The organism is Micromonospora sp. NPDC005220 (assembly GCF_040607895.1).
In the GTDB taxonomy this organism is placed as follows: domain Bacteria; phylum Actinomycetota; class Actinomycetes; order Mycobacteriales; family Micromonosporaceae; genus Micromonospora.
This window is the reverse complement of sequence record NZ_JBEXHP010000026.1, coordinates 1-56,314: the sequence shown is the minus strand read 5'-3', so window position 1 is coordinate 56,314 and position 56,314 is coordinate 1. Positions and strand designations below refer to the sequence as shown.

51 protein-coding genes and 2 pseudogenes (1 of these 53 cut by a window edge) are annotated in these 56,314 nt (G+C 71.8%); 28 read left to right on the top strand and 25 right to left on the bottom strand.

What is annotated here, in order from left to right; genetic code table 11:
- The 3 genes from ABZU52_RS13745 to ABZU52_RS13735 form a co-directional block, all read left to right on the top strand.
- Positions 1 to 57: the 3' portion of a helix-turn-helix domain-containing protein gene (locus ABZU52_RS13745; RefSeq protein ID WP_007462679.1), read on the top strand. It extends 171 nt beyond the left edge of the window; 57 of the gene's 228 nt are visible here — the last part of the coding sequence; its start codon lies beyond the left edge, outside the window; it ends in the stop codon at positions 55 to 57.
- A gap of 46 nt (positions 58 to 103) precedes the next feature.
- Positions 104 to 871, top strand: a complete 768-nt coding sequence (locus ABZU52_RS13740; protein ID WP_354971378.1) for an enoyl-CoA hydratase/isomerase family protein — start codon at positions 104 to 106, stop codon at positions 869 to 871.
- Between the two features lie 114 nt (positions 872 to 985).
- On the top strand, positions 986 to 2,962 hold the full coding sequence (locus ABZU52_RS13735) for an ABC transporter ATP-binding protein (RefSeq protein ID WP_354971389.1): 1,977 nt from the start codon (positions 986 to 988) through the stop codon (positions 2,960 to 2,962).
- An 88-nt stretch (positions 2,963 to 3,050) separates the two neighbouring features.
- Here ABZU52_RS13735 and mug read toward each other — a convergent pair whose 3' ends face one another.
- The 6 genes from mug to ABZU52_RS13705 all read right to left on the bottom strand — a co-directional run bounded on the left by mug (position 3,051) and on the right by ABZU52_RS13705 (position 7,384).
- Complete coding sequence (gene mug, locus ABZU52_RS13730) at positions 3,051 to 3,638, bottom strand: G/U mismatch-specific DNA glycosylase (protein WP_354971377.1); 588 nt, start codon at positions 3,636 to 3,638, stop codon at positions 3,051 to 3,053.
- 65 nt (positions 3,639 to 3,703) lie between these two features.
- Positions 3,704 to 4,465, bottom strand: coding sequence for an SDR family oxidoreductase (locus ABZU52_RS13725; RefSeq protein WP_354971376.1), 762 nt, complete (start codon positions 4,463 to 4,465; stop codon positions 3,704 to 3,706).
- Positions 4,450 to 4,995 (bottom strand): hypothetical protein, encoded by a 546-nt coding sequence (locus ABZU52_RS13720; RefSeq protein ID WP_354971375.1) that lies wholly within the window; start codon positions 4,993 to 4,995, stop codon positions 4,450 to 4,452. The genes ABZU52_RS13725 and ABZU52_RS13720 overlap by 16 nt, the downstream gene beginning before the upstream one ends.
- Positions 4,992 to 5,810 carry a DUF692 domain-containing protein gene (locus ABZU52_RS13715; protein ID WP_354971374.1) on the bottom strand — a complete coding sequence of 273 codons (819 nt, stop codon included), beginning with the start codon at positions 5,808 to 5,810 and terminating at the stop codon, positions 4,992 to 4,994. The genes ABZU52_RS13720 and ABZU52_RS13715 overlap by 4 nt, the downstream gene beginning before the upstream one ends.
- A complete protein-coding gene (locus tag ABZU52_RS13710; protein WP_354971373.1) occupies positions 5,807 to 6,730 on the bottom strand; it encodes a TIGR04222 domain-containing membrane protein in 924 nt (307 codons plus the stop codon). The genes ABZU52_RS13715 and ABZU52_RS13710 overlap by 4 nt, the downstream gene beginning before the upstream one ends.
- Positions 6,731 to 6,811: 81 nt before the next feature.
- On the bottom strand, positions 6,812 to 7,384 hold the full coding sequence (locus ABZU52_RS13705; RefSeq protein ID WP_030337284.1) for a TetR/AcrR family transcriptional regulator: 573 nt from the start codon (positions 7,382 to 7,384) through the stop codon (positions 6,812 to 6,814).
- Positions 7,385 to 7,461: 77 nt separating this feature from the next.
- Here ABZU52_RS13705 and ABZU52_RS13700 point away from each other — a divergent pair, with 77 nt between their 5' ends.
- The 3 genes from ABZU52_RS13700 to ABZU52_RS13690 all read left to right on the top strand — a co-directional run bounded on the left by ABZU52_RS13700 (position 7,462) and on the right by ABZU52_RS13690 (position 10,149).
- Positions 7,462 to 8,322, top strand: coding sequence for a carbon-nitrogen hydrolase family protein (locus ABZU52_RS13700; RefSeq protein ID WP_354971372.1), 861 nt, complete (start codon positions 7,462 to 7,464; stop codon positions 8,320 to 8,322).
- Between the two features lie 65 nt (positions 8,323 to 8,387).
- Positions 8,388 to 9,032, top strand: a complete 645-nt coding sequence (locus ABZU52_RS13695; protein ID WP_354971371.1) for an HAD family hydrolase — start codon at positions 8,388 to 8,390, stop codon at positions 9,030 to 9,032.
- A 184-nt stretch (positions 9,033 to 9,216) separates the two neighbouring features.
- Positions 9,217 to 10,149: an RIO1 family regulatory kinase/ATPase gene (locus ABZU52_RS13690; protein WP_354971370.1), complete on the top strand. Its 933-nt coding sequence runs from the start codon at positions 9,217 to 9,219 to the stop codon at positions 10,147 to 10,149.
- A 51-nt stretch (positions 10,150 to 10,200) separates the two neighbouring features.
- Here the strand turns inward: ABZU52_RS13690 and ABZU52_RS13685 are convergent, their stop codons facing one another.
- On the bottom strand, positions 10,201 to 10,449 hold the full coding sequence (locus tag ABZU52_RS13685) for a DUF2630 family protein (RefSeq protein ID WP_354971369.1): 249 nt from the start codon (positions 10,447 to 10,449) through the stop codon (positions 10,201 to 10,203).
- A 410-nt stretch (positions 10,450 to 10,859) separates the two neighbouring features.
- On the opposite strand from ABZU52_RS13685, the gene ABZU52_RS13680 reads away from it, so the two are divergent.
- From ABZU52_RS13680 to ABZU52_RS13640, 9 genes are all read left to right on the top strand, one after another.
- On the top strand, positions 10,860 to 12,197 hold the full coding sequence (locus ABZU52_RS13680) for a cytochrome P450 (RefSeq protein WP_354971388.1): 1,338 nt from the start codon (positions 10,860 to 10,862) through the stop codon (positions 12,195 to 12,197).
- On the top strand, positions 12,194 to 13,111 hold the full coding sequence (locus tag ABZU52_RS13675) for a terpene synthase family protein (RefSeq protein ID WP_354971368.1): 918 nt from the start codon (positions 12,194 to 12,196) through the stop codon (positions 13,109 to 13,111). The genes ABZU52_RS13680 and ABZU52_RS13675 overlap by 4 nt, the downstream gene beginning before the upstream one ends.
- A complete protein-coding gene (locus ABZU52_RS13670) occupies positions 13,104 to 14,723 on the top strand; it encodes a prenyltransferase/squalene oxidase repeat-containing protein (protein ID WP_354971367.1) in 1,620 nt (539 codons plus the stop codon). The genes ABZU52_RS13675 and ABZU52_RS13670 overlap by 8 nt, the downstream gene beginning before the upstream one ends.
- Before the next feature lie 124 nt (positions 14,724 to 14,847).
- Positions 14,848 to 17,418, top strand: coding sequence for a nitrate- and nitrite sensing domain-containing protein (locus ABZU52_RS13665; protein ID WP_354971366.1), 2,571 nt, complete (start codon positions 14,848 to 14,850; stop codon positions 17,416 to 17,418).
- Positions 17,419 to 17,505: 87 nt separating this feature from the next.
- Complete coding sequence (locus tag ABZU52_RS13660) at positions 17,506 to 17,928, top strand: roadblock/LC7 domain-containing protein (protein WP_091403761.1); 423 nt, start codon at positions 17,506 to 17,508, stop codon at positions 17,926 to 17,928.
- Positions 17,929 to 17,933: 5 nt separating this feature from the next.
- On the top strand, positions 17,934 to 18,320 hold the full coding sequence (locus ABZU52_RS13655; RefSeq protein ID WP_354971365.1) for a DUF742 domain-containing protein: 387 nt from the start codon (positions 17,934 to 17,936) through the stop codon (positions 18,318 to 18,320).
- Positions 18,301 to 18,912 (top strand): ATP/GTP-binding protein, encoded by a 612-nt coding sequence (locus ABZU52_RS13650; protein WP_030337265.1) that lies wholly within the window; start codon positions 18,301 to 18,303, stop codon positions 18,910 to 18,912. Before ABZU52_RS13655 ends, ABZU52_RS13650 begins: the two co-directional genes overlap by 20 nt.
- Before the next feature lie 86 nt (positions 18,913 to 18,998).
- Positions 18,999 to 19,334, top strand: coding sequence for a YciI family protein (locus ABZU52_RS13645; protein ID WP_354971364.1), 336 nt, complete (start codon positions 18,999 to 19,001; stop codon positions 19,332 to 19,334).
- 5 nt (positions 19,335 to 19,339) lie between these two features.
- Complete coding sequence (locus ABZU52_RS13640) at positions 19,340 to 20,596, top strand: sigma-70 family RNA polymerase sigma factor (protein ID WP_354971363.1); 1,257 nt, start codon at positions 19,340 to 19,342, stop codon at positions 20,594 to 20,596.
- Positions 20,597 to 20,774: 178 nt separating this feature from the next.
- Here the strand turns inward: ABZU52_RS13640 and ABZU52_RS13635 are convergent.
- The 5 genes and pseudogenes from ABZU52_RS13635 to ABZU52_RS13615 all read right to left on the bottom strand — a co-directional run.
- Positions 20,775 to 20,885: pseudogene (locus ABZU52_RS13635) on the bottom strand (DUF397 domain-containing protein); the annotation flags it as partial.
- Positions 20,857 to 21,051, bottom strand: a pseudogene (locus ABZU52_RS13630) (Scr1 family TA system antitoxin-like transcriptional regulator); the annotation flags it as partial. The pseudogenes ABZU52_RS13630 and ABZU52_RS13635, both read right to left, overlap by 29 nt.
- Before the next feature lie 3 nt (positions 21,052 to 21,054).
- Positions 21,055 to 21,429 carry a type II toxin-antitoxin system VapC family toxin gene (locus ABZU52_RS13625; RefSeq protein ID WP_354971362.1) on the bottom strand — a complete coding sequence of 125 codons (375 nt, stop codon included), beginning with the start codon at positions 21,427 to 21,429 and terminating at the stop codon, positions 21,055 to 21,057.
- The gene (locus tag ABZU52_RS13620) at positions 21,426 to 21,680 is read right to left on the bottom strand and encodes a type II toxin-antitoxin system prevent-host-death family antitoxin (RefSeq protein ID WP_354971361.1); all 255 of its coding nucleotides are present in this window, start codon (positions 21,678 to 21,680) and stop codon (positions 21,426 to 21,428) included. The genes ABZU52_RS13625 and ABZU52_RS13620 overlap by 4 nt, the downstream gene beginning before the upstream one ends.
- A gap of 121 nt (positions 21,681 to 21,801) precedes the next feature.
- Positions 21,802 to 24,669 (bottom strand): aconitate hydratase, encoded by a 2,868-nt coding sequence (locus tag ABZU52_RS13615; RefSeq protein WP_354971360.1) that lies wholly within the window; start codon positions 24,667 to 24,669, stop codon positions 21,802 to 21,804.
- 269 nt (positions 24,670 to 24,938) lie between these two features.
- Here ABZU52_RS13615 and ABZU52_RS13610 point away from each other — a divergent pair, with 269 nt between their 5' ends.
- A complete protein-coding gene (locus ABZU52_RS13610) occupies positions 24,939 to 25,757 on the top strand; it encodes a DedA family protein (protein WP_354971359.1) in 819 nt (272 codons plus the stop codon).
- A 91-nt stretch (positions 25,758 to 25,848) separates the two neighbouring features.
- Here ABZU52_RS13610 and ABZU52_RS13605 read toward each other — a convergent pair whose 3' ends face one another.
- From ABZU52_RS13605 to ABZU52_RS13595, 3 genes are all read right to left on the bottom strand, one after another.
- Positions 25,849 to 26,508: a C39 family peptidase gene (locus ABZU52_RS13605; RefSeq protein WP_354971358.1), complete on the bottom strand. Its 660-nt coding sequence runs from the start codon at positions 26,506 to 26,508 to the stop codon at positions 25,849 to 25,851.
- Positions 26,509 to 27,291: 783 nt separating this feature from the next.
- Positions 27,292 to 28,014 (bottom strand): hypothetical protein, encoded by a 723-nt coding sequence (locus ABZU52_RS13600; protein WP_354971357.1) that lies wholly within the window; start codon positions 28,012 to 28,014, stop codon positions 27,292 to 27,294.
- A 64-nt stretch (positions 28,015 to 28,078) separates the two neighbouring features.
- The gene (locus tag ABZU52_RS13595; protein WP_354971390.1) at positions 28,079 to 28,267 is read right to left on the bottom strand and encodes a hypothetical protein; all 189 of its coding nucleotides are present in this window, start codon (positions 28,265 to 28,267) and stop codon (positions 28,079 to 28,081) included.
- A gap of 19 nt (positions 28,268 to 28,286) precedes the next feature.
- Here ABZU52_RS13595 and ABZU52_RS13590 point away from each other — a divergent pair, with 19 nt between their 5' ends.
- From ABZU52_RS13590 to pulA, 5 genes are all read left to right on the top strand, one after another.
- The gene (locus tag ABZU52_RS13590; protein ID WP_354971356.1) at positions 28,287 to 29,144 is read left to right on the top strand and encodes a hypothetical protein; all 858 of its coding nucleotides are present in this window, start codon (positions 28,287 to 28,289) and stop codon (positions 29,142 to 29,144) included.
- 37 nt (positions 29,145 to 29,181) lie between these two features.
- Positions 29,182 to 29,571, top strand: a complete 390-nt coding sequence (locus tag ABZU52_RS13585) for a hypothetical protein (protein WP_354971355.1) — start codon at positions 29,182 to 29,184, stop codon at positions 29,569 to 29,571.
- Between the two features lie 98 nt (positions 29,572 to 29,669).
- On the top strand, positions 29,670 to 30,350 hold the full coding sequence (locus tag ABZU52_RS13580) for a hypothetical protein (RefSeq protein WP_354971354.1): 681 nt from the start codon (positions 29,670 to 29,672) through the stop codon (positions 30,348 to 30,350).
- A 100-nt stretch (positions 30,351 to 30,450) separates the two neighbouring features.
- Positions 30,451 to 31,137, top strand: a complete 687-nt coding sequence (locus ABZU52_RS13575; protein WP_354971353.1) for a cellulose binding domain-containing protein — start codon at positions 30,451 to 30,453, stop codon at positions 31,135 to 31,137.
- A 110-nt stretch (positions 31,138 to 31,247) separates the two neighbouring features.
- Complete coding sequence (gene pulA / locus ABZU52_RS13570) at positions 31,248 to 36,743, top strand: pullulanase-type alpha-1,6-glucosidase (RefSeq protein WP_354971352.1); 5,496 nt, start codon at positions 31,248 to 31,250, stop codon at positions 36,741 to 36,743.
- A 77-nt stretch (positions 36,744 to 36,820) separates the two neighbouring features.
- On the opposite strand, the gene ABZU52_RS13565 is transcribed toward pulA, so the two are convergent.
- Together ABZU52_RS13565 and ABZU52_RS13560 are read right to left on the bottom strand one after the other, a co-directional pair.
- Positions 36,821 to 38,779: a hypothetical protein gene (locus ABZU52_RS13565; RefSeq protein WP_354971351.1), complete on the bottom strand. Its 1,959-nt coding sequence runs from the start codon at positions 38,777 to 38,779 to the stop codon at positions 36,821 to 36,823.
- 295 nt (positions 38,780 to 39,074) lie between these two features.
- Positions 39,075 to 40,556, bottom strand: a complete 1,482-nt coding sequence (locus ABZU52_RS13560) for an aminopeptidase P family protein (RefSeq protein WP_354971350.1) — start codon at positions 40,554 to 40,556, stop codon at positions 39,075 to 39,077.
- Positions 40,557 to 40,688: 132 nt separating this feature from the next.
- Here ABZU52_RS13560 and asnB point away from each other — a divergent pair, with 132 nt between their 5' ends.
- Positions 40,689 to 42,650: an asparagine synthase (glutamine-hydrolyzing) gene (gene asnB / locus ABZU52_RS13555; protein WP_354971349.1), complete on the top strand. Its 1,962-nt coding sequence runs from the start codon at positions 40,689 to 40,691 to the stop codon at positions 42,648 to 42,650.
- 104 nt (positions 42,651 to 42,754) lie between these two features.
- On the opposite strand, the gene ABZU52_RS13550 is transcribed toward asnB, so the two are convergent.
- A complete protein-coding gene (locus tag ABZU52_RS13550) occupies positions 42,755 to 43,864 on the bottom strand; it encodes a lytic polysaccharide monooxygenase (RefSeq protein ID WP_354971387.1) in 1,110 nt (369 codons plus the stop codon).
- Positions 43,865 to 44,232: 368 nt separating this feature from the next.
- Here ABZU52_RS13550 and ABZU52_RS13545 point away from each other — a divergent pair, with 368 nt between their 5' ends.
- A complete protein-coding gene (locus ABZU52_RS13545) occupies positions 44,233 to 45,447 on the top strand; it encodes an XdhC/CoxI family protein (protein WP_354971348.1) in 1,215 nt (404 codons plus the stop codon).
- Positions 45,448 to 45,551: 104 nt separating this feature from the next.
- A complete protein-coding gene (locus ABZU52_RS13540; RefSeq protein WP_354971347.1) occupies positions 45,552 to 46,487 on the top strand; it encodes a PfkB family carbohydrate kinase in 936 nt (311 codons plus the stop codon).
- Between the two features lie 39 nt (positions 46,488 to 46,526).
- Here the strand turns inward: ABZU52_RS13540 and ABZU52_RS13535 are convergent, their stop codons facing one another.
- Entirely contained in the window at positions 46,527 to 47,357 is an 831-nt protein-coding gene (locus ABZU52_RS13535) for an MBL fold metallo-hydrolase (RefSeq protein ID WP_354971346.1), read from the bottom strand.
- Positions 47,354 to 47,758 (bottom strand): hotdog domain-containing protein, encoded by a 405-nt coding sequence (locus ABZU52_RS13530; RefSeq protein WP_354971345.1) that lies wholly within the window; start codon positions 47,756 to 47,758, stop codon positions 47,354 to 47,356. Before ABZU52_RS13530 ends, ABZU52_RS13535 begins: the two co-directional genes overlap by 4 nt.
- A gap of 126 nt (positions 47,759 to 47,884) precedes the next feature.
- On the opposite strand from ABZU52_RS13530, the gene ABZU52_RS13525 reads away from it, so the two are divergent.
- Positions 47,885 to 48,970 (top strand): phosphatase PAP2 family protein, encoded by a 1,086-nt coding sequence (locus ABZU52_RS13525; protein ID WP_354971344.1) that lies wholly within the window; start codon positions 47,885 to 47,887, stop codon positions 48,968 to 48,970.
- A 51-nt stretch (positions 48,971 to 49,021) separates the two neighbouring features.
- Here ABZU52_RS13525 and ABZU52_RS13520 read toward each other — a convergent pair whose 3' ends face one another.
- The 5 genes from ABZU52_RS13520 to ABZU52_RS13500 all read right to left on the bottom strand — a co-directional run bounded on the left by ABZU52_RS13520 (position 49,022) and on the right by ABZU52_RS13500 (position 52,968).
- The gene (locus ABZU52_RS13520; protein ID WP_354971343.1) at positions 49,022 to 49,996 is read right to left on the bottom strand and encodes a hypothetical protein; all 975 of its coding nucleotides are present in this window, start codon (positions 49,994 to 49,996) and stop codon (positions 49,022 to 49,024) included.
- Positions 49,993 to 50,340 (bottom strand): PadR family transcriptional regulator, encoded by a 348-nt coding sequence (locus tag ABZU52_RS13515; RefSeq protein ID WP_354971342.1) that lies wholly within the window; start codon positions 50,338 to 50,340, stop codon positions 49,993 to 49,995. The genes ABZU52_RS13520 and ABZU52_RS13515 overlap by 4 nt, the downstream gene beginning before the upstream one ends.
- Before the next feature lie 72 nt (positions 50,341 to 50,412).
- Complete coding sequence (locus ABZU52_RS13510) at positions 50,413 to 51,918, bottom strand: PH domain-containing protein (RefSeq protein WP_354971341.1); 1,506 nt, start codon at positions 51,916 to 51,918, stop codon at positions 50,413 to 50,415.
- A 43-nt stretch (positions 51,919 to 51,961) separates the two neighbouring features.
- Positions 51,962 to 52,495 carry a PH domain-containing protein gene (locus ABZU52_RS13505; RefSeq protein ID WP_354971386.1) on the bottom strand — a complete coding sequence of 178 codons (534 nt, stop codon included), beginning with the start codon at positions 52,493 to 52,495 and terminating at the stop codon, positions 51,962 to 51,964.
- Positions 52,496 to 52,737: 242 nt separating this feature from the next.
- On the bottom strand, positions 52,738 to 52,968 hold the full coding sequence (locus tag ABZU52_RS13500) for a hypothetical protein (RefSeq protein ID WP_354971340.1): 231 nt from the start codon (positions 52,966 to 52,968) through the stop codon (positions 52,738 to 52,740).
- A 241-nt stretch (positions 52,969 to 53,209) separates the two neighbouring features.
- On the opposite strand from ABZU52_RS13500, the gene ABZU52_RS13495 reads away from it, so the two are divergent.
- Genes ABZU52_RS13495 through ABZU52_RS13485 form a run of 3 tightly spaced genes read left to right on the top strand, consistent with a single transcriptional unit; the run spans position 53,210 to position 56,228 of the window.
- Positions 53,210 to 54,307 (top strand): MoxR family ATPase, encoded by a 1,098-nt coding sequence (locus ABZU52_RS13495; RefSeq protein ID WP_354971339.1) that lies wholly within the window; start codon positions 53,210 to 53,212, stop codon positions 54,305 to 54,307.
- Positions 54,286 to 55,281: a DUF58 domain-containing protein gene (locus ABZU52_RS13490; RefSeq protein ID WP_354971385.1), complete on the top strand. Its 996-nt coding sequence runs from the start codon at positions 54,286 to 54,288 to the stop codon at positions 55,279 to 55,281. Before ABZU52_RS13495 ends, ABZU52_RS13490 begins: the two co-directional genes overlap by 22 nt.
- Positions 55,278 to 56,228, top strand: a complete 951-nt coding sequence (locus ABZU52_RS13485; protein ID WP_354971338.1) for a VWA domain-containing protein — start codon at positions 55,278 to 55,280, stop codon at positions 56,226 to 56,228. The genes ABZU52_RS13490 and ABZU52_RS13485 overlap by 4 nt, the downstream gene beginning before the upstream one ends.
- Positions 56,229 to 56,314 lie beyond the last annotated feature (86 nt).

Below are 56,314 nucleotides of genomic sequence, written 5' to 3'. Positions count from 1 at the left end.
GAGTCCGGGGTGCAGCTGCGTCAGCGCGGTGGTGCCCGGCGCCGCAAGAAGGCGTGACCCGCCCCACAGCGTCGTTCACCAGCGCCGCGCCCCGGGACGTCCGGTGACCGCCGAGGCGACCGGGGTTCGGCTGACTTGCGACGGGCCGGTCGCCACGGTGACGTTGTGCCGGCCCGACGTGCTCAACGCCCAGACGCCCGCGATGTGGCAAGCGATGAGCGACTTCTCCCGCGACCTGCCCGGCGACGTACGGGTGGTGGTGGTCCGCGGTGAGGGTCGGGCGTTCTCGGCCGGGCTCGATCTCGCGGTGGCGGGTGCCTCCGGCCCGGGGTCGTTCGCCGAGCTGGCCACGCTGCCCGAGCAGGAGTGCGCCGACCGCATCGCCGAGTTCCAGGCCGGTTTCACCTGGCTGCACCGGCCGGATGTCGTCTCCGTCGCGGCCGTGCAGGGCCATGCGATCGGTGCCGGCTTCCAGCTCGCGCTCGCCTGCGACCTGCGGGTGCTCGCCGCGGACGCGAAGCTGTCGATGGCCGAGGTGACGCTCGGCCTGGTGCCTGACCTGGCCGGCACCAAACGGCTCGTCGAGTTGGTCGGGTATTCGCGAGCGTTGGAGATCTGTGCGACCGGCCGCCGGTTGGACGCCGCCGAGGCGGACCGAATCGGGCTGGCCACCCTGGTCGTACCCCCGGCGGAGCTGGACGGCGCGGTACGGGACCTGACCGCCGGCCTGCTCTCCGGTGCCCGCGACGCGGTGGTGGAGATCAAGGCGTTGCTCGCCGGTGCCGCCGGGCGGTCGCACGCCGACCAGCAGCGTGCCGAGCGGGAGGCACAGACCCGTCGGCTGCGCGACCTCGCCGGCAGGGGAGAATAGGTAAGGACCGCACGGGAAGATCCGGGTTACGACCGAGGTTGTCACACTCGTCGGGAGAATTGACCTGACGAAGCGGTCTGCCCGACAACCCGGAGGTGAACGATGTCCAACCCGATGTCCGGCGGTGGCATGGCCGGGTGGAGCATGCTCCGGTCGATGCGCAACCGCGACGAGGTCTCCACCCACCGGCTCAAGCGCGGGGTGGCCCGCCGCATCGTCGCCTTCGCCCAGCCCTACCGGCGCGACATCATCGTCTTCCTGGCCACCGTGGTGTTGGCCGCCATCATCGGCGTGGCCACTCCGGTGCTCGCCGGTGACGTGATCAACGCGATCAACCGGGGCGGCACCGAGGCCGGCCGGCTCGTGGTGCGGCTGGCCCTGTTCATCGCCGGGTTGGCGGTCGCCGACGCGCTGCTCTCGCTGGCCCAACGGTGGTATTCCGCCCGCATCGGCGAGGGCATCATCTTCAACCTGCGCACCCGGGTCTACGACCACGTGCAGCGGATGCCGTTGCAGTTCTTCACCCGTACCCAGACCGGTGCCCTGGTCAGCAGGCTCAACAACGACGTGCTCGGCGCCCAGCGGGCGTTCACCTCCACCCTGTCCGGCGTGGTCAGCAACGTCATCCAGCTGGTGCTCACCGCCGCGGTGATGTTCACCCTCTCCTGGCAGATCACCGCGCTCTCCCTGGTGCTGCTGCCGATCTTCATCATTCCGGCCCGCCGGGTCGGTCGACGGCTGGCGGACATCACCCGCGAGGCGTACAACCTCGACGCCAAGATGAACGCGACCATGACCGAGCGGTTCGGGGTGGCCGGCGCGCTGCTGGTGAAGCTCTTCGGCCAGCCCGAGATCGAGGCCCGCCGGTTCGGCGACCGGGCCGAGCGGGTCCGCGACATCGGCATCCAGTCCGCGATGTACTCCCGCACCTTCTTCGTGGCGATGCTGCTGGTCGCCTCACTGGCGCAGGCGCTGACCTACGGCCTCGGTGGCTGGCTCGCGGTGACCGGCGGCGTCAGCGCCGGCACCGTGGTGACGCTCGCGCTGCTGCTCACCCGCCTGTACGGGCCGCTCACCGCGCTCTCCAACGTCCGGGTGGACGTGATGAGCGCGCTGGTCTCCTTCGACCGCGTCTTCGAGGTGCTCGACCTCAAGCCGGGCATCGTCGAGAAGCCGGACGCGGTGCCGGTGCCCCGGGGCGCCGGCCGGGTCGACTTCCGCGACGTGCGATTCCGCTACCCGAGCGCCGCCGAGATCTCCCTCGCCTCACTGGAGGAGGTCGCCACGCTCGACCGGACCGTCAACGAACCGGTGCTCAAGGGGGTCTCGTTCAGCGTCGAGCCGGGGCAGATGGTCGCGCTGGTCGGCCCGTCCGGGGCGGGCAAGTCGACACTGTCGATGCTCATCTCCCGGATCTACGACGTCAGCGACGGGCAGGTGCTCGTCGGTGGGGTGGACGTGCGCGACGCGACGCTCGCCTCGCTGCGCGACGAGATCGGTGTGGTCACCCAGGATTCGCACCTGTTCCACGAGACGATCGCCGAGAATCTTCGTTACGCCAAGCCGGACGCCACCGACGACGAGATCTGGGCCGCCCTGGCCGGGGCGCAGGTGGCCGACCTGGTGCGGGCGCTGCCCGACGGTCTGGACACCACAGTGGGGGAGCGCGGCTACCGGTTCTCCGGCGGCGAGAAGCAGCGCATCGCGATCGCGCGACTGTTGCTCAAGGCCCCGTCGATCGTGATCCTCGACGAGGCGACCGCACACCTGGATTCGGAGAGCGAGGCGGCCGTGCAGCGGGCGCTGTCGGTGGCGCTGGCCGGGCGTACCGCGCTGGTGATCGCCCACCGGCTCTCCACCGTGCGCGACGCCGACCAGATCCTGGTTCTGGACGGCGGGCGGATCGTCGAGCGAGGGCGGCACGAGGAGCTGGTCGCGGTCGGCGGGCTCTACGCCGAGCTGTACCGCACCCAGTTCGCGGTCGCCGACTCGCCCACCCCGTTCGTCGACGCGACCGGCGCCGAGCCGGTGGTCATGCCCCTGGGCACGTACGTCGCCGACGAGGTGCTGCCACCCGCCGCCGCCAACTGACAGCTGCGCGGCGTTGATCGACTCGGGTTCCTGGAAGTCGGGGTGTCCTGGTCGCGTTGACCGCCCGACTTCCTGCAAACCGAGTCGATCAAGGGGCCGGTAGCTCGGTCGCCGCCCGCAGCTCGGCGAACGCCGCCCCCAGCGTCACCGGGGTGAAATGCGCGTTCAGGCCGCTCGGGTTGGGCAACACCCACAGCCGGGCGCCGGCCAGCGACTCCGGCTGCGGCCCGAACGTGGCCTTGGGCCGTTGAAAACCGATCCGGTACGCGGTCACCCCGACCACGGCCACCCAGCGCGGCCGGTACCGGGAGACCTTGTCGGTCAGGATCGCCGCGCCGCCGAGAAGTTCCTCGGCGCTCAGCTCGTCTGCGCGGGCGCTGGCCCGGGCGGCCATGTTGGTGATGCCGAGCCCGAGGGCCGGCAACTCGCCCTGCTCGCTCGGGTGCAGCAGCCGCGGGGTGAATCCGCCCCGGTGCAGGGCGGGCCAGAACCGGTTACCGGGCCGCGCGAAGTGCCACCCGGTCGCGGCCGACCACAGGCCCGGGTTGATGCCGACGAAGAGCACCGTCAGCCCCCCGGCGAGCACGTCGGGAATGGTCCGATCGGCGGCAGCGACCAGGTCCGCCCGGGTGGGCCGGGGATGCGCGACACCCGCGCCGGCACGACGGCCCAGCACCGGCGGCACATCGCCGGCTCGGCTGCCGGTGCCCGGTGTCGGAGCGCCGGCTCGGCTGCCCGCTGTCACAGCCCGCGCAGCGCGCCGCCGTCGACCGGCACTGTGATCCCGGTGAGGTAGCTCGCGGCGGGGGAGAGCACGAACGCGGCCACCCGGCCGAACTCGGCGGGGTCGCCGAGACGGCGCAGCGGGATGCTGGCCTCCGCGTCGGCGCGGGCCCGTTCCGGGTCGCCGGTCGCGGCGAAGAGTTCCCGGTTGCGGTCGGTCAGGATCCGGCCGGGCAGCAGCCCGACCACTCGGACCCCGCGAGGGCCGTAGTCGTCGGCGATGTCCTTGGCCGCGCCGACCAGGCCGGGCCGTAGCCCGTTGGAGATGCCCAGGCCGGGCACCGGGCCGCGGGCCGAGGTGGAGAGCACCAACCCGATCGCGCCGCCCTCGGGCAGCGCGGCGGCGATCGTACGGACCGCGCGGATGGTGCCCAGAAAGACCGTTTCGAAGGAGAGCCGCCACTGCTCGTCGGTGATCGCCGCGGCGTTGCCCGCCGGTGGGCCGCCGACCGAGATCAGCGCGCCGTCGAGCCGGCCGAAGTGCTCCTGGGCGGCGGTGACGAGCTGCCCCGGGGTCTCCGGGTCGGTCAGGTCCGCGGTCACCCCGACGGCGTGCTCCGGGCCGCCCAGCCGCTCTGCGGCGGCGGCCACCGCGGCCGGGTCCCGGGCCGAGAGAACCACCCGCGCGCCGTCGGCGACCAGGCTCTGCGCGGTCGCGTAACCCAGACCGCGGGAGGCCCCGGTGAGGACGTACACGCGGTCGGTCAGTCCGAGATCCATAACGACGATCCTGCCGCATCCGGTACACCGTCGCCAGCAAGGGTGGCTGTCCGTGAGGCGGGGCGCAGCAGGCGTACCCGGCCGGCGATCTGCACCGCGACGGCGCCGCCGGCGCGGCCCACCGCCGGTGCCCGACGCGGACGCGGCGCCCGGCGCCCGTCGTAGCGCAGCCGTGCCTTCCGGACGGCCAACTCCTCGGCGGCCGCCGGGGGGAGCGCCTGCCGGTCGTGCAGCTCCCGGGCCAGGTCCCAACCGTCGCGCAGTGATCCGGCGGTGGGTCGTCGGGCGGCCCAGTCGGCGAAGGTGGTCGACCACCCGGCGCCGAGGCCGGCGGCGAGCAGTGGCCAGTGTCGGGCCACCTCACCGGCCCGCTTGCGCAGCAGGGCCGCGCGGGTGGCGGCCAGTGGACCCGGCGCGAAACCCGCCGGTGGCTCACCCCCGGCGACCAGCGCCGCGACCAGTTCGGCCTGCCGTTCGGCGAGCCCCGCGCGGGGCGTCGGCGCGGTGTCGCCCTCGGGTGTGCCCGTCATGTCACGCTCGGGAAGCCCGCGGTGGCGGCCAGGGCGTCCAGTTCGGCGCGGAGGTCGGCGGCCGGCGGGTAGTGGCCGTCGCGCTCCAGCAGCAGCGCCGGCGGTCGCCGCCGGGCGCAGAGCGCGCCGACCAGCTCCAGCACCGCTGCCGGCACCGGGTCGGTGTGGGTGTCGTGGTAAAAACCGCCGTGCTCCGCGCCGCCGGCCACGTGGGCGTACGCGACCCGCTCCAGCGGCAGGCGGTCCAGCAACGCGAGCGGGTCGGCGCCCCGGTTGCGGGCGTTGGCGTGCACGTTTGCCACGTCCAGCAGCAGCAGTGCCCCGGTCCGGTCGAGGATCTCGGTGAGGAAGTCCGCCTCGTCCAGCTCGTCGTCGGGCCAGTCGACCAGCGCGGCGATCGGTTCCAGCGCGATCGGCACCGGAAGCTCGGCCTGTGCCCGGGTCACGTTGGCGCAGACCGCGTCCACGGCGTCCCGGCTGCGCGGCAGCGGCAGCAGGTGACCGGCCTCCAGGCCGCCGGCCCGGACGAACGCGATGTGCTCGCTGACCAGCGGGGCGTCCAGGCGTTGCGCCACCGCGGCCAGGTGGGCGACCCGCGCCGGGTCGACCGGCTCGGCGCCGCCGAGGGAGAGCCGCACCCCGTGCGGTACGACAGTCACCGCGCGTTCCCGCAGCTGTGTCAGGCCGGGCGGGAGCGGCCCGGACGCGGGTACCCCCTCGGCAACCACCTCGACGAAGCGCAGGCCGGGTAGTCCGGCCACGAAGCCGGCGATCTCCGGGCGCCAGCCGATGCCGACGCCGGACGGGCCGGTCATCCGCCGCACCCCCCGCCTCCGCACCCGCCGCCACCGCCGCAGGAGCTGCCGCCGTCCCCACCGGAGCTGTCCCCGCCGCCGGAGGAACCGTCGGAGCCGCCCGTCCAGCCGCTGCCGGAGGCGGCCTGGCGCTGAATCTCGGCCTGCTCGGCGAAGCCCGGGTCGAGTGCCCAGAGCGTGGCGGTGCCGTACAGGGCCACCCCCATCGCCGCGCCGGCCGCGCCGTAGGTGGCGTAGGCCGGCGTGGAGGCCGGCGCGAGGTGGGTGTGCTCGCGGCGGACGCCGCGTAGCGCGGCTCGACCGGCCCGGGTCAGCACGGGTGCCCGGCGCAGCACCAGCGTGACGATCAGCAGCGCGACCAGGGTCAGTAGCAGGTAGCCGACCGGGTGGCCGTTGGACAGGCCGGAGAACAGTCGGAGCACACCGAGGCCCAGCAGGGCGATCAGGATCGTGGTCCAGAACCGGGCACGGGCGCGCTGCGCGTCGTCGGTGAGCAGCCCGCGTTGCTCCAGGCCGTAGCGGATCTGGTGTAGCGCAATGCGCACGCGCTCGTCCCGCGGCAGGTCCCCGACCCGGGAGTGCTGGTGCGCGGCCCAGTGGATGGCCTGCTCCAGCGGGGTGAGCCCGCTGGGCGCGGCACCGGTGGTGGTCAGCCGGCGGTCCGGTCGTACGCCGATCGCTCCGCTGCCGCGTAGCCCGCCCAGTGCCGCGTGCACCGCGAGTTGGGGGCCGCCATTGAGGTAGGCGACCTGCTGCGGCCCGAGCGGCTCGGCGGTCATGGTGGCGGTCGACCCGGCTGCGAGACGGACCCGGTGATACACCGCGATCGCCACCACCACGGAGACCGCCATCAGGTAGTACCGGAGAAAGGTCGGGCCGGAGATGCCCCAGGTGTCACCGGACGCGGCGTAAACGGTCATCGACTGCTCCTGTCACCGGAGGGATCGGCGGCCCCATTGTGGAGCAGCCTCGCCACGGTCGGCTGACCGGTGTCCGCAGGGTCAGTGCCGGCGGACCGCCTCCTCGACCAGGTCGAGCACCGGGCCCAGATCACCGGCTGGCCGGCCCATGGCCAGGTGCAGCACCAGGCCGTCGTAGGCCAGCTCCAGGAACTGGGCCAGCACGTCGATCGGGACGTCCTCGCGGAGCACCCCGGCGTCGCGCTGGCGGGCCAGCCGGTCCCGGGTCGCCTCGGCGATCGCGGCGGACCGCTCGGCCCACCGTTTGGCGAACGCGGGGTCGGTGCGCAGCCGCCGGGACACCTCCAGTTGGCTGCCCAGCCAGCCGGTGGTGTCCGGGGAGACGGCGCGGGCGAGCAGGTCGCGCATGACCTGCACCAGTCCGTTGCGGGCCACCGTCTCGACCATCGCCGCGGCGTCGTCCTCGGCGACGGCCAGGAAGAGTGAGTCCTTGTCGCGGAAGTGGTGGAAGATCGCGCCACGGGACAGGCCGGTGGCCTCCTCCAGGCGGCGTACGGTCGCCCCCTCGTAGCCGAGCCGGGCGAAACACGCCCGGGCCGCGGCGAGTATCTCCTGCCGGCGCGCGTCGAGCTGGTCCTGGCTTACTCTGGGCACACGTCGATCGTCGCAGGTCAGCTCGGGGCATGCAAACCGTACGTACGGCTTGGGACGTCGCCGATTACCATCGCCCGGTGCACCAGCCCCACATCCTGCCCGGCTCCCCGCTGACCGTGGCCACCGTCCAGGCCACCCCCACGCCGGGCGACGTCGCCGGCAACGCGTTCGTCGCCGCCGACCTGGTCCGCCAGGCCGGTGAGCGGGGCGCCCGGCTGGCCGTCCTGCCGGAGCTGTTCCTCTGCGCGTACCACCCGCCGACCCTCGCGGCCGATCCGGCCGGCACGGACGTCGCGGCCGATCCGGCCGGGGCGGTCGCGGATCCCCGGCTCGACCCGCTGCGCGTCGCGGCGCGCGAGGCCGGCGTCACCGCGCTTGTCGGTGCGGCCGTCCGGCACCCGGACGGCCGGCGGACCATCGCGGCGCTGGTGGTCGACCGGGCCGGCGAGGTGCGGGTCGGGTACGACAAGCAGCAGTTGTGGGGTGACGAACGGGAGCTGTTCAGCCCCGGCGACCGGGGTGCCACGCTGCTCGTCGACGACTGGCGGCTGGGGTTGGGTATCTGCTACGACGGCTGCTTCCCCGAGCATGGCCGGGCCGCCGCCCTCGACGGCGCACACGCCTACCTGTGCCCCAGCGGTTACCTGGCCGGCTCCGAGCACCGCCGTGACCTCTACTACGCCGCGCGTGCCCTGGACAACACGATGTTCGTGGTCTTCGCCAACGCGGTCGGCGGCGACGACCCGTGGCGGTTCAACGGCGGCGCGGCCATCTACGACCCCGAGGGGCGGATGCTGGCCCGGGGGGCCGACGACGGCACGTCGGTGCTCGTGGCGACGCTGGATCCCGCCGTGCTCGCGGCCACCCGGGCGGCTCACTCGATGCTCGTCGATCGGCTGTCGGACCAGGGCGGTCCGCGCGTGTCGATGCCCGGCTGAGCCCGTCGCCAGGTCGATACCCGCAGGATCTGTTGGCGGACACGTCGGTCCCGTAGGGTGCCCGAGTGCCACTGCTCCTGCTGGACCTGGACAACACCCTGCTGGACCGGGCTGGGCCGTTCCGCCGCTGGGGTGAACGCTTCCTGGACAGCATCGGCGCGCCCCCCACCGACATCGACTGGCTGGTCTCGATCGACGCCGACGGGTTGACCGACCGCTGGGACCTCGCCGACGCCATCCGGGACCGTTACGAGCTGCGCATCCCCTCGATCGACCTGGTGGAAGAGCTGCACGACGGGGTGGTGGCGCAGACCCGGCTCGACCCGCTGACCGCCTGTGCGCTGCGGATCGCCGACGACGCCGGTTGGGTGCCGGTGGTGGTCTGCAACGGCACCGTCCGCGTCGAGGACGCCAAGATTCGCCAGACCGGCCTGGACCAGTACGTCGCGGACTGGGTGATCTCCGAGGAGGCCGGCGTCAGCAAGCCCAACCCGAGAATCTTCGCGCTCGCCGCCCAGCGGGTCCGGATGCCGCTGCGCGGGGCGTGGGTGATCGGCGACAGCCCGGAGGCGGACATCGGTGGCGCCGCCGCCGTTGGGCTGCCCAGCGTCTGGCTGCACCGGGGGCGCACCTGGTCGGACGTCCGGTTCGCGCCGAGCCGCACCGTGGACGGGTTGATCGCCGCGGTCGCCACCGTCCTCGCCCGCTGAGGGTTCCCGCGTCGGGTGGTGGCTCGGTTATTCGGTTGACCGGCCGACGTGGTGGTACCAGCATTGTCCACGCACGGTGCATCCCGGGTATGTGCCCGGTCGAGGAGAGGGGGTCGGTCATGGCCGTCTTCGCAGGTCGCTTCCAGCTGCCTATCTCAGCCTCGACCAAGGGAACCTCACCACAGTGCGCGATCATGACCTTCCGGCGCTTGAACGCCGGCGCCGCGGCAAGAGCCGCTTCGACGACGACGAACCGCAGTTTCTGAAGCGCGGGCGGCCCACCGAGCCGCCTGCGGACCCGGACGGCGAGCCCGACCCGGACACCGGCGAACGCTGGTCGTCCTGGGACGACGCCGTGCACGGGCCGCAGCCACACCCGGCCTGGCTGGTCACCGAGTTGGCCGCCAAGGACACCGAACTGGGTGTGCTGAAGACCGGCAAGGAGGCGGACGTCCACCTGGTCCGTCGGGCGGTGCCCGACACCGACCGGTCCTGCCTGCTCGCGGTGAAACGCTACCGCGACCCCGAGCACCGGCTGTTCCACCGCGATGCCGGTTACCTGGAGGGCCGTCGGGTACGCCGATCCCGGGAGAACCGGGCGATGGCCGGTCGGACGGCGTTCGGCCGGCAGATGATCGCCGGGCAGTGGGCCGCGGCCGAGTTCGCCGCCCTCAGCCGGCTCTGGGAGATCGGCGCCGGGCACGACCGGATCGCCGTGCCGTACCCGGTGCAGGTGCGGGGCACCGAGCTGATGCTGGAGTTCGTCGGTGACGCCGAGTCGGGGGAGGCGGCACCTCGACTGGCCCAGCTGCGACCCGGCGCGGCCGAGCTGCGTGACCTGTGGGCCCAGCTGGTGGAGGCGCTGCGGGTGCTGGCTCGGGCCGGCTACGCGCACGGCGACCTGTCGCCGTACAACCTGCTCGTGCACCGGGGCCGGCTGGTCGTGATCGACCTTCCGCAGGTGGTCGACGTGGTGGCGAACCCGCAGGGGCCGGAGTTCCTGGCCCGCGACGTGCGGGTGGTCGGCACCTGGTTCGCGGCCCGGGGTCTGCCCGCCGAGCAGGTCGACCCCGGCGTGTTGACCGGAGAGCTGTTGCGCGAGGCGGGCATCCGCTGATCGGAGCGGGGCGGGCGGGGGGGGCGGGCGCCCCCCCCCCCGCCACGTCGGTTATTGCAGGTACCGCTCCACCTCGGGCTTCGGGCGTTCGCCCTGGGCGTCCGGGTCGCCGTGGGTCTCCCGGGCGGCCCGTCGGCGGCGCAGCAGGTCCCAGCACTGGTCGAGGGACTCCTCCAGGGCGCGCAGTCGCTCGCTGGCCTCGCCCTCGGTGCCCGACTCGTGGGTCTGGGCCTCGGCCCGCAGCTTGTGTTCCTCGTCGACCAGCTCGGAGATCCGGTTCAGGATGGTCTTGTCGTCCATGTCACAGAGCCTGGCACAGGGTGCCGGGCGTCGCCCGGATTCGGGGGTACCGGTGCGTCCCCGGTCACCGACCGGCGGCACCAGCACGACGCCGCGGCCAGGTCGGCGGCACCCGGCCGTGCTGCCCGGTCACCTGCTCGGCGCGGCGCCGCGGCTGAGTATCCATTCAGGATTCGAGCAGAGCAGGACATCGATGTCTGTACGTCTCTGTAGATGGAAATTGCGTCTTCCGCAAGTCTGGAGGTGCCCCTCGTTTGGTGAGATGCTTCCGTCGGCCCAGAAGGTGAAAGTTTCATCAACCTGGCCGGCCGAAGTGGACCACTACGGTCGCCGGGACGACGAGGAGACGTGGTTTGATGTCGCAGGTGTCCGAGGCGCGCCCCGCCACCGTCAGCACCGAACCCCGGATGATTCCGTTACGACGCACACTGCCCGCACTGCTGCGAGACCCGCTCGGCGCGCTCGTCGACTTCGCGCAGGACGCCGACGGTGAGGTCGTTCGGCTCAACCTCGGCTCGTTCCGCCCCTATCTGGTCAGCCATCCTGAGCACCTGCAACGCGTGCTGAGGGACAACGTTGCCAACTACACCCGGGACGGCGACGGGTTGCTGTGGCGACCCGTTCGTCGGATCGTCGGTGACGCCATCCTGGTCGCCGAGGGTGAGGTCTGGGAGTCCAGCCGCGGCGCGCTGCAACCGTTGTTCACCGCCAAGCGGGCCGAGACGCTCGTCGACAAGATGGCCGAGGCGATCAACGAAGCGGTCGACGAGTGGCTCGAACCGGCCCTCGCCGGTCGCCCCGTCGACGGCGGCGCCGAGCTGACCCGGATCGTCCTGCGCACGACCATGCGGGTCCTCTTCGCCGACCGGATCTCGGTCCCCGACGCGCTGCGGATCAGCGCCGCGCTGGACACCGTCACCACCGCGATGCTGCCCCGACTGCTGATGCCCGCCGTGCCGTACGCGGTGCCGATGCCCGGCGACCGGCGCTTCCGCGAGGCGGTGCGCACCATCGACGAGGTGGTGCTGCCGATCATCCGGGAGGCCCGGGCCAATCCCACCGACGGCGACGACATCATCTCCACCCTCTGCCGGCCGCGCGCCGACGGCAGCGAACCCGACGAGTACGCGATCCGTGGCGACGTGGTCGCGATGTTCTCCACCGCCACCGAGACCACCATCGCCCTGCTCTCCTGGCTCTGGCCGGTGCTGGCGTCCCGCCCCGACGTGGCCGAGCGGATGACCGACGAGATCGAGCAGGTGGTCGGCGCCGAACGGGTCGGTCGTGAGCACCTGCCCCAGCTGCGCTACGGCCGGATGGTGCTCGACGAGATGCTGCGGCTCTACCCGGCCGGCTGGATGATCCCGCGTACCGCGGTCGGCGACGACGTGCTGGGCGGGGTGCGGATCAAGGCGGGCGGCACAGTGCTGGTCAGCCCGTACGTGACCCAGCGGATGTCGACGTTCTGGGACGACCCGGCGCTCTTCGACCCGGAGCGGTTCGCGCCGGAGCTGCCCCGGCGGCGCTACCGCTACTCGTACTTCCCGTTCGGTGGAGGCCCGCACCAGTGCCTCGGGCAGTACCTGTTCCTGCTGGAGGCTCAGCTCATCGTCAGCACCGTGCTGAGCCGCTACCGCTTCCGGCTGCGCGAACCGGTGGACCTCACCCCGCGGATGGGCGCCTCGCTGCAACCCAAGCAGCGGGCCGAGCTCATCCTCACCCCGGTCGAGCGCCCGGCCTCGTCGTGACGGAGACCCCGCGACCGGCGCGGGCCGGTCAGGACGCGGTCGCCGAGCAGGGCCGGGTGTGCGCACTCGCCGTGCGGGGCGTACGCGACCTGCAGAATGTCACCGCCGCCCACCCGGAGCTGTTCGACGCCGCGCCGTTCGACCCGGCGCTGCTCAGCTCGGTGGCCACCGCCATCGCCTTCACCGCGCCGTGGCACACCGCCGCGGAGCTGCGGATCACCACCCGTACCCTGCTCTGGGTCTTTGCGGCCGACTGGCAGGTCGACTACCTCGCGCGGTCCGTCGACGACGTCCAGAAGGTGGTCACCGATTGCCTCGCGGTGGCTGACGGCGCCGCCCCGCCGCCGGGGCGTCACCTCGCCCGGCTGCTGGCCGACCTGCGCGACGAGCTGGCCACCGTGCCGGCGTTCGCCCGGCTGCGCCCGATCTGGCGCGACGAGTTGGCGCGAATGTTCGCCGCCGTGGCGCGGGAGTGGGACTGGAAGAACCTGCCGACCGACCCGACCACCGGGCGGCGCCTGCCGGACCTGGACCGCTACCTGCACAACGCGGACAACCTCGCCTGCTCCTTCGTCAACGTCACCCACTGGATCGCCACCGGCGACGAGAAGACCCTCGCCCAGTTGACCGACCTGCTGGACGCCGGACGCGGCGTGCAGCGGGTGCTGCGGCTGGTCAACGACCTCGCCACGCAGGGGCGCGACGCCGAGTGGGGTGACCTGAACGCCCTTTCGCTTGTCGACGACCCGGCGCAGGTGCACGACCGGCTGGCCGAGCTGACCGCCCGGTCCCGGGGGGACCTGGCCGCCCTCGCCGAGCGGTGCCCCCGCCAGGCGGACTACCTCAACCGGCAGATCTCGTTCACCGGCGGCTTCTACCAACTGTCGGACTTCTGGGGGGCGCGCGATGAGTGACGGCGCCATCCGGGTGTTCGCCGACGCGGGGACCGCCGCCGACCCGGTCGCCGACGCCGCCCGCGAGCTGATCGCCGGCCTGGCACTGCGGCCGTGGGGGCAGGTCGCCCCCTCGGTGTACGAAAGCGGCCGGCTCGTCGCCGGTGCGGCCTGGCTGCCGGGACACCACCAGCGGATCGCGTTCCTGCTGCGCGAGCAGCGCCCGGACGGCGCGTGGGGCCCACCGGAGGGGTACGCCCTGGTGCCCACGCTCAGCGCCACCGACGCTCTGCTCGCGGCGCTGGCCGACGGATCGGCCGGTGTGGACCTGCTCACTCCGGTGGCCCGCGGCCTGGACGCGCTCACCGGCCGGCTGCTCGCCGCGCACGCGCGGGCGTTGCCGGACACCCCTGCGCTGGACCTCATCGTCCCCGCGCTGGTCGAGTCGATCAACGGCCGGTTGACCCGGTTGGACCGGGCGACCGCCGAGCGGCTGCCTCGCCCGCCGTTGGCGCTGCCCGCGGGTCTCGGGTCCGACCGGCTGCGCGCGGTACGCGCCGCGGTGGCCGCGGGTGCGGCGCTGCCGACGAAGCTGGCGCACTTCTACGAGGTGCTGGGCGCGACACCGGCCGACGCCGGACCGACCCTGACCGCCGTCGGCGCTTCGCCCGCAGCGACCGCCGCCTGGCTGACCGCCGCTGGTACGGACGCCGGCCCCGCCGCGCACGCCTTCCTGCGGGAGTTGATCCGTGACGGAGGGGGCCCGGTGCCCTGCCCGACGCCGATCAGCGTGTTCGAGCGGGCCTGGGTGCTCAGCGGGCTGCGCCGCGCCGGTGTCCCGGTCAATCCGCCGGAGACCGTGCTGCGCACCCTGGCCGCCGCGACCGGCGCCGAGGGCGTCGCCACCGGCGAGGGACTGCCGACCGACGCCGACACCACCTCGGTCACGCTTTACGCGCTGGCCCGGCTCGGCCGCCGTGCCGACCCGGCCAGCCTGTGGGCGTACGAGACGGCGGACGGCTTCTGCACCTGGCCGGGGAGCGAGGACGGCTTCTCGGTCACCACCAACGCGCACGTGCTGGACGCGTTCGGCCAGCACGTGACCGCACACCCCGGCGCGGACGCCCGATACCACCGGACGGTCGAGCGGCTCAGCGCCGTGCTGCCGGCACACCAGCTCGCCGACGGCCCCTGGCAGGACCGGTGGCACGCGTCGCCGTACTACGCCACCGCCTGCTGCGTGCTGGCGCTGGCCGAGTTCGGGCGGGGTGCGGCCGCCGCCGAGGCGGTGGACCGGGCGGCCGGCTGGGTGCTGAACACCCAGCGCGCGGACGGCTCGTGGGGGCGGTGGGACGGCACCGCCGAGGAGACCGCGTACGCCCTCCAGGTGCTGTTGGCGGTGCCGACGACGGTGCCCCGGGTGGACGACGCGGTGGCCCGTGGACACGCCTACCTGCACGAATCCGGCACCCGGGAGCACCCTCCACTGTGGTATGGCAAGGAGCTGTACTGTCCGACCGTGATCGTTCGTGCCGCGGTACTCGCGGCCTGCCGGTTGGCCGGCGCTCGTGCCTCCGGGGTGGACCGATCGGTGGTGGATTGCGGTTACCAGGTAACAAAAACAGCAACTTGAGGGGTTGTGTGGACACTGCTAGCGTACGCAGAGCCTCGGTCCCGGATGCCCCGCCGCGGTGGGACGTCGCCCCCTCTGATCATTCGTTGATGAGCTGAGTCAACGCCCAGCCTGGGACGGTTCAATGCGTTCTCGCGGTACGAGTATCCGCACCAAGGTTGTCGCCCTGCTGCTCTCCCTGATCGCGCTCTGGATGTTCGCGGCATGGGTGACCCTGCGCGACGGCTTCAACCTGCTCGGTGTCCAGTTGCTCAACAGCAAGGTCTACACCCCGAGCGAGCCGCTGTTGCAGGAGCTCCAGGTGGAGCGGCGGTTGACCCAGGCGTACCTGAGCAACCCCGAGGCCGCGCAGCGGACGGCGCTCGAGGCCGAGCAGCGCAAGACTGCGGAGCTGGCCGCCGACTTTGCCGTCTCGGTGCGCAACTGGCAGGTCGACATCGCCGGCAGCTCCGCACTGGACACCCAGCTCGGCTCGACGATCGCTCAGATCAACGCGCTGGAGCAGACCCGCGCCGAGGTGCTGGACCGCAAGATCGACCGGATCGCCGCCGCCGAGGCGTACACCGGCGCGATCGAGTCGATCTTTCAGATCTACGACGTGACGGGCAGCCTGGACGACAAGCAGATCGCCGGCGAGGCCGCGGCCCTGATCCAGCTCAACCGGATGAAGGAGCTGATCTCCCAGGAGGACGCGCTGCTCAGCGGCCTCTTCGGCAACGGCCGGATGAGCGGCGCCGAGTACGCCCGCTACGTCGCGCTGGTCGGCTCGGAGCGGTTCCTCGGTGAGGAGACCCGGGTTCGGCTCGCCGACGCCGACCAGCGCCGCTACCAGCAGCTCGTCGAGGGTGAGGCGTTCACCAGACTGCGCGCCGTGCAGGACAGCATCATCCGTGAGGGCCGGCCGTCGACCCAGCTACCGATCGGCGCCGAGCAGTGGCGCGGCACGGTCGAGCCGGCGATGGCCGAGGTGAACGACGCCGTGACCGCCGGCGGCGAGGGCATCGTGGATCGCGCCACCGGCGTGGCCGTGATGGTCGTCGTCCGACTGGTGCTCGCCACCGGTCTGGGCCTGCTCGCCGTCATCGCCTCCGTCGTCGTCTCGATCACCACCGCGCGGAACCTGCTGCGCCAGCTGGACCGGCTGCGGGAGGCCGCCTGGCAGCTCGCCGACGAGCGGCTGCCCCGGGTGGTGGAGCGGCTCGGGCGCGGCGAGGAGGTCGACGTGGCCACCGAGGCGCCCCCGCTGGAGTTCGGCACCGACGAGATCGGCCAGGTCGGCAAGGCGTTCAACGCCGTTCAGGAGACCGCCCTGCGGACCGCCGTCGAGCAGGCCGACCTGCGTCGCAACGTCCGCGAGGTCTTCCTGAGCCTGGCCCGGCGCACGCAGGCGCTCGTCCACCGCCAGCTCACCCTGCTCGACGCGATGGAGCGCCGCGAACACGACGCGGAGGAGCTGGAGGACCTGTTCCGGGTCGACCACCTGGCCACCCGGATGCGGCGCAACGCGGAAAACCTGATCGTGCTCTCCGGCTCCACCCCCGGTCGGGCCTGGCGGCGCAACGTCCCGATGGTCGACGTGGTGCGCGGTGCGGTGGCCGAGGTGGAGGACTACACCCGGGTCAACGTGCTGCCGCTCGGGCCGGTGTCGCTCGCCGGCCGCGCGGTCGGCGACGTCATCCACCTGCTCGCCGAGCTGATCGAGAACGGCCTGTCGTTCTCTCCGCCGCACACCACAGTGGAGGTCCGCGGCCAGTTGGTCTCCAACGGGTTCGCCATCGAGATCGAGGACCGCGGCCTGGGCATGAGCGAGGAGGACCTGGCCGCGGCGAACCACCGGATCGTGGACCAGTCCGAGCTGAACCTCGCCAACGCCGCCCGCCTCGGGCTGTACGTGGTGAGCCGGCTGACCGAACGGCACGGCGTACGGGTACGGCTCAAGGAGTCCGCGTACGGCGGCACCACAGCTGTGGTGCTGATCCCGCTGGAGCTGGTCACCGAGGCCGGCGCCTCCCCGGAGGACTCGGGCTCGTTCCGGGCCGGCTCGGCCATCGCGCTGCCGTCGACGCCCGCCACCGACACCGGCCGTCCGGCGACCCTCGCACCGGTCGCGCTCGCCGCACCGACGACCACCGCACCGACGACCACCGCGCCCGAGGTAGCGGTGACGTCGGCGGCGCCGATGCCTTCCGACACCACCAGCCCGACGGACGAGGGGGCCGAGGCGGACAGCGTTCTCCCCACCCGACAGCGGACCACCCCGGCGACCGGCGCACCCGACCTGCCCACCCGGGCCCGGCGCGGCGCGGGTCAGCCAGCCCTGGAAGCTCCGACCGTGCCCACCGGCCTGCCCGCCGTCGACCGGGCCCGCGCGGAGGCCCACGACGCAGCTCCGGTCGCGGCCGGCGACGGTGGTCCGGTGCCCGCCCGCGCCGAAGCGGAGCGGACCGACTCGGGCCTGCCCGTCCGGGTCCGACAGGCGAACATCGTTCCCGAGCTGCGAGACGACCCGGCGGTATCCGAGACCGACGACGAGGATGTGGTGCGCCCACCGGAGCAGGTTCGCCGGATGATGAGCTCCTACCAGACCGGTACCCGGCGTGGTCGCACCGACGCGGCTCGGCTGCTCGGCGGCGCCTCCGGCGCCCCGGCGGCAACGCCGTCCGAGCCGACCGACGAGGATCCACAAGTGACCTGACCGAGCACCGACGCGGGTTCCCGCGCGGTGTGACGGTCAAGCCCCAGACGAACACGGCGCACAGCCGGGCGAGAAGAGGACGACGAAGTGACCCAGAAGACGGCTTCGAGTGCCGACCTGACGTGGTTGCTGGATGACCTGGTGGGCCGGGTGAAGCAGGCCGAACACGCGGTCGCGCTCTCCACCGACGGCCTCTTGATGGCCTCCTCCCAGGGGTTGAGCCGGGACGACGGCGAGCACCTCGCAGCGATGGCCGCCGGCATCCAGAGCCTCGCCCGAGGCGCCGGCAAGCGTTTCGGGGGCGGGCAGGTGCAGCAGACCATCATCGAGATGCAGTCGTCGTTCCTGTTCGTCACCGCGGCCGGCCGCAACGCCTGCCTGGCAGTGCTGGCCAGCGAGGATGCCGACGTCGGCCTGATCGCCTACGAGATGGCGATGCTTGTCACCCGCGTCGGCAAGTACGTCGCATCGCCGTCGCGCGGCACTGATCAGCAGGTCGGCGAGAGGTAGCGGCGATGACGGTCCAGGGGGAGTCCGCAGACCATCAGTGGGTGGATGACCATGCGGGTCCGGTGGTGCGCCCGTACGCGGTGACGCGCGGTCGGGCCCGCCCGGTCACCGGCACCTTCGACCTGATCTCCCTGGTCACGGCGACCCGAGCCGAGGTCACGCCCGAGGTCGGTCTCGGTCCCGAGCATTTGGCGATCGTCGGGCTGTGTCAGCGCATACAGTCCGTCGCCGAGATCGCCGCCCATCTCGACCTGCCAGTGGGCACCATCCGGGTGCTTCTCGGTGATCTCGCAGCCCGCAACCTGGTGCAGGTCCGCGAGCCGCAGACCACGGCCGGTCTTCCCGACAACAGCATCTTCGAGGCGGTAATCAATGGACTACGGGCACTCTGACCGGCCGGCGGGAGCGACGCCACTGCCCACCGCGATCAAGATCCTGGTCGCGGGCGGCTTCGGCGTGGGCAAGACGACCATGGTTGGCGCGGTCAGCGAAACCCGGCCGTTGCGCACCGAGGAGGTGCTGACGGAGTCGGGCGTCGGCATCGACGACCTGTCCGGGGTGGAGGGCAAGACCACCACCACCGTGGCCATGGATTTCGGTCGGATCACCATCAGCGACGATCTGGTGCTGTACCTGTTCGGTACGCCGGGGCAGGACCGGTTCTGGTTCGTCTGGGACGAGTTGGCATTGGGCGCGATCGGCGCGGTGGTGCTGGCCGACACCCGCCGCCTCGCCGACTGCTTCCCCTCGATCGACTACTTCGAGGGTCGGGGCACGCCCTTCGTGGTGGCGGTGAACTGCTTCCAGGGCGCTCGGACGTACCGGCTGGACGAGGTGCAGGCCGCGCTGAACCTGGACCCGGGTGTGCCGGTGCTGCTCTGCGACGCCCGGCAGCGGGAGTCCAGCAAGGAGGTGCTCGTCACGCTGATGGAGCACGCCATGAAGACCCGCGAGGCCCGCCGTCGCGCCGCCAGCGGAGACTGACCAGGGTTTTTTTCGGGGAGGGTGTCCGGAACGCCGTCGGCCGATCGTCATTCTGGTGATACCCCGAGAAACCAGGGAGCGACCAGATGAAGTACATGATGTTCGTGTGCAGCGACGCCGAGCCGGACACCGACCCCACCGCGCTACCCGACATCCACAAGTGGGTGGCGGAGAACGACTCTCGGGGCCGCCGTTTGACCGGCAACGTGCTGGCGTCGACGAGCGCGGCCACCACCGTCCGGGTGCGCGACGGTGAACTGCTCGTCTCCGAGGGCCCGTTCGCGGAGACCGCCGAGGTGATCGTGGGCTTCGACCTGCTCGACTGCGCCGACCTGGACGAGGCGATCGAGGTGGCCCGCACCCACCCGATGGCCCGCGAGGGTCGACTGGAGTTGCGCCCGTTCGCGGCCCTGCCCGACTGACGGAGGTGTCCACCTCGCAGCGCCGGCCGATGCGCACCCAGGCACCGGCCGGCGTGGCGGCGGAGGCCGTCGCGGCCGCCAGCGTCGAGGCGTACCCCCGGATCGTCGCGACCCTGATCCGGGTGACCGGGGACTGGGCGTTGGCCGAGGACTGCGCCCAGGAGTCGTTGACCGTCGCGCTGGAGCGTTGGCCCGCCGACGGTGTGCCGGCCAACCCGGGCGGTTGGCTCATGACTGTGGCACGCAACCGGGCGATCGACGTGCTGCGCCGGGAGACCATGGAGCGGCGCAAGCTGCACGACCTGGCGTTGCTCACGCCGGACGACGCGCAACCCGAGCCCGAGGTGGGGCAGGACGTGGTGGACGACCGGCTGCGACTCATCTTCACCTGCTGCCACCCGGCGCTCGCGATCGACGCCCGGGTGGCGCTGACGCTGCGAACGGTCTGCGGCGTGCCGACCGCTGACATCGCCCGGCTCCTGCTGGTCAGCGAATCGACGATGACCCGCCGGTTGACCCGGGCCCGCACCCGCATCGCCCAGGCCGGCATCCCGTACCGGGTGCCGAGCGGGCCGGCGCTGACCGAGCGGCTGCCCGGTGTCCTCGCCGTGCTGTACCTGCTGTTCACCCGGGGCTACGTCGCCGACGGCGAACCGGCCTTCGCCGACGAGGCGGTCCGGCTGGCCCGGCTGCTCGACCGGCTGATGCCCGAGCAGTCCGAGGTGGCCGCGCTGCTGGCGCTGTTCCTGTTTCAACACTCCCGTCGGGACGCCCGCCGCGACGCCGCCGGCACCCTGCTCACCCTGCAACGGCAGGACCGCGACAGGTGGGACCGTGCGGCCATCGCCGAGGGCCTGGCCGCCCTCGATCGGGTACGCCACGACGGGCCGTACGCGTGGCAGGCCCGGATCGCCGCCTGCCACGCCACCGCCGTCTCGGCCGACGACACCGACTGGCCGACCATCGCGCGGGCCTACGACGCGCTGGCCGACATCCGCCCCTCGCCGGTGATCGCGGTCAACCGCGCGGTCGCGCACGGGTACGCGTACGGGCCGGACGCCGGGCTGGTTCTGCTCGACGCGGCGCGAGCCGGGGGCGGGCTGGACGGCTACCCGCTCGCCGTGGCGGTGGAGGCCGACCTGGTGGCCCGAGAAGGTGACCGGACACGCGCGGCCACGCTGTTCCGGGAGGCGGCGGCGATGGTGGGCTCGGCGGTCGAGCGCCGGGCGCTGCTGGACCGGGCGGCCGAACTCGCACCCTAGACGATCGCGTTGGGTCTTGTGCGTCTGATGGTCCGACCGTGCCGAAGACGCCGGTCGGCGCATCGGAGAGGGCAAGGTGAATCTTGGACACTTTCCGTCTTCAGCTAACGGAAACTGTCCAAGATCTCAGCTTCGGAAGGTGGCGCGGCCCGGGCCGCGCCGGGAACCTCTCAGGGGTTCAGCCGCGCTTGACCATCTTCAGGAATCGGGACCAGGCCGCGGGGTCGAAGGCGAGCGCCGGACCGGCCGGGTCCTTGGAGTCACGTACGCCGATGACGCCGGCGAGGTTGGAGGTTGAGGGACTGCGCCCGCGACAGGGCGCCGTCGCGAATACGTTCCCACCGCCGGTCCAGCGGAGCAACGTCGGTGGCCTTGTCGATGAGCTGCGCTTGCGCCTGGCTGTCGACGTGCGCGACCCGTGCCCCGTCCGGCATCTCGGCCACTGTGAACGGCCCGAGTCATGCCACCAGGATCGGTACGCTGTACTTCTGGATGCGGTCGTCCCGGGTGACCAGGGTCAGTCCTTCGTGCAGGGCCTGCGCGACCAGCATCCGGTCGAAGGGATCCCGGTGGATCAGCGGCAGCCGACCAGCCACGATAGCGTGATCGTGGCGGATCGGGAGTTCCCGCAGTTCGGCGTCACGGATCCGTTCGGCGAGGTCGGCCGGGCCGGCCAACTTGCCCAGCGACTGTTTGATCGCGACCTCCCACAGCGTGACCGGGCTCAGGTACACATCGGGTTCGGTATCGATGCGGTCCTTGATGTCAGTGGCGAGGACCGGGTCGTCGGTCAGCCACCAGAGCACCACGTGCGTGTCGAGCAAGAGCCTCATCCGGACAGCCCGAAGTCGCGAGCAATCTCGTCGTTGACCTCGTCGGAATCCCAGTCACCGGTGAGATCCAGTGCACCGCGCAGAGACCCGCGACCGGTGCGTGTCGTACGACGAAGAGGAATGACCTTGGCGACCGGGTTACCAGCCCGGCTGATCACGATCTCCTCGCCGTGCTCGACCCGTTCGATGATGCGTGACAGGTTCGTCTTCGCGTCGTGGATGTTGAACTGCGCCGCAGCTTCACCGGCCACCGTGGCACCTCCTTAGCTAAGAGGTTAGCCCGTGGCGGGGCCCGGCACGAGGAGCGACCCGGGAACGACGCAGGCTCCCTCCCGCCGAGGGGGCGGGAGGGAGCCTGGTGACGTCGGTACGTCAGTTGGCGATCATGCGGCGCAGCACGTACTGAAGGATGCCGCCGTGCCGGTAGTAGTCCGCCTCACCGGGGGTGTCGATCCGCACCACGGCGTCGAACTCGACACCGGTGTCCGTGCTGACCTGCACGGTACGCGGGGTCTCACCGTCGTTCAGGGCGGTCACCCCGGTGATGGTGAACGTCTCGGTGCCGATCAGGCCGAGCGACTCGGCGGTGACATCCACCGGGAACTGCAACGGCAGCACGCCCATCCCGATCAGGTTGGAGCGGTGGATCCGCTCGTACGACTCGGCGATGACCGCCCGGACGCCCAGCAGCATCGTGCCCTTGGCCGCCCAGTCCCGCGACGAGCCCGAGCCGTACTCCTTGCCGGCCAGCACGACCAGCGGGATGCCGGCCTCCTGGTAGGCCACGGAGGCGTCGTAGATCGAGGTCTGCTCGCCGGTGAGGTGATTGACGGTGAAGCCGCCCTCCACCCCCGGAACCAGCTGGTTGCGCAGCCGGATGTTGGCGAAGGTGCCCCGGATCATCACCTCGTGGTTGCCCCGGCGGGAACCGTACGAGTTGAACTCGTGGCGCGGCACGCCGTGCTCGGCGAGGTACGTGCCGGCCGGGGAGTCCGCCTTGATCGCGCCGGCCGGCGAGATGTGGTCGGTGGTCACCGAGTCACCCAGCTTGGCCAGCACCCGGGCGCCGGCGATGTCGACGACCGGGCTCGGCTCCTGCTGCATGCCCTCGAAGTACGGGGGCTTGCGCACGTAGGTGGAGTCGTTCTCCCAGGCGAACGTGTCGCCGGTCGGGGTCGGCAGCGACTGCCACCGCTCGTCGCCGGCGAAGACATCGGCGTACGCGGCGCTGAACCCGGTGGCACCGATCGCCTGGGCGATGACGTCCTGGATCTCGGCGCTGTTCGGCCAGATCTCCCGCAGGAAGACCGGGTTGCCCTCGGAGTCCTCACCGATCGGCTCGTTGGCCAGGTCGATGTCCATCGTGCCGGCCAGGGCGTACGCGACCACCAGCGGCGGAGACGCCAGGTAGTTCATCTTGACGTCCGGGTTGATCCGGCCCTCGAAGTTGCGGTTGCCGGAAAGCACCGAGACCACCGACAGGTCGTGCTCGTTGACCGCGGCGGACACCTCCTCGGGCAGCGGGCCCGAGTTGCCGATGCAGGTGGTGCAGCCGTAGCCGACCAGGTTGAAGCCGAGCTTGTCCAGGTACGGCGTGAGACCGGCCCGCTCGTAGTAGTCCATGACGACCTTCGAGCCCGGGGCCAGGGTGGTCTTCACCCACGGCTTGCGGGTCAGGCCCTTCTCCACCGCGTTGCGGGCCAGCAGCGCGGCACCGATCATCACCTGCGGGTTGGACGTGTTGGTGCAGGAGGTGATCGCCGCGATCACCACGGCGCCGTGGTCCAGCTCGTACTCGACGCCGTCCGCGCCGGTCACCCGGATCGGGTTGGTGGCCCGGCCGCCGGAGCCCACCGCCGCGGTCTCCAGGTCGCGCGGCTCGTCGGCCGGGTCGCTGTAGTCGTTGGCGGGCGGGTCGCTGGCCGGGAACGACTCGGCGCTGGCCTCGTCGGCCGGCCCGTTCGCGCCGCTCGGCAGCTCCTCGCGGGGCACACCCGGCTTGAGGTCACGCTCACCGACGGAGTCGTCGGCGACGTAGTCGGTAAGCGCCGAGCGGAACAGCGTCTTGGCGCTGCCCAGCGGCACCCGGTCCTGGGGGCGCTTCGGCCCGGCGAGCGACGGCTCGATGGAGCCGAGGTCCAGCTCCAGGCGCTCGGAGTACTCCGGCTCGGCGTCCGGGTCGTGCCAGAGGCCCTGCTCCTTGGCGTACGCCTCGACGAGCGCGACCTGCGCGGCGTCGCGGCCGGTCAGCTCCAGGTAGCGAATCGTCTCCGCGTCGATCGGGAAGATCGCCACGGTGGAGCCGTACTCCGGGGACATGTTGCCGATGGTGGCCCGGTTGGCCAGCGGCACGGCGCTCACGCCGGGGCCGTAGAACTCGACGAACTTGCCGACCACACCGTGCTTACGCAGCATCTCGGTGATGGTCAGCACCAGGTCGGTCGCGGTGGTGCCGGCCGGCATCTCACCGGAGAGCTTGAAGCCCACCACCCGGGGGATCAGCATGCTGACCGGCTGGCCGAGCATCGCGGCCTCGGCCTCGATGCCGCCGACGCCCCAGCCCAGCACACCCAGGCCGTTGACCATGGTGGTGTGCGAGTCGGTGCCGACCACCGTGTCCGGGTACGCCTGCATGACTCCAGACGATTCTGCGCGCGCCATGATCGTACGAGCCAGGTACTCGATGTTGACCTGGTGCACGATGCCGGTGCCCGGCGGGACGACCTTGAACTCGTTGAACGCGGTCTGGCCCCAGCGCAGGAACTGGTAGCGCTCCTTGTTGCGCTCGTACTCCAGCTCGACGTTGCGGGCGAACGCGTCCTCGCGGCCGAACAGGTCGGCGATGACCGAGTGGTCGATGACCAGCTCGGCCGGGGCGAGCGGGTTCACCTTGGTGGCGTCGCCGCCGAGGTCACGCACGGCCTCGCGCATGGTCGCCAGGTCGACCACGCAGGGCACGCCGGTGAAGTCCTGCATCAGCACCCGGGCCGGGGTGAACTGGATCTCCACACTCGGGTCGGCGGTGGAGTCCCACGCGCCGAGCTGCCGGATGTGGTCGGCGGTGATGTTCGCGCCGTCCTCGGTCCGCAGCAGGTTCTCCAGCAGGATCTTCAGGCTGTACGGCAACCGGGCGTGGCCGACCACCTTGTCGATCTTGAAAATCTCGTAGCTCGCGTCTCCGACGCGTAGCTGGGTCTTCGCACCGAAGGTGTCGAGGCTCGCCACGTCGTACTCCTTCACACCAGCGACCGTGAGTAGTCCTGAGCAGTCTGTCGCACCGGTCGGGGTGCCGCCGAGGTTAGGTGACACTTACCGCCCGATTCCGCTTCCAACAAAACCGTACGTCCGTCTTGCTACATACGCAACCCGGCGTCACGGGCTGGGCGGCCCGCATCGGCCCCGGCGACTGCCCGGCGTCGGCCCGGCGTTGCCCCCGGCGCCGGCACCGCGACTGCCCGCGTCGTCAGATTGGCGAGGTAGGGTCGGGGCCGATTCGGAAGGGGTGCCGAGTGATCGACGTTCAGCACTGGCTCTCGGCGCTGCCTCCGGGCGTGATCTACCTGATCGTCGCCGGGGTGATCGGCGTGGAGAGCATGGGCGTCCCGCTGCCCGGCGAGATCGTCCTGGTCAGCTCCGCCCTGCTCGCCGCCGCCGGAGTGGTGGAGCCGGAGTGGGTGGCCAGCGCGGCGGCGTTCGGCGCCATCGTCGGCGACTCCGTCGGGTACGCCGTCGGCCGACGCGGCGGCCGTCCACTGCTCGCCCGGCTGGGCAGACGGTTCCCCAAGCACCTCGGCCCGGCGCAGCTCGCCCGTGCCGAACAGAGCTTCGCGCGGCACGGGATCTGGGCGGTCTTCTTCGGCCGGTTCGTGGCACTGCTGCGGATCCTGGCCGGCCCGCTCGCCGGTGCGCTGCACGTGCCGTACCGCCGCTTCCTGCTGGCCAACGCGGCCGGCGGGCTGGTCTGGGCCTTCGGCACGACGTACCTGCTGTACTCGGTTGGCCGCGCGGCCGAACACTGGCTGAAGGACATCTCCTGGGCCGGGCTGGTCCTCGCGGTGCTCGCCGGCCTCGGCAGCACCTGGTGGCTGCGCCGCCGCGCGCACCGCCTGGCGTCGGCCGACGATGTCTCGGGCTCGGCGGCGGCCGGTGGCGTCTCTGGCGTGGAGTCGGCCGGCGGTGCCTCTGCCGTGGAGTCGGCTGGCGGCGCCTCGGGCCTGGGGGCGGCTGGCGGTGTCTCTGACCTGGGGGCGGGCGAGGTGGCGCGCGGCGGTCGGTCGGCTGCGGTGGCTTCCGGCGACGATCCGATCCGCGCGGGCAAAAAGCACTGACCTCAGGGCACTGACCTCAGGGCACTGACCTCAGGGCAGCCGAAGGGCCGGGCCCCGTGGTGGGGTCCGGCCCTTCGGCGTTGGGTGGTGCTCAGCTGGTGGCGTAGCCGCGGGTGGCGATCCAGTCGGCGAGGTGCTCGACGGTGACCTCGTAGGAGGCGGTGTTCGGGTCGGCGGAGTCGGCGATCTTGACGATGTTGCCGTTGTCGCGGTAGCCGACGACGCTGATGTAGTGCCCGCCCTCGAAGGAGTGGATACCACCGTCGGTGTCAGTGGTGGTGCCGGCGATGTTGGCGACCACGGCCCGGCCGTCGTCAACCGTCTTCACCACGTCGGCGCGCAGCTTGTCGGTCTGCTTGGTGTCAGCGGCGGGGGTGCTGATCTCCACGGACCGGTAGGCGTCGTTCTTGCCGGTCTCCTTGTTCAGCACCGGGGTGATGTCGTTGATGGAGTTGGTGCCGGCCTCGGTGGTGCCCATCTCCTTGGCCATGGCGTCGACGCTGATGTCCTTGCCCTGTACGGACAGGGCGTTGCGGGCGGCGGCGGGGCCGCAGTAGTAGAAGTTCGGCTGGGCTTCGTAGCGCACGCCCAGCTGACGCTCACCCGACGGCTTACGGTCGGTCTGGGTCTGCGAGGTGGGCTTGGCGTCCGACGCGGCGTACGCGGCGGTCACCGGGCCGGCGATGGCGCCGCCGGTGAAGGCGAGACCAGCAGCGGTCAGGGCGGTCTTACGGATCAGATCGGTACGCATGATGGCGTGCTCCTCTGCATCGGGGGTGCCGCACGGTGCTGCAACTGGGGGTCGGTGCGACCGTGCGGGGGAAGTTCACGGCAACGTCGGCGATCCGGGGGGACCTGCTCGGGCGTTGCGGGGGATGTAACCGGGGCGGCCGGTCGGGTGTTCCCGGCGGCTGCCGCGCCTCACGACCTGGACAGTCGCGGTGGCGTGCCAGGTATAACGACCCCGCCCGGCCCCCGATTCCGCCCCCGGAGTGGCCCCGACCACCCGACACCCCAGGCCAAACCCGACAATCCACCCACCCCGCTGACCTGGCCAACCGGACACCACGGCCATCACGGGGTGATCGACTCGGCTTCCTGGAAGTCGCGGTGTCCGGGTGCCGGGGATACCCCGACACCATGAAAACCGAGTGGATCATGTTGTTCTGCGGGGTTCGTGCGTACCCCGACCGAAGGGGCAAAGGGTCGTGCGGCCCAGTCCGGCCAGGAGGCGGCGGCGCCCGTTCGCCCGCCCGGCCCCCGATTCGCACCGAGGTACCCCCAACCACCTGACATTCCGTAACGAACCCGACAGGTCGCGAACCTAGGCGCTCACCGCGTACGACGCCCACAACCACCCGAGGCCCAGCCCGAGCGCCTGGTAAACCGGCGAGGAGGCAGCGCGCCGTGCGGACCGCCGCATGATCGTGCTCGATCCAGGAAAGAGGCCCCTCCCCACGCGGAGGAGGCCGCTACAACAAGGATCGAGCACGATCATGCGCGGGCGCGCCACCTGGAAACGGCACAGCGCAGGTCAGGTCGCGTCGAGTAGCTCCAGGACCGCGTCGCGGGCGGCCAGTACGGCTGTCTCGGATTGCGGGCCGTGGTCGAGGATGTCGAAGGAGTGCTGCCCGTCCGGCACCTCGATCACCCGCATCGGCCAATCTTGGGCGGTTGCCGCCGGGAGGAACGCGTCGATGCCGGCCAGGACCGGTGGGATGTCCTGGCCGGCCCGGGTCAGCACCAGTGGCACGCCAGTGCCGGATTCGAGGGCTTCGACCGGCAGGAACCGAGGGTCGACCTCCCAACCGGGGAACGGGATGAGCAGCGGGTACGTCAGTGCGATCCCGCGTAGCCAGGGCGGCGGGACGCGGAGCCAGTCGGCCGCGAAGAGGCCGCCGCCGGAGAAGAACCACAGCACCACCCGCTCGGAGTCGACCCGTGGATCGGCGCGGACCTGCTCGACCATCGCGGCGATGTCGTCGGCTGCGGCGGGCAGCGCCGACAGTTCGGACACCTGGTAGCTGACCAGCGCGGTGACCACGCCGCTCGCGGCGAGCAGTGCGCCGTAGCCGCGGTAGAGCAGCCAGTCGCGAGGGTCGGGTGCGTCGGGCGGCAGCGGAGCGCCGTGCACCACCACGACTGCGGGTGCGGGACCGGTGTGGGTGGGCAGGTGCAGGTCGACGTTGCCGTGTCGTTCGACCGGCGCGGCCGGAGTGGACAGGACGAAGGGCCGTTGCGCTACGGGCGTCGTCATCTGCCCATGGTATCGATCATCAATCGGCCCGGATGACCCGACGACGATCTACAGGGGACGGTTGTCAGGCCGGGTCGCTGGGCTTCGCGGCGTCGCTGGCCTGGGCGTGTCGCTCCAGTAGCCGCTGCCGGATCTCCTCCGGGGTGTACGCGCGTCGACGCCGTTCGGCCCGCGCGATGACCACGCCGGAGGCCGCGACGCCGGCGAGACCGGCCAGCCCGAGAACCTTCCACCACCGCATTCGTTGCCGCATCGGCCTAGGCTAGACCCTCATGAGCATCAGCCTGGATGAGGCCGTCGAGTTGACCCGCACCGGTGACGTGTGGGTGTTCCGGGGTCGCAGCGCGCCGGACCGGGCGATCCAGTTCACCACCAACAGCCCGGTGAACCATGTCGGAATGGCGGTGGTGTTGGACGACATGCCGCCGCTGATGTGGCACGCGGAGCTGGGCAGGTCGTTGCCGGACCTGTGGTCGGGCACCCACCAGCGGGGCGTCCAGCTGCACGACCTGCGGGACGCGGTCTGCGTGTGGGCCAACCGGTACGGCCAACGGGCCTGGCTGCGGCAGCTCGACCCGCCTGCCGACGGGGAAATGGAACGGGCGGTGCTGCGGACGATCGCGCGGTTGGACGGCACGCCGTTCCCGTCGACCGCCCAGTTGGCGTGGCGCTGGGCGCGCGGTCGGGTGCCGGCGCTGCCACGTCCCGGCCGGCTGTCCGCGCTGGCGCGCCCGATCAGGCTGCCCGCATTGCCGCGCCCCGGCTGGCCAGCACTGGCCCCCCGGCCAACCCCCACCAACTCACCCAACGCGACCGGCGCAGCCAACGCGACCGGCTCACCCAACGCGGCCAACGCGACCGGCTCGGCCAACTCACCCAACCCGACCGGGTCGGCGGGCTCCACCAGGGCCGCCAGTCCGGCCGGATCAGCGAAAGAGCGTGACCGGGCGCTGGAGACGGCGTACTGCGCCGAGGTGGTGGCGGTGACCTATGAGGCCATGGGTCTGCTGCCGGCGGGCCGGCGTCCAAACTGGTATGACCCGGGGCGGTTCTGGAGTGGAGACGACCTCGGCCTGGCCGCCGACGCCCGGTTGGGTTCGGAGATCGAGGTTCGGGTGCCCCCGCGCTGAGGTTTGACCTGGGCGATGACCGGCAATTGCTGTGACCGTGAACGCCTCCACGGATCTTGACACGCTGGCCGACTTCTTCGACCGGTACGGCGTGGCGCTGACCTCCGGCGATCTGCCGGCCATCGCCGGCTGTTACGCCCTGCCGGGGTTGGTGGTGGCCGACACCTACAGCTTCTCGTTCACGTCCGCGGCCGCGGTGGCGCTGTCCTTCGTGGGTGCCGCGCCCGACTACCAGGACCGGGAACTGGTCGCGGCCCATGCTCGCATCGGGGACGTGCAGCCGGTGTCCGCGCTGCTGACGATGGTGGCGGTGGAGTGGGAGTTCCTGGACAGTCGGGGGCAGGCGGTGCCGGGCGAGCGGTACCGCTACCTGCTGCGTATCTCGGATGAGGGACCACTGATCTGCACGGTCGTCCGGACGGGCTGACCGACCGGGGCCGGTCGGCCCGATCCGTACCCGCCCGGTTTCCGGTCCGTGCGGCGCTGGCTACGCTGTCGCGTCGGTGGGGGACGAGGGGAGACCTGATGGCGGTGCGGCCGGAGGGTGCGGCAGATTCGCGTTCGGCGCGGGTGTTGGCGTCGGTGCCGTGGATCGTGGTGCTGCTCGGTGTGTGCGCGCTGGTGGTGCTCCTGGTGGTCGCGCTGCTGTCGTTCCGGACCAGGGAGCGGGACGCCCCGTCGCAGGCCGCGCCTCCGGCGTTCCTGCCGACCGTGCCGGCCGCCGCGTCGGCCACCGGTGGGCCGACCCCGGTCGGTGTGGAGCGGCGCTCGGCGTCGCCGCGCCCGTCGCGTAGTAGCCGGACGCCGTCGCCGCGGGCCACCGTGACCGCCTCGCCGACTTCGGGTCGGACGAGCGCCCTGACGGCGCCGACGGCATCGGCGGACGGCACGGTCAGCGCCAGGTACCAGGTCGGTTCGAACGGCTGGGACGGGGACGCGGCGGTGCTGTCGATCGCCAACAAGTCGAGCCGGTCGGTGGACTGGCAGGTGGAGTTGACGTTCGACGACGACACGTGGGCTCTGCGAGTTCTTGATGATTCGGGCGTCTCGGTGCGGGGGCGCGGGCACGGGGAGTTCGTGTTGCGCGGCACCCGTTCGCTGGAACCGGGTGACTCTCGGACGCTGCGGCTGCGCGTCGGCTGGGGTGAGTCGGCGCAGCGACCGCTCAAGTGCACGATCAACGGGGTCGACTGCCGGATCGGCTGAGCTGGAGTCGGGTCGGTGGCCCGGGGGCGTCGCGCCGCCGAGGCTTCCCGGCCCGGCCGCCGATCGCTACGCTGCGCGGACGGTTCGCTGAAGGAGGTACATGTCCGGCATGCGCCGTGTTCCGCGCCCGCCGCACGGCCCGGTCGCGATCGCCACGTCGCCCTGGATCGTGGTGGGTGCCGGTGTCGTCGTGATGGTGGTCCTGCTCTTCGTGGCCCTGGGCGCGTACCGGGGACGTAGCCCCGCGCCGGACGGTGCGCAACCGCCGGCGCTGCCGGTGCCGTCCGCGGTGGTGGCGCCGAGCGTGCCCACGTCGGTGCCGTCTCCGGTGCCGGCGCGGCCGGGGGTGTCCGGGCGGGCGAGCGGGCTGCCGCCGAGCGCCGCAACTGGCTCCGGTTCACCGTCGGCCGGCCCGACTGTCGCTCCGACCGGAAGGCCGACGGCGACGGGGTCGCCGAGCCGGGCGGCGCAGCCGGCGATGACCGGGCGGTACCGGGTGGTGCAGAGCTTCGACGGGGGTTTCATCGGCGAGGTGTCGATGGTGAACACATCCGCGCTGAGCCGTGGGTGGACGGTGCGGTTGGAGTTCTCCGGTGGGCGGCTGGTGACCGCCTGGGTGGAGGGCGTCCCGCAGGGGACGATCCAGCAGCGTGCCGACGGCTTCACGTACGTCAGCGGGGTTGACGTGTCGCCCGGCGGTTCGGTGTCGTTGCGGTTCCACATGGAGCGGGCGTCGCACACACCTCGGGAGTGCACGGTGGACGGGGTGCGCTGCGGCGGGCTCTGACTGGCGCTTCCGCAAGGATGCTGCTTTGTTGCGACTATGTTTGCAAGGTATTGCAGAATGTTTCGGCAAGGGTTAGCGTGCGGCCAATCAGCGACCAGAGGAAGGCGTCGATGAAACCCCCGCCGATACCGCGTACCGCCCTGCTGGCCCTTGCGTCCCTGCTCACCATCACGCTCGTCGGCGCTCCGGTCGCCGTGCAACCCGCCGCCGCGGGCCCCCAGCTGTCCGATCGCGCCCCACTTGCGACCGGCGGCGCTACCCAGTGGCGCGACGAACCCACCGCCGAGGCGCTGCTGAAGGCCGGCGGCAACTCCGCCCGAGCCGAGCAGTTCTACTTCGTGCTGCCGGACCGGTTCGCCAACGGAGACCCCCGCAACGACCGGGGTGGCCTCACCGGCGACCGGCTGCAGACCGGCCTCGACCCCACCGACAAAGGCTTCTACCACGGCGGCGACCTCAAGGGCGTCATCGACAAGCTCGACTACATCCAGGGGATGGGCACCACTGCCATCTGGCTCGCCCCGATCTTCAAGAACCGGCCGGTGCAGGGCACCGGCAACGACATCTCGGCCGGCTACCACGGCTACTGGATCACCGACTTCACCCAGGTGGACCCGCACTTCGGCACCATGGAGGAGATGAAGCGGCTGGTCAAGCTCGCCCACCAGCGCGGCATCAAGATCTACCTCGATGTGATCGTCAACCACACCGCCGACGTCATCAAGTACGCCGAGGACAAGTACGCCTACGTGGACAAGGCGACCTCGCCGTACACCGACGCGCAGGGGCGGGCGTTCGAGGACCGCAACTACGCCGACGGCAGCCGCGCGTTCCCGCCGGTCGACAGGGAGTCCTTCCCGTACACGCCCACGTTCGCCGAACCGAAGGACGCGAGCGTCAAGGTCCCGGCCTGGCTGAACGACGCCACCATGTACCACAACCGGGGTGACTCCACCTTCGCTGGCGAGAACAGCGAGTACGGCGACTTCTTCGGCCTCGACGACCTGTGGACCGAGCGTCCCGAGGTGGTCCGGGGGCTGACCAAGGCGTACGGGGACTGGATCGGCGCGACAGGCGTCGACGGGTTCCGGTTGGACACCGTGAAGCACGTCAACATGGACTTCTGGCCGCAGTTCAGCCAGGGCATCGAGCGGGCCGCCGAGAAGGCCGGCAAGAAGGACTTCTTCATGTTCGGCGAGGTGTACAGCGCCGACCCGGAGATCAGCTCCAGCTACGTCCGGCAGGGTGGCCTGCCGGCCACCCTCGACTTCGCCTTCCAGGAGGCCGCGCGGGGATTCACCGCGGGCGCCGGTTCGGCGAAGGCACTCGCCGACGTGTACGCCCGCGACGACCTCTACGCGGCCCGGGAGACCGACGCGGGCCGGTTGACCACCTTCCTCGGCAACCACGACATGGGCCGGATCGGCTCGTTCATCGCCAATGGCGGCACCGACCCGGCCAGCCACCTGCGTCGCGACCAGCTCGCCCACCAGTTGATGTTCCTGACCCGTGGCCAGCCGGTGGTCTACTCCGGCGACGAACAGGGCTTCACCGGCCCGGGTGGGGACAAGGACGCCCGCCAGGACATGTTCGCGTCGAAGGTCCCCGACTACCTCGACGACGACCTGCTCGGCACCGACCGCACCCACGCCAGCGACCAGTTCGACAGTGCCCACCCGCTGTACCGGACCATCGCCGACCTGGGCCGGCTGCGCCAGGCACACCCGGCGCTGCGCGACGGAGTGCAGGTCACCCGGTACGCGGCCGACGGGCCGGGCGTCTTCGCCGCCTCCCGGATCGCCCCGGCCGACCGCACCGAGTACGTGGTGGCGGTGAACAACGCCGACACCGCGCAGACTGTCACGGTGGACACCTGGTCGGCCGGTGCCACCTTCACCGGCATCTACGGCGGCTCGGGCGCTACCCGGGCCGGCGACGACGGTGAACTGACCCTCACCGTGCCGCCGCTGTCGGCGGCGGTGTACCGGGCCGGCAGCCCGATCGCACCGGCGGCCGACAAGCCGACCATCACCATCACCAGCCCGGCCCCGGACGCGCTGGTCGCCACCCGGGCAGCGGTCACCGCCACGGTGACCGGCGACCCACTGGCCACCGTCACCGTCGCGGCCCGGGTGGCCGGCGGCCGGTGGACGCTGCTGGGCAGCGCCGACCACGCCCCGTACACCGTGCAGCACGACCTGACCGGCCTGGCCGGCGGCACCCGGGTCGAGTACAAGGCGGTGGTCCGCGACGGCCGGGGCCGGACCGCCACCGCCCGGTCCACCGCGACCGTCGGCACCCCGGCGCCGGGCAGCTCCCGGGAGTGGGCGGTGGTGCACTACCAGCGGCCCGCCGGCGGGTACGACGACTGGGGGCTGTACGCCTGGGGGGACATCGACCCGGCGTACGTCACCGAGTGGCCCAAGGGGCAGCCGTTCGCCGGGGAGGACTCCTACGGCCGGTTCGCCTGGGTGAAGCTCAAGCCGGGCGCGACGACGGCGAACTTCCTGGTGGTCGACAAGGCTGGTACGAAGGACGTCGCCCAGGACCGCAGCATCGACGTCACCCAGACCGGTGAGGTCTGGCTCAAGCAGGGCGACCCGGCGATCTACCCGACCAGGCAGGCGGCCACCGGCGAGCCGGACCCGCCGGTCGAGGAGGGCACCGCCGTGCTGCACTACCGGCGGGCCGACGGTAACTACGACGGCTGGGGCCTGCACCTGTGGGACGGCGCGGCCAACCCGACCGAGTGGTCCGCGCCGTTGAAGCCCGAGAGGACTGACGCATTCGGGGCGGTGTTCCGGGTGCCGCTGGCGGCCAACGCCACCGGCCTGAACTACATCATCCACCGGGGCGACACCAAGGACCTGCCCGACGACCAGCGGCTCGACTTCGCCAGCGCCGGCCGGGAGGTGTGGCTGCTCGCCGGCACGCCGGGCCGCCTGCTGCCGTCGACGGCCACCACCGCCAGCGGGGACACCGACATCAGCAAGCAGAAGGCGCACTGGATCGACAGGTCCACCGTGGCGTGGCAGACACCCCCGACCGACGGCAAGACGTACGCGCTGGTCGCCGCGCCCAACGGCGGGGTCAGCGTGGTCGACGGCGAGCTGACCGGCACGTACACCACGTTGCCGCTGCGGGCGCAGCGCAACGGGCTCACCGAGGCCCAACGCGACAGGTTCCCGCACCTGTGGTCGTACCGTAGCTTCGCCCTGGACCGGACGGCGCTGGCCAAGGTCCCGGCGGCGCTGCGCGGGCAGTTGCTGGTCACCGAACGCGACGCCGAGGGGGCGCTGCTCGCCGCGACCGGCGTGCAGATCCCCGGCGTGCTCGACGACCTGTACTCCCGGGCGGCCGACGCCACCCTCGGGCCCACCTTCGCGGGCCGGACGCCGAGCCTCGCGCTGTGGGCGCCGACCGCCCGGAGCGTGGCGCTGCACCTGTTCGACTCGCCCACCGCCACGCCGAAGACGGTGCCGATGCGGCGCGACGACCGCACCGGCGTCTGGTCGGTACGCGGTGACCACACCTGGACCGGCAAGTTCTACCGGTACGAGGTGCAAGCGTGGCAGCCGGCGGCGCAGCGGGTGGTCACCGCGTCGGTCACCGACCCCTACTCGGTGGCCCTCGCCGCGGACTCCACGCACAGCCAACTCGTCGACCTGAACGACCCGGCGCTGGCCCCTCCCGGGTGGCGCACGCTGCGCAAACCGGCACCGGTGCCGGCCGCGAAGGCGCAGATCACCGAGCTGTCCGTGCGGGACTTCTCCATCGCCGACGAGACCGTGCCGGCCGAGCGGCGGGGGACGTTCCTCGCGTTCACCGAGCCGAAGAGCGCCGGCATGACCCACCTGCGGGCGCTCGGCGACGCCGGGGTCACCCACCTGCACCTGCTACCGGCGTTCGACTTCGCGACCATTCCGGAGAAGCGGGCCGACCAGCGCCAGCCGGCCTGCGACCTGGCGGCGCTCCCGCCAGACTCGGCCGAGCAGCAGAAGTGTGTCGCGGCCGTCGCCGAAACCGACGGCTACAACTGGGGGTACGACCCGCTGCACTACACAGTGCCGGAGGGCGGCTACGCCGTCGACCCGGCCGGTGCGGCGCGCACCTCCGAGTTCCGGCGGATGGTCGCCGGGGCCAACGACGCCGGGCTGCGGGTGGTCATGGACGTGGTCTACAACCACACGTCGGCGGCCGGCACCGACCCGAAGTCGGTGCTCGACCAGATCGTGCCCGGCTACTACCACCGGCTCCTGGAGGACGGCACGGTGGCCAACTCCACCTGCTGCGCCAACACCGCCCCCGAGCACGCGATGATGGGCAAGCTGGTGGTCGACTCGCTGGTCACCTGGGCCAAGCAGTACAAGGTGGACGGTTTTCGGTTCGATCTGATGGGTCACCACCCGAAGGCGAACATCCTGGCCGTCCGCAAGGCCCTGGACAAGCTGACCGTCGCCCGCGACGGCGTGGACGGCCGGTCGATCCTGCTCTACGGCGAAGGCTGGACCTTCGGCGAGGTCGCCAACGACGCCCGTTTCGTGCAGGCCACCCAGGCCAACATGGCCGGCACCGGCATCGGCACCTTCAACGACCGGCTGCGCGACGCGGTGCGCGGCGGTGGACCGTTCGACGCCAACCCACGGGTGCAGGGCTTCGCCTCCGGCCTCTACACCGATCCGAACGGCGACCCGGTCAACGGGTCACCGGCCGAGCAGAAGGCCCGGCTGCTGCACGCCCACGACCTGATCAAGGTGGGGCTCACCGGCAACCTGCGCGGCTACCGGTTCACCGACACCGCCGGGCGGCAGGTCACCGGGGAGCAGGTCGACTACAACGGCTTTCCGGCCGGCTACACCGCGGCGCCGGGCGAGGCCGTCACCTACGCCGACGCGCACGACAACGAGATCCTGTACGACGCGTTGGCGTACAAACTGCCGCAGGCCACCACGGCGGCGGACCGTTCCCGGATGCAGGTGCTGGCACTGGGCACTGTGGTGCTGGGACAGGGAACCGGGTTCGTCACCGCCGGCACCGAACGGCTGCGGTCGAAGTCGCTGGACCGCAACTCGTACAACTCCGGTGACTGGTTCAACCAGATCCGCTGGGGCTGTGCACGCGGCAACGGGTTCGGCGCCGGTCTGCCCCCTGCGGCCGACAACGAGGACAAGTGGTCGTACGCGAAGCCGCTGCTGGCCGACCCGGCGCTGGTGCCGGGCTGCGACGCGATCAACACCACCGACGCCCGGTACGCCGAGTTGCTGCGCATCCGGGCTTCGTCGCCGGTGTTCGGGCTGGCCACCGCCGAGCAGGTGCAGCAGCGGGTCGCGTTCCCGCTGTCCGGTGCGCAGGAGACGCCGGGTGTGCTGACCATGACGCTGGACGCCCGGGGGCTGGACGGGAAGTGGAAGTCGGTGACCGTCGTCTTCAACGCCACCCCTGGGGCCGCGAAGCAGACGGTGACCGGCCTGCGCGGGGCGAACGTGGCGCTGCACCCGGTGCTGCGGGAGTCCGCCGACCCGGTGCTGCGGACCGCCTCGTTCGACCAGGCGAGCGGCACGTTCACCGTGCCGGCGCGCAGCGTGACGGTCTTCGTCCAGAACTGATGCCACGACGATCCGGCCCCCTGCCACCGAGGTGGTAGGGGGCCGGACCCTGCGTGGATCCGTTCGCTGACCGTCGGTCAGTTGAAGCAGTCCTTGACGGTGCCGGCGCAGTTGGTGGGGTCGTTGTTGGTGATGGTGGACTTTTCGTCGAGGCGGACCTTGCCGTCGTTGTTGAGGATGCCGCCGGCGACTCGGTGTTTCTTGGAGGAGTCGGTGGCGGTGTTCTTGGTGACGTGGGTCTTGGTCAGGGTGACTGTGCCCTTGTTGTTGAAGATGCCGCCGCCGTTGAGGGCGGTGTTGGCCTTGATTTCGGTGTCCCGCAGGGTGAGGCGGGCGTTGTCGTTCTTGTCGTCCTTGTTGTCCTTGCCGTCGTTTTCCTCGAAGCCTTCCTTGAGCTTGACGTCGGGGTCGCCGTTGAAGATGCCGCCGCCGAAGCGTCCGGCGGTGTTCTCGACGATCTCGCTGTCGGTGATGGTGGCGGTGGCTTCTTGTTCCTTGTTGTCGCCGCTGTAGGACGGGTCTTCCTTCTTCTTTTCTTCGCTGCTGGTGTTGGCGATGCCGCCGCCGTCCTTGCTGGCGTGGTTCTTGGCGACGGTGACCTTCTCGAGGTCGAGGTTGGTGTTGCGGGCGTAGATGCCGCCGCCGCTTTCGCAGGCGGTGTTCTTCACGATGGTCGACAGGACGATCTTGACGAAGCCGCTGGAGCTGAACACGCCGCCGCCGTTGTCGTTGGCCGTGTTGCCCTCGATGAAGGTCTTGAAGATCTCCACGCTGCCGGCCTCGTCGCGGCCCTGCACGCCTGGCCAGTAGTCGTTGTTCTTTTCCTTGTCCTTGCCGTGTTCTTCTTTCTTGCCGCGGCCGTTGGCGATGCCGCCGCCGTTGTCGCCGGCGGTGTTGTTGGTGATGCGGGACTCGCGATCCCGCTCGTGGGAGGACTCGTTCTTGCCGTCGGCGGACGCGCCCTGGCCGTGGGAGGGCCAGTCCTTGTCGTCGGAGGACCCCTTGACCTTGAGGACGCCGACGTTGAAGATGCCGCCGCCGTTCTCCTGGGCGTGGTTGTTCTCGACCTCGCTGTCGTCGAGGTCGACCCGGCCGAAGTTGGCGATGGCGCCGCCGTTGCCTTCGGCGTTGTTGCGGGTCAGTTCGACCTTTACCAGGTGGGCGCTGCCGCCGCGCTCGACCAGCAGCGCACCGCCGTCCGCGTCGCCGTCCTTCTTCTTCGGCGGCGTGGGCTTCTCCGGGGCCGCCGGAGAAGCATCGGCAGCCTGAGGAACGTCAGCAGCCTGCGCAGCGCCGGGAACCTGCGCACCGCCGGGAACCTGCGCAGCGCCGGGAACCTGGGGACCGCCGGGGCCCTGCGAACCGCCGTACTTGAACTCGGCGGCGTTGCCGTCCTTGACGGTGAGATCCTTCAGGGTCAGGTCGCCGCCGTCGGCGACCCGGAAGATCCGGAACGCGTCCTCGGAGTCCCGCTTGATCGTCGCGTCGTTGCCCTTGATCGTGATCTCCTGCCGGATCGTCGGCAGACCCGTGCCGGACTTCTTGTCGGCGAAGCTCAACTCGTAGGTGCAGTGCGGGGCCAGCTTCAACGTGCCGCCCTGGTCCCGGTTGGCCAGATCGATCGCCTCGATCAGCTTCTCATCGTCACAAGGCACCTCCCGCACCCTGCCGTGCTCATCCCGGTCCTCGCCACGCTCGTCCCGGTCCTTGCCACGCTCATCCCGGTCCTTGCCACGCTCATCCCGGTCCTTGCCACGCTCGTTCCGGTCCTTGCCACGCTCGTCCCGGTCCTTACCGTCGCCCTGGCCTGCGGTCGGGCCGGCATCGCTGACGTTCTGCTTCGGCGCCGCCTGCGAGTCGCTGGCCCGCTGTGCGTCGTCGGACTTGTTGTCACGGGCAGCCAGCCCGCCCAGTGCCGCCAGACCGACGACGCCGGTCAGGCCGGCCACGCCGGTGGCGACCCACAGCTTGCGTCGCCTAGTCGACGGCGCGGCCGCTGGGGCCCCGCCGTCGGGAGTCGTTACGTCGTTGGACATCAGAGCCTTCCGCCCTTTCCTGCTACCAGACGGGCTCGTACCACCCGAGCGGCACGAGCAGCTACAAATGGGTTGTAGCCTGTTATCCACACCGTATGAGAAGGATCCTCGCAAGGCGGACGTATCCGAAAAAAGCCCGCATTCGCCTCACGTCGGCCGGGGTGGATACACCGGGGCGCAGGGCGTGAAGAAAGGTCCTGGGCAGCGCAAACAGCGGCGGGCCCCGCCACCGGTGTCAGGACGACGGAAAACGTCGCCGACACCGGGGGCGGGGCCCGCCGGGGGTCGTACCGGGTCAGCCGGGCAGGCGCGGGCCCGCCTCGCGCTGCTCGGCCAGCCAGGTCTCCACCTCGTCGGAGCGGCGCGGCAGGCCGGCCGACAGGTTCACCGCGCCGGTCGCGGTGACCAGCACGTCGTCCTCGATGCGGATGCCGATGCCGCGCAGCTCGGCGGGGACCAGTTCGTCCTCCGGCTGGAAGTACAGACCGGGCTCGACGGTGAGCACGTAGCCCTCGCCCAGCGCGCCGTCGCGGTACGTCTCCTTGCGGGCGTTGGAGCAGTCGTGCACGTCGATGCCGAGCATGTGGCCGAAGCCGTGCAGCGTCCACCGCCGGTAGACGCTCGACTTCTCGTCCATCGCCTCGTCCACGCTCACCGGCAGCAGACCCAGCTCGGCCAGGCCCTCGGCGAGCACCCGCATGCAGGTCAGGTGGACGTCCTTGAACTTGACGCCGGGGCGGATGGCCTCGATGCCGGCCTGCTGCGAGGCGTACACGATGTCGTAGACCTGGCGCTGAAGCGCGGTGAATCGGCCGCTCACCGGCAGGACCCGGGTCACGTCGGCGGTGTAGAGGTTGCGCCCCTCGACACCCATGTCCATCAGCAGCAGGTCACCCGGTCGGGTGGCGCCGTGGTTGTGCACCCAGTGCAGGATCGTGGCGTGCTCGCCGGCGCCGACGATTGAGCTGTACCCGACGTCGTTGCCGTCGTGGCGGGCGCGCAGCGCGAAGATGCCCTCCAGCAGCCGCTCGGAGACCGCCCGGTCGGCCGGCAGGATCCGGGCCACGTCCTCGAAGCCGCGGACGGTGGCGTCGATCGCGTCCTGGAGTTGGCCGATCTCCCACTCGTCCTTGACCAGCTTCAGCTCCGAGATGGCGATGGCCAGCTCCCGGTCGCGGGCCGGCTGCCCCTCGGCGTGGGGTCCGTCGTAGGGGCGCACGGCCGCGTCCACGTGGGCGTCGAAACCGCGCAACACCCGGGTACGCCCCGGAGCGAGGTCGGCCAGCGCCGCGTCCAGGCCGGTCAGGTCGGCGGTGGGCAGGCCCAGTTCGGTGGACTTCTCGGTGAGCGTGTGCCGCCGGCCCACCCACAGCTCGCCGTGGCGGCTGCGGAAGAACTCGTCGGTCTCCCGCGACGAGCGGGGCCGCATGTACAGCGTCGCGTCGTGGCCCGAGCCGTCCGGGCGCAACACCAGCACGCTGTCCGGGTCGTGGTCGCCGGTCAGGTAGGCAAAGTCGCTGCCCGGCCGGAACGGGTAGGTCGTGTCGTTGGCGCGGACCTTCTCGCCGCCGGTCGGGATGACCAGCGTCTCACCGGGGAAGGCGGCCGAGAGCGCGGCTCGCCGCTTGGCGTAGTTGGGGACCTCGGAACGCGGCGTGACCGGGAGTTCGGTGTCGCGCCAGCCCTGCCGCATGAACGACAGGAACGCCTCCGGGAAGTCCGGATCGTGCGATTCCGTACCGTCCGTTGGCGTACCGTCGGTGCGTCCCTCGGTCATTGCGCCGCTCCCTCCGCTTCGTTGCTGGTCCCGACGGTACCGCGCGCCCGGTCGGCGGTAACGCCCCCGGGGAGTCGGGCGGATCGACGGACGGCTGCGAGGGCCGACAGCGCGCGTGGAAAGATGGCCACCATGTGCGGACTTCTGGCCTTCTTCAGCGCGAACGGCAACGCCGCCGCGCATCGCGACCACATCGCCGGAGCGTTGGAATGCCTGCATCACCGCGGCCCCGACGAGACCGGGGTCGAGGTGGTCGGCGACGCCTCCGGCCGGTACGCGGACGGCGTGTTCGCCCACAAGCGGCTGGCCATCATCGACGTCGCGTCGAGCCACGAGCCACTGCCCTACGCGAACGGCCGTTACCTGCTGACCTTCAACGGTGAGATCTACAACTACATCGAGCTGCGCGAGGAGTTGATCAGGAACTTCGGCGCCCAGTTCGCCACCGCCGGTGACGGCGAGGTGATCGTGGCGGGCTACCACTTCTGGGGTGAGCAGGTGCTCACCCGGCTGCGGGGCATGTTCGCCTTCGTCATCTGGGACCGCCAGGAGCGCCGGGCGTTCGGGGCCCGCGACTACTTCGGCATCAAGCCGCTGCACTACCTGGAGACCGCCGACGGCCTCTACCTGGCCTCGGAGAAGAAGGCGCTGCTGCCGTTCGCGCACAGCAACTACCAGGGCGACGCGGGCGTCGACACGGCCAACCTGAGCCACTACCTGACCCTGCAGTACGTCCCCGAGCCCGGCACCCTGCACAAGGGGATCAGCCGGATCGGCTCGGGGGAGTACCTGAACTGGACCCCGGGCGGCCGGATCGACGTACGCCGGTGGTACCGGCCGGTGTTCCGGCCGGCGCCGGTCGACGACGAGCAGAAGCTCTACCACGAGATCCGCGAGACGCTGCGGGAGAGCGTGCGCATGCACATGCGCTCCGACGTGCCGGTCGGCTCGTTCCTGTCCAGCGGCATCGACTCGACCGCGGTGGTGGCGCTGGCCCGCGAGTTCAACCCGAACATCCTCACCTTTACCGTCGGCTACGACGTGCCGGGTTACTCGGAGATCGACGTCGCCCAGGATTCGGCCCGGCACCTCGACGTCACCACGATCCCCACCAAGATCGGCCCGCAGGACATGATCGACGCCCTGCCGAAGATCGTCTGGCACCTGGATGACCCGGTGGCCGACCCGGCGCTGGTGCCGCTCTACTTCGTGGCCAAGAAGGCCGCCGAGCATGTCACTGTGGTGCTCTCCGGTGAGGGCGCGGACGAGTTCTTCGGCGGCTACACGATCTACCGGGAGCCGCTGTCGCTGGGCAGCGTCAACGGACTGCCCGGCGGGGTGCAGAAGGGGCTGCGCGCGGTCTCCAAGGCGATCCCGCAGGGGGTCAAGGGCAAGAGCTTCCTGGAGCGCGGCACCACCCCGATCGAGGAGCGTTACTACGGCAACGCCCGGATGTTCACCGAGGAGGAGAAGCAGCAGCTGATGCGCCGCTACGACCCCTCGGTGCGCTACACGGACGTCACCGCCCCGATCTACGCCGAGTGCACCGAGCTGGACGACGTCACCAAGATGCAGTACGTCGACCTCTACACCTGGTTGCGCGGCGACATCCTGGTCAAGGCCGACCGGATCTCGATGTCGCACTCGCTGGAGGTGCGGGTGCCGTTCCTCGACCGTGAGGTCTTCGACGTCGCGGCGAAGATCCCGGTCGACCTGAAGCTGCCACCGCGCTCCGACGCCACCAAGTACGCGATGCGTCAGGCGTTGCAGGGTGTCGTGCCGCCGGCCATCGTCAACCGCAAGAAGCTGGGCTTCCCGACCCCCACCCGGGTGTGGCTGCGCGGCGAGATGTACGAGTGGGCCCGGCACGTGCTCAGCACCTCGGGCGCCGGTGACCTGCTCGACCTGTCGTACGCGCTGCGGCTGCTCGACGAGCACAAGCGGGAGGAGGCCGACCACTCCCGCAAGGTGTGGACGGTGCTGATCTTCTGCATCTGGCACGCGATCTTCGTGGCCAAGACGCTCGACCCGGGCATCCAGCGCAACCAGTCCGCGCTGCTCACGAAGCCGGTGGTCGGTTCCATGGTCCGCTGACGCGGTCCGGCACCGATGCCGGTCCAACATTGATCAAGAGGTTTGCGTCACCCGAGTGGTTCCAGGTGACGCAAACCTCTTGATCAACTAGCTGGGGTTGGGCCTCAGCGGCCGGCGCAACTCACCGTGGGGGCGCCGTTGGTTCCCGTGGAGCTGGCCAGGAAGCCGAACGTCACGGTCCCCGACGGTGCGACAGTGCCGTTGTAGGCCACGTTTGTCGCCGTCACCGACGAGCCGGACGACGTCTGTGTCGCGCCCCAGATCTGGCTGATCGACTGCCCGTTGGGCCAGGTCCAACTCGCGGTCCAGCCGGAGAACGCCGAACTGCCGTTGTTCCGGATCGTGACCTCGCCCTGGAAGCCACCCTGCCAGGAACTCGTCACCTTGTAGGTGGCCACGCAGGCACCACCGGCCGGCGGCGGCGGGGTGGTGGTCGTCGGCGGCGGGTCGGTCGGCCCCGGCGTCGGCGTGGTCGGCGTCGGCGTCGGGGTGGTCGGCGTCGGGGTCGGCGACGTCGTGCCACCCTTCACGCCGGTCACCTGACCGTTGCCACCGTCGAAGACCACGTCGGAGCAGCCGAAGAAGTTCTCCTGCGAGTCCGAGCGGACCCAGCGGGAGTAGACGATGTGCTGGCCGCTCTTGCCCGACGGCAGGTTGCCGCTGAAGTAGTAGTGCCCGTCGTTGGTGCCGACACCGCCGCGCTGCGGCGGGTTCGTCACCGTGAGGAACGGTTGCTCCTCCAGGTCACTCCAGGCCAGCGCCCGGGTCGGGCTCCAGCTGTTCTTCGTGATGTAGAAGTAGAACGTGCCCGGGTGGTGCGCCCAGTTGCTGTACTTGAAGTCCAGCCGCGCACCGGTGGTCAGGTGGGTCAGCGGCCAGTCGGTGCGGGCCAGGTCGTAGCCGCGGTAACCGGAGTTGCCGCCGCTGCACAGCTGCCCGTCCGGGATGAAGCCGGTGGTCCGGCCACCGGCGTCGGAGCGCAGCACGCTGAACCAGTTGTAGAGCGAGTTCGCCCCGCTCTGGGCCACGGCGGCGGAGCACGCGGGATTGGTCGGCTTGATTTCACCGGTCGTGCTGAGGCCGTCCTGCCAGCACAGGTAGGTGCGGCTGCCGGGCGTCATCGCCGCGCCGTGCGCGGCGGCCGGCTGTGGACTGGACGCCAGGGCGACAGCGCCGAGCGCGAGGGTCATGGCCGCAGTGAGCAACGCGGCCATACGGGAACGGTTCACGGGTTCTCCTGACTCGCGAGGGGCGCTGCCTGAGCCGCCCCGCCGCAATCGGGTGGGATGTGGCGTGATCGCCCCGCTGTGGTGAGCGGTGCGACGATCACGGCGACGTGCTCCAGCGGGAAACAGCCGGTGGACGTGCGCCGTCGACGGTCCTTTCCTGGACCGGTGCCCTCGCGTCCAACCAACCCGGCAACCGGCGGCGCCGCAGCCCTCGCACCGCCCGGTACGCGTCATCCCACCACGCGACACGGCCGTTGCGCAATAGGCATTCCTCGATGCAGAAGAAGACCCGCCGGTCGCCGTTGGACGCCATATCCTGCGTACGGGGAGCGGGAACGGAGAGGCGGCAACCGGTGCCGGACGTGTTCGACGAGGTGCACCGCCGGTGTCGCGACGACGAGCCGGTCGCGCTGGCCACCGTCGTGGCCACCTGGCACTCCGCCCCGCAGCCACCCGGCGCCGCCATGGTGGTGGCGACCGACGGCACGGTCGTCGGCAGCGTCTCCGGCGGCTGCGTCGAGGCGGACCTCTACGAACGGGCCCGCCGTGTGCTCGACACCGGCCAACCCGAGTTGTGCCGCTACGGAATCAGCGACGACGACGCGTACACCGTGGGCCTGACCTGCGGCGGCGTCCTCGACGTGTTCGTGGAGCGCGTCGACGCGAGCGCCCTGCCGGCGCTGGACGCGGTCGCCGCCGCCCGCCGCAGCGGCCACCCGGCGGCGATCGTCACCTGTGTGGCCGCCGACGCGGCCCTCCCACCAGCCCGCACCGGGATCGGCCCGGCCGACACCGACGGCCCGCCGGCCCAGGCGGGTCACCCGCCGGGTGTCGGGCCGAGCGACCCGGCCCGGCGGCTCGGCCGGCGACTGGCGCTGACCGGCCAGCGGACCGTCGGCTCGCTCGGCGACGACCGGCTCGACGACGCCGCCAGCGCCGACGCCCTCGGGCTGCTCGCCGCCGGGCGCAGCGGGATCCTCCGGTACGGGTACCACGGGCAGCGCCGAGGCGACGGTGTCAGCCTCTTCGTGACCGCGTACGCCAGCCCGCCGCGGATGATCGTGTTCGGGGCGATCGACTTCGCCGCCGCGGTGGCCCGGATCGGCGGGTTCCTCGGCTACCGGGTCACCGTCTGCGACGCCCGGCCGGTCTTCGCCACCGCGCGGCGCTTTCCCGAGGCGGACGAGGTGGTGGTGCAGTGGCCGCACCGCTACCTGCGTACGGAGTTGGCAGCCGATCGGCTGGACGAGCGGACGGTGGTGTGCGTGCTGACCCACGACCCGAAGTTCGACGTGCCGTTGCTGGAGTTGGCGTTGCGCCACCGGCTGGCGTACGTCGGCGCGATGGGCTCACGGCGCACCCACGACGAGCGGCACAAGCTGCTCAGCGAGGCGGGGCTCAGCCCGGCGCAACTCGCCCGGCTCGCCTCCCCGATCGGGCTGGACCTCGGTGGTCGTACCCCCGAGGAGACCGCCGTGAGTGTGGCCGCGCAGATCGTCGCGGCCCGGTGGGGCGGCACCGGCCGCCCCCTCGCCGCGCTCGACGGGCCGATCCACCAGCCGGGGTAGCGCACCGGCCTTTCGGCGCCCGTCGGGCCGTGCGCTGTGCCAGCCTGATGCCACGGCGATCGGCTCGACGAGCGGCGGCCGGCGGCGACGACGAGAGGATCGGCATGGGATACGCGGTGGTGCTCGGCGAAGCGCTCGTCGACCTGCTCGACAGCGAGCTCGCCGGGGAGCGGGTCTATCGGCAGGCCATCGGCGGCGGGCCGCTCAACGTCGCCGTCGGGGTGGCCCGACTCGGCGGGGCGGCACAGTTCGTCGGCTCGCTCGGTGATGACGCGTTGGGCGGTCGGATCCGCGATTTCCTCAGGGCGGCCGACGTCGGGGTGGCTGGTGCGATCACGGTGCCGGCGCCGACCACTCTCGCGGTTGTCACATACGCCGGGCCGGAGCCGGACTTCCGCTTCTACGGCGAGCCGGCCTCCTACGGGCTGCTCGGCCCGGACGACCTGGATCTGGCGCTGCTGAAGGGCGCCGACGTGCTCTACTGCGGCTCGATCGTGCTGCTCCACCCCGGCACGCTGGCCGCCGCCCGACGTGCCTGGTCGCTCGCACCCGGCCTGCGGGTCTTCGACCCGAACGTACGCCCCCGGCTGCTGAACGGGCCTGCCGCGCTGGAGGGGTTGCGCGAGGTGGTGGCCGAGTTCGCCGCCGGCGCGCACCTGGTCAAGCTGAGCGCCGCCGACGCCGTGCTGCTCTATCCCGGTGAGCCGGTCGAGGGGGTGGCGGCGTACCTGCGGGAGCTGGGGGCGGCCACGGTGGTGGTGACGCTCGGCGCGGCCGGTGCGGTGCTGGCCGCCGCCGGCGCCGACCCGGTCCGGGTGCCCGCCCCCACTGTCAACGCGATCGACGCCACCGGCGCGGGCGACTCGGTGATGGCCGCGCTGATCGCCGACCTGCTCGTCGACGGCGAACCGGAGAGCCCGTCGGGCTGGGCCGACCGGGTCGCCTTCGCGCTGCGGGTGGCCGGCCTGGTCTGCGAATCCCCGGGCGGCGCCACCGCCATGCCCACCCGAGCCACCGTGCAAAACCGCTTCAACACCTGACCCCGCCGCGCCCCCGCGGGCGGGGATGCGGGGCTGGGGTTAGAGGTCGCCGTTCAGCTGGTGGTAGGCGCGGTGGGTGGCGACCAGGGCGGGGCGGGCGCCGAAGGGGGCCTCGGCGGCCACCCGCTCCGGCGGGGCGCTGCCGGTGTGCGCGGCCCGGATCAGCCAGGCCAGCTTCGCCAGGTCCGCGTGCTGGGCTCGGACGAAGTCGACGTCCACCGGGTCGCCGTGGCCCGGGATGACCACCGTGCGCGCGGTGGTCAGCCGCAGCAGGTCCGCGACCGCGTCCGGCCACTGCAAGGGGTACGAGTCCTCGAAGGCGGGCGGGCCGCTCTGCTCCACCAGATCACCGGCGATCAACACGTCGGCGTCCGGCACGTGCACCACCAGGTCGGCCTCGGTGTGCCCCCGCCCCGGGTGCCGCAGCAGCACCCGCCGGCCGCCCAGGTCGAGGACCGTCTCGACGCGCACCGTGTGCGTCGGGGCGAGCAGTGGGGTGTCGGCCAGCTCGGCGGCGAGCGCCGGGTGCTCCGCGCGCACCTCCTCGTACGCCTCCCGGCGCAGCCGCTCCGGCTCCTCGCGCAGGGCGGTGGCGGCCAGCTCGTGCGCGTACACCGGGCGGGGTGGGTCGCCGGCCAGGACGGCGTTGCCGAAGCAGTGGTCGTAGTGGTGGTGGGTGTTGACCAGCGTCAACGGACGGTCGGTGATCGTCCGGACGGCGGCGGCCAGCTCGGTGGCCTGGGCGGCCGACGAGAGCGTGTCCACCAGGAGCGCCTCGTCGTCGCCGACGACCAGTGTGACGTTGACCCGCAGCAGCGGCTCGGCCAGCACGTGCACCCGGTCGGCGACCTCGACGAAACCGGTGTTCACGACGCCCGTCCGGCGCGCTCGACGAAGCGTTCCCGGTCGACCAGGATCCGGTCCACCCGGCCCCGGGCCACCGTCTGGTCGCCGTCGCTGACCGTGACCTCGAACGACAGCCGGCGACCGTCGACGGTCGCCAGCAGCGCCTGCGCCCGGACCGTCCGGCCGACCACGGTCGGCGCCAGGTGCTCCAACTCGACCCGGGTGCCCACTGTCGTCGAACCGGGCGGCATCCCGGTCGCCGTCGCCGCGACGGTGGCCGCCTCGGCCAGCGCCAGCACCCGGGGGGTGCCCAGTACCGGCACGTCCCCGGAGCCGACCGCCTGGGCGGTGTCCGCGTCGGTGACGGTCAACTCGACCTGGGCGGTCAGGCCCGGCGCGAAGGCCGGCTCGGGCTGCTCCTGCATGGTCGTCAGCCTAGGTGCTGACCGGGCGCGCCGAGCATGCGCCCGGTGATCCGGGCCACCCACCCCCGACGACCAACGGGTGGTCCCCGTCCGTCGATGCCGCCACCGTCGTTAACCTTGACCCCGATGGCCGTCGTGACTGACCCCCAGCCCCCCGCCCGGACCGACCCGCCCGCGTCCCCGGACGGGGGTCGCCGGCGCGTCATCGCCATGACCGTCTGGGCGGTCGCCTTCGTCGCCGCGTGGCTGGCCATCGGGCTGCCCACCGACCCGGCGTACGCCTTCGTCTGGATCTGGCTCGCCACCATCGCCTGGAACAGTGATCGGCCCTGGCGTAGTCACCTGCGTTTCGCCCGGGACTGGGTGCCGGTGGTCCTGCTGTTCGTGCTGTACAACCTCTCGCGCGGGTTCGCCGACAACGGGGCCACCCCGCACGCGATGGAGTTGATCGTCGCCGACCGGTTCATGTTCGGCTGGGCCACCGGCGGCGAGGTGCCCACCGTCTGGTTGCAGCAGCACCTCTACCACCCGCAGGTGCACTGGTGGGATGTCGCGGCGAGCTGGGTGTACTTCTCCCACTTCGTGGTGGCGCTGACCGCCGCCGCGGTGCTCTGGCTGCGCGATCGGCACCGCTGGGCCGCGTACATGCGGCGTTGGGGTTTCCTGTGCGCGGCCGGCCTGGTCACCTACTTCATCTACCCGGCCGCCCCGCCCTGGTGGGCGGCGCAGAACGGTCTGCTCACCGAGGTCGCCCGGATCTCGACCCGGGGTTGGAAGGCGTTCGGCATGCACGGCGCCGGCAACGTCCTCAACGCCGGCCAGATCGCCTCCAACCCGGTCGCCGCCATGCCGTCGCTGCACACCGCGTGGGCGTTGTTCGTGGTGCTGTTCTTCCTGACCGCCACCCGTCGGCGCTGGTGGCCGCTGCTGCTCGCGTACCCGCTGGCGATGACCTTCACCCTGGTCTACTCCGGTGAGCACTACGTGATCGACGTGCTGGTCGGCTGGGCGTACGTGGGGCTGACGTTCCTGGTGGTCGGCCTGGCGGAGCGCGGCTGGGCGGCGTGGCGCGCCCGCCACCCGAAGTCCGGGTCGGACCGGGGCATCGGACGGCCACCCACGCCCACCGATCCCCCGCCCGGCGGGCCCGAGCCCTCAACACCACGGGCACCAGACACCAGCACCCACCCCGCGATCCCCGCCGACCGCTAGGTTCTGTCCCGCGGATCATGAGGGCCGCGCGTTCCGACCCGGAGCTGGTGTTCAGCGCATGACGGGTCCATCGGGTGGTAGCGACCGCACCTCGGGCTTGAGGCGACGGGCGAGGTGTTTGAGGCCGGCCATGGTGGCGGCGATCACCGTGATGAGGACCGCCAGTGGTAGCGGCTGACCGTCGAAGTGCTGCATCGCCGTGTTGGAGAGCAGCGGGTCGGGGATGAGCCATCCGGCGATGAAGCCGGCGAGTCCGACGCCGATGAGGACGGCGGGCCGGTGGCGGCGGACTGCGAGGCCGGCTCCGACAGCGACGGTGGCGGCGGTGAGGATCCCGATGACCGTTGGCACGGCGTCGGGAACGTAGACGCCGTGGCGCCCCCACTCGCCGGTGCCTTTCCAGGCGAGGATCCCGAGCGGGACGAGGGCCCACCAGAACAGGCGCGGCCGGGGCGCGGTCCACCGCTCGCGGGCGGCGATCGCGAGCAGGACGACGGTCAGGGCCGGCGGGGCGTACGCGAAGAGTTGTTGGCCAGGGTTGATTCCCAGGTCGGCACCGTTGAGCACGTCGATGACGAACCAACCGACGGTGACCGTCAGGAATATCGCCTGCAGGGTGAGCGCGGTCCGGGGCGCGCCGCACAGCCAGGCGATCAGCGGTGCGAGGGGCAGCAGGCCGAGAGCGACCAGCTGCGGCCAGCTGGCGATGATGGCCGACATGTCGGTGGCGAGGACGGCGCCGGTGAACAGGTCCAGGGTGTGACCGGCGGGCTGGGTGCCGGCGGCGACGAGCAGGGCGGTGAGCCCGGTGGTCAGGGCCGTGGTGGTGACGGGCGTGGTGAGCCGCAGCCGGATCGCCAGGGCGATGATGTTCAGTGTCTCGTGCCAGCTCGGGTGTCGGCGGCCGTGGTCGAGGTCGAGCAGCAGTCCGAGCAGTTCCTCGCCGCGGGCGGTGCGGTGCGTGGCTGGCAGCAGGCGCAGCAGCCGTCGATATCGTCGTTCCAGAGGGCTCGTGTCCGGGCTCATCCGACGGTCCCCAGACGCGGGGCGTTGCGGGCGGCACGCTTGTTGAGGCGCTCCTCGGCGAGCCGGACAGCGGTGGCCATCCGCCGGCTCTCAGCGCGGATGGCGTCTGCCCCCGCGTCGGTCAGTCTGTAGAAGCGGCGCAGCCGGCCCTTCTCCACCTCGTCGTGGTCGGGGGCGATGAGCCCCTGGGTGACGAGGCGGTCGAGGGCCCCGTAGAGGGTGCCGGCGCGTAACCGGATCCTGCCGCCGGTCATCTCGTCGACCTCTGTCACCACTGCGTAGCCGTGGCGGGGTTGGTCGGCGAGGGCGGAGAGGATCAGGAACGTCTGTTCGCTGATGTCCATCTGCTATATGTACCGCACGGCGATATATATCGCAATGACGTGGACGTGGCGGAGTGGCGGGAAGGGGCACGGTCAGGGTTGGGTGCGGGCCTGGTGGGCTCTTGTGGTCAGGTCGGCGGCCAGGGCCCAGGCCTCGGCGAGGTCGCGGTCCTGGGCGGTGGCGCCGGAGCCGCCCGCCGTGTCCGCGTGTACGGAGGCCAGGCCCAGCCGGCGTTGGATGGGCCCCTGAACGACTCGCACGCTCTGGATCCGGGCGTACGGCACGATCACCAGTTGCCGGGTGAGCCGCCCGGACCGGGTGGCGAACACCCGCTCGAACAGCCCCACGCCGAACGCGGTACGGCCCAGTGGGTGCAGCCAACGGGTCCGGCGCGGTGGTGGGCTCAGGGTGAGCGCGTCGAGGCGTACCCCGGGAAGCACCTCGGCGACGATCATCGTCGCCGTCGGTAGGTCGCCGACCGGCAGCAGCCGGTCGGGACGGTTGCGGTCGTCGGCCTCCGCGACGGAGTAACCGGCCACCTCCAGCCGCAGCCGCAGCCAGCCCTTCACCCGCCACAGCAACGGCCAGGTGGCCCGCACGGTCTGCACCCGCTCCAGCGGCACGGTCTGCGCCCGCGTCTCCAGCAGGCCGTTGTGCACCCGCAGCGTGCCGCCGTCGCGGGCCAGCCGGAAGTTCCAGTCGTCGAGGACCCGGCGGATCGGTTGCAGCAGCACACCCGCCATCGCGGTCAGGGTGCTCGCCACCGCGACGAACGACCACGACCCGGCGGTGAGGAACTGCACCACGACGAAGGCCACACCGAACGGGAGCAGGAACGCCTGCGGGGTGAGCAGTTGGCTGATCAGCAGGTTCTGGTTGCGTACCGCGTGCAGTGGCCGGCCCGGCGTGGCCGTCGGCGGCGCCGTCGCACCCGGGCCCACCGGGGTCGCCGCGCCGCCGGGCGCGGGCAGCTGCGCCACCCGCCCGGCCAGCGCCAGCAGACGCTCGCGCAGCAGTGCCGCGTCGGCCACCCCGAGGTACGCCAGTGGCGCCTCGGTCTTGCCCCCGCCGACCACCTCCAGCCGCAGCTCCGCCAGGCCGGTGAGCTGGGCGAGTAGGGGCCGAACCACCTCCACGGCCTGTAACCGTTCCAACGGGATGGCCCGAGTACGCCGCCAGAGCAGCCCCTCGTACACCCTTAGCTCGCGGCCGACGACGTGATAGCCGGTGTTGTACCAGCTGACCACCGACAGCACTGTCGCGCCGAGCGCCAGCACCGCCACCATGGCGGCGAACCAACCGAAGCCCACCCGGGACAGCGTCGACCAGGACAGCCCGGCGATCACCACGACCAGGGACTTGGCGCCGTGCAGCACCGGGCTGAGCGGATGCAGTCGCTGTCGGGGCTCGCCCTCGCCACCGCCCGGTGCCGCCGGCCACGGCGCAGGCACCCCAGGCGGCACCGGCCCGTCAGGTGCCGCGCCAGGCGGCACCGGCCCAGCCGGTGCCGCGCCGACCGCGTTGGCGGGTAGCACCGGCCTCGGAGGCGTCGGGCCGGTGGGTGGCACGGTGCTCGGCTCGATGGGCCTGTCACTCATCGGAGCGGCCCTCGACGTGGTCGGCGGCTGCCCGCGTGGCTGCTCACAGCCCCTCCGCCCGGTCCTCGCCGAGCGCGGTGAGTCGATCGCGCAGCCGGGACGCCTCCGCCGGGCGCAGCCCGGGCACCCGGGCGTCGCTCGCCGCCGCCGCGGTGTGCAATTGCACGGTGGCCAGGTCGAAGGCGCGCTCCAACGGCCCGGCGCTCACGTCGACGAACTGCATCCGCGAGTACGGCACGATGGAGAGCCGGCGGACCAGCAGCCCGTGCCGGACCAGCAGGTCGTTCTCCCGCTCGGCGTACCCCCAGGCCCGGACCGCGCGGACGATCGCGACGGCCCGCCACGCGCCGAGCACCAGTACGACGGCGACGGCGAGCCCGAACAGCCAGTGGCCGCTGAGCGCCCAGCCGGCCCCCGTCACCGCCAGCCCGACGGCGACCACGATCGCCAGCCGGATCAGCTCCACCCAGATCAGGTCGGTGGAGATCGGCTGCCAGTTGACAGTGGCCGGCCAGGGCTCCAGTGGACCTCGGCCACCCGGGGCGGCCGTCAGCAGCGGGCCGGGCTCGGGCGGCAGGAGGCCGGGGGGTGGCAGGTCGGGTGGGCGCTGGTCGGCGGCGGTCGCCGGCCGGTGACCGGGTGGCAGCGCGCCCGGTGGCAGCGGGGCGGGCGTCGAGACATCGGGCGCCGCTGGCTCCGGGCCGAGCGTGCCGGGTGCCGGGAACGCGCCGGGTGGCGGCTCGACGCCGGGTGGCGCGATGGCCGGGATGGGCGGCCAGGACGGGGAGGTGGGGCCGGGGGAAGCCGGAGGGTCGCCGCTCACAGGTCGAGCGTAGGCGATCCGGGCAGCGGAGTGACGGCACGCAGGAAGCCTCGCGCATCCAGGAAGTCACCGAGGCTGCCCCGGTGTTCGCCGCAGGCCAACCAGGTTTTGCGCCGATCGGCGGTGTGCAGGCGGGGATTGTTCCACTCCAGCGCCCAGACGGCGGCGGACCGGCAGCCCCGGGCCGAACAGACCAGGGGCTCGTCGGTGGGGGAGGGGATGCTCATCCCGGCCAGTCTAGGGCGGCGGGACGGAGAGCTTGAGCGCCGGGCGACCACGGGGGGAGTCGCCCGGCGACGGGGTGAATCGTACACGCGGCGGGCCGGTCCGTGCACACCCGCGATGCGGGATTCGGCTACCGGGGACGGCGCGGCCAAAAACGGCTTCTCCCCACCTCGACACTCAGCAAGGCGTGCGAGTCTTGATACCGCACGAGCCGCGACGACCGACAAACGCTGTGGAGGACCGGTGGCCCAGCCGACCATGCCCGACGCCCCGACGCCGAACGGAGCGGCACCTGCCCCGGTGACCACACCCGCGCAGGACGCCACCCTGCTGGAGAAGGCGCTGTTCGAGATCAAACGTGTGATCGTCGGGCAGGACCGGATGGTGGAGCGGATGTTCGTCGCGCTGCTCTCCCGAGGTCACTGCCTGCTCGAAGGCGTGCCCGGGGTGGCCAAGACCCTGGCGGTGGAGACTCTCGCCAAGGTCGTCGGCGGGTCCTTCGCCCGGGTGCAGTTCACCCCGGATCTGGTGCCCGCCGACATCATGGGCACCCGGATCTACCGGCAGTCGAGCGAGAAGTTCGACGTCGAGCTGGGCCCGGTCTTCGTCAATTTCCTGCTCGCCGACGAGATCAACCGGGCGCCGGCGAAGGTGCAGTCCGCGCTGCTGGAGGTGATGAGCGAGCGGCAGGTGTCCATCGGCGGGGAGAGCCACCGGGTGCCCGACCCGTTCCTGGTGATGGCCACCCAGAACCCGATCGAGCAGGAGGGCGTCTACCCGCTGCCGGAGGCGCAACGGGACCGGTTCCTCATGAAGATCGTGGTGGGCTACCCGACCGACGCCGAGGAACGGGAGATCGTCTACCGGATGGGCGTGGCCGCGCCGGAGCCGACCGCGGTGTTCGACACCCCGGAGCTGATCGCCCTGCAACGCAAGGCGGATCAGGTCTTCGTCCACAACGCACTTGTCGACTACGCGGTCCGGTTGGTGCTGGCCACTCGTGCCCCGGCCGAGCACGGCATGCCCGACGTCGCGCAACTGATCCAGTACGGGGCCAGCCCGCGCGCCTCGCTGGGCCTGGTCCGGGCGACCCGCGCGCTGGCGCTGCTGCGCGGGCGTGACTACGCGCTGCCGCAGGACGTGCAGGACATCGCGCCGGACATCCTGCGGCACCGGTTGGTGCTCAGCTACGACGCGCTCGCCGACGACGTGCCCGCCGACCACATCGTGCAGCGGGTGATGTCGACGATCCCGCTCCCGGCGGTCGCGCCCCGGCAGCAGGCCACCCCGCCGTCGATCGCGCCGCCGCCGGGCGCTGGCTGGCCCGGGCAGCGGCCGTGACCTCACCCACCCCTCGTCCGGCCCCCGACCGCAGCGAGGCCGTGCTGTCCCGTTTGCAGCTGCTCGTCACCCGCAAGCTCGACGGTCTGCTCCAAGGCGACTACGCCGGCCTGCTGCCCGGGCCGGGCAGTGAGGCGGGCGAGTCCCGGGAGTACCGCCCCGGCGACGACGTGCGCCGGATGGACTGGCCGGTCACGGCGCGGACCACCACGCCGCACGTGCGGCGTACGGTCGCCGACCGGGAGCTGGAGACCTGGCTCGCGCTGGACCTCTCCGCCAGCCTGGACTTCGGTACCGGGCAGTGGCTCAAGCGGGAGGTCGTGGTGGCCGCCGCGGCCGCCATCACCCACCTGACCGTGCGCGGCGGCAACCGGATCGGCGCCGTGATCGGCACCGGGGGCGGGGTGGCCGCGCCGGCCCGACGCTGGCGAGGCGCACCACCGCCGGCCGGGCCCGGGGTGCTCACCCGGCTACCGGCCCGCTCCGGTCGCAAGGAGGCGCAGGGCCTGCTGCGTGCCGTCGCCGGCACCGCCATCCAGCCCGGCCGCGGTGACCTGGGTGCCCTGATCGAGATGCTCAACCGTCCGCCCCGCCGTCGCGGGGTGGCAGTGGTGGTCTCGGACTTCCTCGCGCCGGCCGAGCAGTGGGCGCGGCCGATGCGCAAGCTGCGCGTCCGCCACGACGTGCTGGCGATCGAGGTGGTCGACCCGCGCGAGCTGGAGCTGCCCGACGTGGGCGTGTTGCCGGTGGTCGACCCGGAGAGCGGTGAGCTGCACGAGGTGCAGACCGCCGACCCACGGCTGCGGCAGCGCTACGCCGAGGCCGCCACCGCCCAACGGGCCACGATCGCCGCCGCCCTGCGCGGCGCCGGCGCGGCCCACCTGCGTCTGCGTACCGACCGAGACTGGCTGCTGGACATGGTGCGTTTCGTGGCCGCGCAGCGGCACGCGCGCACCCGGGGGACGACACGATGATCCGTTTTCTGCAACCGTGGTGGCTGCTGGCTGTGCTGCCGGTGTTCGCCCTCGCCGCGTTCTACGTCTGGCGGCAGCTGCACCGCCGGGCGTACGCGATGCGGTTCACCAATGTGGACCTGCTGCGTACGGTGGCGCCGAAGGGCCTGGGCTGGCGTCGGCACGTCCCGGCGACCGCCTTCCTGCTGTGCCTGCTGGTGCTGGCCGCCGCGCTGGCCCGTCCCGCGGTGGACACCAAGGAGCCGCTGGAGCGGGCCACCGTGATGCTGGCCATCGACGTGTCGTTGTCGATGCAGGCCGACGACGTGGCACCGAACCGGCTGGAGGCGGCCCAGGAGGCGGCCAAGCAGTTCGTCAGTGAGCTGCCGGAGAGTTACAACCTGGGCCTGGTGTCGTTCGCCAAGGCGGCCAACGTGCTGGTGCCGCCGGGCAAGGACCGCGACGCGGTGACCAGCGCCATCGACGGGCTGGTGCTGGCCGAGGCGACAGCGACCGGTGAGGCGGTGTTCACCTGCCTGGAGGCGATCCGGTCGGTGCCGGCCGACGGCGCGGCGGGCATTCCGCCGGCCCGGATCGTGCTGCTCTCCGACGGTTTCCGGACCTCCGGTCGGTCGGTGGAGGAGGCGGCGGCGGCCGCGCAGGCCGCCAACGTTCCGGTCTCCACCATCGCCTTCGGCACCGACACCGGCCAGGTCGACATCGGCGGGCAGTTGCAGCGGGTGCCGGTGGACCGCTTGGCCCTCGCCGAGCTCGCCGAAACCACCGAGGGTTATTTCTACGAGGCGGCCTCGGTGAGCGAGCTGAAGCAGGTCTACCAGGACATGGGCAGCTCGATCGGGTTCCGCACCGAGCCGCGTGAGATCACCCAGTGGTACGCCGGGGTGGCGTTGCTGCTGGCGCTCTGCGCGGGCGCGGTCAGTCTGCTCTGGTCGTCCCGGATGCTGTGAACCGGGCGCCGGGGGGGGGGGGGGGGGGCCCGGCGGGGGGGGGGGGGTGGGGGGGGCCCCCGGCGGGGGGGGGGGGGTGGGGCCGC

Excerpts from the sequence above, each read along its gene's own strand:
- ABZU52_RS13735 (WP_354971389.1), top strand. The coding sequence starts at position 986 with ATGTCCGGCGGTGGCATGGCCGGGTGGAGCATGCTCCGGTCGATGCGC.
- ABZU52_RS13725 (WP_354971376.1), bottom strand. The coding sequence starts at position 4,465 with ATGGATCTCGGACTGACCGACCGCGTGTACGTCCTCACCGGGGCCTCC.
- ABZU52_RS13720 (WP_354971375.1), bottom strand. The coding sequence starts at position 4,995 with ATGACGGGCACACCCGAGGGCGACACCGCGCCGACGCCCCGCGCGGGG.
- ABZU52_RS13715 (WP_354971374.1), bottom strand. The coding sequence starts at position 5,810 with ATGACCGGCCCGTCCGGCGTCGGCATCGGCTGGCGCCCGGAGATCGCC.
- ABZU52_RS13710 (WP_354971373.1), bottom strand. The coding sequence starts at position 6,730 with ATGACCGTTTACGCCGCGTCCGGTGACACCTGGGGCATCTCCGGCCCG.
- ABZU52_RS13685 (WP_354971369.1), bottom strand. The coding sequence starts at position 10,449 with ATGGACGACAAGACCATCCTGAACCGGATCTCCGAGCTGGTCGACGAG.
- ABZU52_RS13670 (WP_354971367.1), top strand. The coding sequence starts at position 13,104 with ATGAGTGACGGCGCCATCCGGGTGTTCGCCGACGCGGGGACCGCCGCC.
- ABZU52_RS13665 (WP_354971366.1), top strand. The coding sequence starts at position 14,848 with ATGCGTTCTCGCGGTACGAGTATCCGCACCAAGGTTGTCGCCCTGCTG.
- ABZU52_RS13655 (WP_354971365.1), top strand. The coding sequence starts at position 17,934 with ATGACGGTCCAGGGGGAGTCCGCAGACCATCAGTGGGTGGATGACCAT.
- ABZU52_RS13650 (WP_030337265.1), top strand. The coding sequence starts at position 18,301 with ATGGACTACGGGCACTCTGACCGGCCGGCGGGAGCGACGCCACTGCCC.
- ABZU52_RS13645 (WP_354971364.1), top strand. The coding sequence starts at position 18,999 with ATGAAGTACATGATGTTCGTGTGCAGCGACGCCGAGCCGGACACCGAC.
- ABZU52_RS13625 (WP_354971362.1), bottom strand. The coding sequence starts at position 21,429 with ATGAGGCTCTTGCTCGACACGCACGTGGTGCTCTGGTGGCTGACCGAC.
- ABZU52_RS13605 (WP_354971358.1), bottom strand. The coding sequence starts at position 26,508 with ATGCGTACCGATCTGATCCGTAAGACCGCCCTGACCGCTGCTGGTCTC.
- ABZU52_RS13600 (WP_354971357.1), bottom strand. The coding sequence starts at position 28,014 with ATGACGACGCCCGTAGCGCAACGGCCCTTCGTCCTGTCCACTCCGGCC.
- ABZU52_RS13595 (WP_354971390.1), bottom strand. The coding sequence starts at position 28,267 with ATGCGGCAACGAATGCGGTGGTGGAAGGTTCTCGGGCTGGCCGGTCTC.
- ABZU52_RS13590 (WP_354971356.1), top strand. The coding sequence starts at position 28,287 with ATGAGCATCAGCCTGGATGAGGCCGTCGAGTTGACCCGCACCGGTGAC.
- ABZU52_RS13580 (WP_354971354.1), top strand. The coding sequence starts at position 29,670 with ATGGCGGTGCGGCCGGAGGGTGCGGCAGATTCGCGTTCGGCGCGGGTG.
- ABZU52_RS13575 (WP_354971353.1), top strand. The coding sequence starts at position 30,451 with ATGTCCGGCATGCGCCGTGTTCCGCGCCCGCCGCACGGCCCGGTCGCG.
- pulA (WP_354971352.1), top strand. The coding sequence starts at position 31,248 with ATGAAACCCCCGCCGATACCGCGTACCGCCCTGCTGGCCCTTGCGTCC.
- ABZU52_RS13565 (WP_354971351.1), bottom strand. The coding sequence starts at position 38,779 with ATGTCCAACGACGTAACGACTCCCGACGGCGGGGCCCCAGCGGCCGCG.
- ABZU52_RS13560 (WP_354971350.1), bottom strand. The coding sequence starts at position 40,556 with ATGACCGAGGGACGCACCGACGGTACGCCAACGGACGGTACGGAATCG.
- asnB (WP_354971349.1), top strand. The coding sequence starts at position 40,689 with ATGTGCGGACTTCTGGCCTTCTTCAGCGCGAACGGCAACGCCGCCGCG.
- ABZU52_RS13550 (WP_354971387.1), bottom strand. The coding sequence starts at position 43,864 with ATGGCCGCGTTGCTCACTGCGGCCATGACCCTCGCGCTCGGCGCTGTC.
- ABZU52_RS13540 (WP_354971347.1), top strand. The coding sequence starts at position 45,552 with ATGGGATACGCGGTGGTGCTCGGCGAAGCGCTCGTCGACCTGCTCGAC.
- ABZU52_RS13530 (WP_354971345.1), bottom strand. The coding sequence starts at position 47,758 with ATGCAGGAGCAGCCCGAGCCGGCCTTCGCGCCGGGCCTGACCGCCCAG.
- ABZU52_RS13525 (WP_354971344.1), top strand. The coding sequence starts at position 47,885 with ATGGCCGTCGTGACTGACCCCCAGCCCCCCGCCCGGACCGACCCGCCC.
- ABZU52_RS13520 (WP_354971343.1), bottom strand. The coding sequence starts at position 49,996 with ATGAGCCCGGACACGAGCCCTCTGGAACGACGATATCGACGGCTGCTG.
- ABZU52_RS13515 (WP_354971342.1), bottom strand. The coding sequence starts at position 50,340 with ATGGACATCAGCGAACAGACGTTCCTGATCCTCTCCGCCCTCGCCGAC.
- ABZU52_RS13510 (WP_354971341.1), bottom strand. The coding sequence starts at position 51,918 with ATGAGTGACAGGCCCATCGAGCCGAGCACCGTGCCACCCACCGGCCCG.
- ABZU52_RS13500 (WP_354971340.1), bottom strand. The coding sequence starts at position 52,968 with ATGAGCATCCCCTCCCCCACCGACGAGCCCCTGGTCTGTTCGGCCCGG.
- ABZU52_RS13485 (WP_354971338.1), top strand. The coding sequence starts at position 55,278 with ATGATCCGTTTTCTGCAACCGTGGTGGCTGCTGGCTGTGCTGCCGGTG.